We start from the raw sequence: 57,671 nt of genomic DNA on the forward strand, positions 1-57,671 counted from the left end.
TATTCCACCACAATCCCATCCGTGGAAACTTGCATCTTTCAAGCAATACCTTCATAAAATCGGAAAATCTTATGAAGAATTCAAACATGAGAGGAATACCTCTCAACCACTATTATAACCAATTTCCACTTATCTGACCGATTTTTTCAAGACATTATCAATTTCGATTGACATCCTATTGAACCACTATCATCTTATTTTATTATGACTTCAAGTCAGTTTTTCTCGAAGAGAAATCATGACTACCCATCACATGGGTAGTCATGATTAGGAGGTAACCTAGATTTGCGACTCCTTTTTGGACTTTTGACGGCGTTGATAAAAGAATGTTTTCATCATCTGGGCACAGTCCTCTTCTAAAACACCTGAATCTATTTGGACACGATGATTAAGGCGCTCATCTGTTAAAATTTGATAGAGACTTTCTGCACCACCAAACTTCTGATTGGTAGCACCATAAATAACTCGAGGAATACGGGCTAGACCGATGGCACCGCTGCACATGACACAAGGTTCAATGGTGACAAATAAGGTAGTATCCAGCAAACGCCAATTCCCTTGATTAACATTTGCTTGATTGATAGCCATGATCTCAGCATGCATGATGGCTTGATTGAGCTCTTCACGTGCATTGTGCCCTCGTCCTATAATTTTATGATCTTTTACAATGACGCATCCGATAGGAATCTCATCTTTAGCTAGAGATTTCTGGGCTTCCTCCAAGGCTTGGCGCATATAATAATCTTTTTGCGCCTGGGTATACTCCTCAATCATCAGCAATCTCCGAGATCCCAAGCCAGATGAGGCTCTGCTAGCTCAACTGGGATATTTCCAGCATATACTTGTGCTTGATCTCGGAGAATCTCTAAATGACGCTCAGGATCAATGCCCTGGGGTGGTAATGGTGGAACGTGTGTTAGTACTAATTTTTTAACACGAGCTTGGGTAGCGATCTGTCCGGCTTCCTTGGTGGTCAAGTGGGCTAGATGGTTTTCATTACCTTGATAAAGATAAACATCTGCTAGGAAAAGATCTGCCTCTCTTGTAAAATCTGCTAAACCATCAAAATAGCCTGTATCACCTGTGAAAACTAAGATTTGCCCTGTCTCACGCTCCTTGATCCTAAAAGCATAGCAAGGAACTGGGTGGACCGTCTTGATAAAGGTAATATCAAAAGGTCCAATTTTCTCTACACCGTTGGTATTGTAGACAATACCTTTAGAGACACCATCTAAGGTTAGCTTATGAAATTCATCAGTATCTTCATTGTGCCCATAGATTGGTAAGATTTTTGGATCCCACAGATGCTTAGGATAGAGCTGGAAATAGTGGCGTAAGACACCCAAGTCCGCTACATGATCGGGGTGGTAGTGGCTAATAATGACTGCATCTAAATCCAAGGGACTGATCTCTTTTTCCAGCTCCGTCACAGCTCGACTGCCGCAGTCCATCAGCAGCTGAAAGCCATCGTGACCGGTAATAAGATAAGAGGTTGTTCCACCGTCTTGGTAGGGGTAGGCTCCCCAGCGTCCTAGTGTTGTTAGTTTCATTTGCTCACCTTCTTTTTTTATGATTACCATCATTATAGCAAAAACAAAAAGGCTGAGACAAAAGTTCTCAACCTTATTTATTGTATTCGATTAATCAATATAAAGTGGTAGAGGCACTCCCGCACATTTATTTCACTAAACTTCTTTTGTTAAAATTTGCAGGGTTTCCAGCAAGTTTTCTGCTGCCACTTCGATACTGTCACCAGTAGCTTTGATCTTAACCTCTACCGTTCCTTCGGCAGCCTTCTTACCAACTGTCACACGAATTGGAAGGCCGATCAAATCACTGTCTGAAAATTTTGATCCAACACGCTCATTGCGGTCATCCGTCAAGACTTGATAACCGGCTGAGGTCAAAGACTCTTCGATGCTAGCTGTCAGTTGATTAGATGCGTCATCCTTGGTATTAACAGTAATCAAATGAACATCAAAAGGTGCTAGGGCTTTAGGGAAGTTAATGCCCCATGAAAAACGGTAGTCTCCTTTTGGTGTCTTATTGACAAAGAGACGTGCGTGTTGCTCAATAACAGCTGAGAGAATGCGACTCACACCGATACCGTAACTTCCCATAATGATTGGGACTGATCGTCCATTTTCATCCAGGATATTCGCCCCCATGCTCTCTGAGTAACGAGTCCCTAGCTTAAAGATATGACCGATCTCGATACCTCGAGCAAATTTAAGTGTCCCCTTGCCATCTGGGGAAATCTCACCTTCTTGGACTTCGCGGATATCCACATAAGCTTGAGGAGTGAAATCTCGCCCAGGATTAGCTCCGGTCAAATGGTAACCATCCTCATTAGCACCAACAACAGCATTGGCTAAGTCTTGAACTTTGCGATCGGCGATGATAGTGGTTTCTTGAGGCAGACCGACAGGACCAAGAGAGCCAAAACCAGCACCAAAGAGAGCCTTGGCTTGCTCCTCAGTTGCTGGATCTAGGCGGTCAGCTTCTAGATAGTTTTTTAGCTTAACTGAATTAACTTGATCATTTCCCACTAGGAGGACCACAATAGGTTTATCATCAGCCATGAAGAGCAAAGTCTTGATCGCCTGCTCTGTTGGAAGTTTAAGAAAAGCAGACACCTCATCGATAGATTTGCAGTTTGGTGTTTCAACTTTAACCAAGCTATCTTGGCTAGTGACAGACTGACTTGGCTTGTAGTAGTCTGTTGCCATCTCCAGGTTGGCTGCATAATCAGACTCTGTCGAATAGACAATCGTATCCTCACCTGAAATCAACCAAGCATCGAGTTCCTTTTGGATTTGACCTAAAACATCCTCTGGAATGTCTTCGATCGACTCAATAGACTTATCAAGAACAAGCCAATGATCCAAATCAGTACGATCAGGGGTCACTGCCATAAATTCCTGACTGTCTTTACCCCCCATGGCACCACCGTCACCAATAATTCCCTTGAAGTCCAGCCCAGCACGCTCAAAGATAGCTTCATAGGCTTTACGATAATCTTCATAGGTGGCATCCAGGCTCTCATAGTTGGCATGAAAACTGTAAGCATCTTTCATGATAAACTCACGAGTCCGCAGAAGGCCATTACGTGGACGCTTTTCATCACGATACTTGGGCTGGATTTGGTAGAGGCTCATTGGTAATTGCTTATAGGACTTGATACTATCTCGCACGATGGCAGTAAAAGTCTCTTCATGGGTCGGACCTAAAATAAAGTCGGACTTGTCACGATTTTTGAGCTTATAAAGGTCATCACCATAGGTCTCATAGCGGCCTGATTCACGCCAAAGATCTGCTGTTAAAAGGGCTGGCGCCAGCATTTCGACCGCTCCTATTTTTTCAAATTCTTCGCGCATAATCGCTTTGAATTTTTCAATAACACGGTTGGCTAGGGGGAGATACGAATAAACACCTGAGGTTACTTGGCGGACATAACCAGCACGCACCATCAGCGCATGACTGATGACCTGAGCATCACTAGGCATTTCTCGAAGGGTGGGGATCAACATTTGTGATTGTTTCATCTTTTGACTCGACCTTAAAAGTAGGTCATCCTTTCTATCGGTGTTTGATGGATTGTGGGCTGCTAGAAGAAGGCACGCATGATATCATTCCAAGTCACAGCAACCATGAGAACCAGCATAATCAGTACTCCCACTAGAGTAATATAGGTTTCTGTCTCTTGTTTTAGCGGTTTTCTACGAATAGCTTCTAGGATGTTCATTACAATCTTCCCACCATCTAGGGCTGGGATTGGAAAGAGATTAACGACTCCTAGATTCATAGATAGCATTCCCATGAGAAAGAGAACGTCTATCAAGCCAGAGTTAGTCGCTTGACCGACAGCTTGGTACATAGCAACGGGTCCTCCGAGTTTATTGAGGCTAAAGTGAAGGACGATATCTCCCAGTGCTCTTACCAAAGCGGTCATAGCAGCTCCAGCCTGGATAAATCCTCCAGTGACCTTATCCCATAAGCCGGTTTTCAGCCTTGGACTTATGCCAATTTGATAGCCTTGCTCAACCTTCTTGGGTTTGACAGAGATTGTGCGAACTGCTTTATCAGCCGATTGCACCTCAATCTGGAGCTCAGAGTCTTTTTTTATAGATTTGGTTGCAGCACCAATCTCCTGGCTGATACTATCCCAATCCGTAACTTTGTGTCCTTCTATGGCAATAATCTTATCACCTGTCTTGATTCCAGCGGTTTGAGCTGGCATGTCTGGACTGACTGTGATTTGGTTGCTTGAAAGATCTTGCACCCCACCTTGCATAAAGGCTAGAATAACGAAAACGATCGTTCCCAAAATAAAGTTATTCATAGGGCCTGCAAAATTGGTTATCATCCTTCCCCAGACGCTGGCATTTTGATACTGGACATCTAGGGGAGCTATACGAATTTCTGTACCATCTTCTTCCACTATAGTGGCATCGTGATCAACTTGATAAGTTTTAGTCTCATCGATGACAATCCCAGTGATGGTCAACTGCTCTTCCAGATCGTAGTCAGTTACAGCCATGGGCAGGCTGTCTTTGTCAATCTGACGATCAGAAAGATTGATGCGGGTCACCTTATCATCTGGACCAATAGACAGGCTGACAGGCGTTCCTGTTTTGATATCGGTCTTATCATCTCCCCAACCGGCCATCCGGACATACCCCCCCAAGGGCAGTATGCGAACAGTATAGAGGGTGCCATCCTTGCCAGTGTGAGAAAAAATTTTAGGGCCCATGCCCACAGCGAATTCACGCACAAGGATGCCAGATCTTTTGGCAAAGTAAAAGTGACCAAATTCATGGATGACCACAATTATGCCAAATACAATTATGAAAACAATAATATTAAGCATCATATACCTCATCTATATTTATAAGTGTCAAGTATAATACCAGCTTAGTACTGCCTAGAATAGAGTAAAAAGGCAAGCGCCCTCGATATAGGTAAGGGTCTGGATTGTCATCAACCAGACCCACAGCTAGCTTTCAGCTATCATACTCTAAAGCAGTCAATAAGAAGTTATCGCTCACATTGACCTTTTCTTTTAGTTATGTGATCAAAATAGACCAAAGAAATGCATGATAGGAAAAACAAAGATCATACTATCGAAACGATCCAAAATCCCTCCATGCCCTGGAATTAATTTCCCAGAATCTTTCACACCAAAATGGCGTTTGATGGAGCTCTCAACCAGATCACCAAATTGAGCAAAAATACTAAAGACGGCAACTAGAATCAAGGTTAATAGAAATGATTGCGGTGCGTAAACTACTGGTTTGACTAGCATAAATATCAAAGAGACTACTAGGGCAGATAGGATACCACCGAGACTGCCTTCGATAGTCTTATTGGGAGAGACCTTAGGCATGAGTTTGTTTTTGCCAAATTGACGACCAATAAGATAAGCTCCAATATCTGTAGCCCATACAATAAAAATAGCGAATAAAACTTTGACCACACTGTCCATACGAGCAGCTATTAGATTTTGGAAACCAAAACCAACATACAAGGCACTGGCTATAGGAAAAGTTGCATCATCAAAGGAATAATGATCACTATTAAAGACTGTCCCGGCTAAGATCAAGAAACTAACCAGTCCAAAACACGTCCAGCTAGCATCTAATGGCAGAAAAGGCAGATACTGACCAAGCGGCACCGTTAAGACAAAGGCTCCCAACATAGCTAGTACGCCTTCAAAGGAGTAATACTCCAAGTGCTTCATCTTGAATAACTCAGATATAGCAATCATGGCCAAAAGACCAATAAATAGTTGGAAAGGCAGGCTACCCAATGCAAGAAAGGCTAAAAATACCGCTCCTGCAATACCACCGTAAATCACACGTTCTCTCATAAAGCACTCCTCTTTTAAACGCCACCGAATCGACGTTTTCGTCGGTTAAATTCTTCTAAGGCAAGCAACAGTTGTTCTTGATCAAAGTCTGGCCAGTAAACTTCTGTAAAATAAAACTCACTGTAAGCTGCCTGCCAGGGTAGAAAGTTACTCAAGCGTAGCTCTCCGCTAGTTCGAATGATGAGATCAGGATCCCTCAATTCTTCCGGAAGCTGACCTGTCATCAAATGATCAGCTATCATAGTCTCATCAATAGCCTCTAGTGCTACTGCACCATCACTTACTGCTTTGGCAATAAGTTTTACAGCCCTGGTCAACTCATCCCTGCCCCCATAGTTCAGAGCAAAATTGAGAATAAGCCCATCATTATGCCTGGTCCGATCAATTGCTCTTAGCATGGCATCTCGGGTAGACTCTGGCAATGCTTGGCTATCACCTATCACTTGGACACGCACATTATTGGCATCCAACTCCGGAACATAGCGGTCAAAAAATTCGACTGGTAGGTTCATAATAAAGGTTACCTCATCTTTGGGACGAGACCAATTTTCAGTCGAAAAGGCGTAAACAGTTAGGACCTTGACTCCCAACTCTGAAGCTTTAATAGTGACTTTTTGCAAGGCATCCATACCAGCCTTGTGTCCCATGATACGTGGCTGCATACGCTTCTTAGCCCAACGACCGTTACCATCCATGATAATGCCGATATGCGCTGGGATCTTCTCAAGGCTTACCGCCTTATCTTTTTTTCTAAATGTAAATATAGCCATACAAGTTTAATGATACCACAAAAGTGCTCTGATTGCACCTGTAATGAAAAGAAGACAGGCCTAGTTTTTTCAACTTAAAACGAGCCTGGGACAAAAGTCCAGACTCGTTAGCCTGTTCTAGATTTACTAGATTAACAGGGATTGATTGATGAGAATTTAGTTCTCTTCGATGACTTGTGTGTCATCTTCTGATGGTTGATCGATGTCCGATGTTTGGGATGGTTGGTCAGCATCTTCAACGGTAGTCTCCTCATCTGGGCGAGAGACGATCTTGTAGATCGCACGCTCAGTAAAGGTCAGGTAAATCCCATCTGCATCAAGAACGTAACGCTTATTTTCTTGGTCGACTTCATCGATGGTCGCAATGAGTCCACCGATTGTCTCAACAACAGCACCTTTGACCAGATTACGTCTCATATTGGCGCTTTCTTCTTTCTGACGGTTTTGCGTTCTTCTAAAGCTGAAGATGGTCCAGACTAGTAAGACAGCTAAAAGTAATAACGTAATGGGTGACATATCTATTCCTCCTATTTAATAGCCTTAGTAACTATACCAAATTTTAGCATAGCCAGCAAGATTAGAACTCACCAATGGGCACCTAAGCCTGAGCCAGGGCAGGGTTTATGCTATAATATTAGCATGGATAAATTGATCAAAACAATAGCAAGTTCGGGCTCTTTTCGTGCTTATGTACTCGATAGCACTGAAACTGTTCGGACTGCTCAAGAAAAACATCACACTCTATCATCCTCAACTGTCGCCTTAGGGCGTGGTCTGATCGCCAACCAAATCTTAGCTGCCAATCAAAAGGGCGAATCGAGGGTTACTCTCAAAATCATCGGAAATAGTTCGTTTGGGCATATCATTTCTGTCGCTGATACCAAGGGGCAGGTTAAGGGGTACATACAAAATCCAGGAGTTGACATCAAAAAGACCCAGACAGGAGAGGTCCTGGTCGGCCCATTTATGGGACAGGGATACTTTGTCACTATCATTGATTATGGGACTGGTCATCCCTATACTTCTACTACTCCTCTGGTCTCTGGAGAAATCGGTGAAGATCTGACTTATTATTTGACTGAGAGTGAGCAAACCCCTTCTGCTGTCGGTCTTAACGTTTTATTGGATAAAAATGATAATGTCAAAGTAGCTGGTGGTTTTATGCTCCAAGTCTTGCCGGGTGCCAGCGATGATGACATTTCTCGCTTTGAAAAACGTATCCAAGAGATGCCTGCTATCTCAACTTTATTGGAGTCAGAAAACCACATCCAGTCACTTATCGATGCTATCTACGGCGATGATCCTTACAAAATTTTAGACGAAGAACCTCTCAGCTTCCAGTGTGATTGTCATAAAGAACGCTTTGAGAGTGTGCTTAAAACTTTAGCGACTCAGGATTTACAAGATATGAAAGAGGAGGATCACGGGGCAGAAATCACCTGCCAATTTTGTGGTACTGTCTATCAATTTAGTGAAAAAGATTTGGAGGATATCATTAATGACAAACCTTAATTCTTCCTTTATGATCGGTGATGTCGAAATCCCTCATCGTACCGTTTTAGCTCCTATGGCTGGGGTGACTAACTCTGCCTTTCGCACCATTGCTAAGGAATTCGGAGCTGGACTTGTCGTCATGGAAATGGTCTCAGAAAAGGGCTTGCTCTACAATAATGAAAAGACGCTTCATATGCTCCACATTGATGAGAATGAACATCCTATGTCTATTCAGCTATTTGGCGGAGACGCTGAAGGGCTTAAACAGGCTGCCGATTTTATTCAAAGTCATACCAAGGCAGATATCGTCGATATCAATATGGGCTGTCCCGTCAATAAAGTCGTTAAAAATGAGGCAGGAGCTAAATGGCTCAAGGATCCTGAAAAGATTTATCACATTGTCAAAGAGGTAACATCTGTCCTTGATATTCCACTGACCGTTAAAATGCGTACTGGCTGGTCCGACAGCTCCTTAGCTGTTGAAAATGCACTTGCTGCTGAGTCTGCTGGAGTAGCTGCTTTGGCTATGCACGGTAGAACCAGGGAGCAAATGTATACAGGGGCTTGTGATCATGAAACTTTGGCTAATGTCTCTAAGGCTATCACTAAAATTCCTTTTATTGGCAACGGGGATGTCCGCACTGTCCAAGACGCTAAATATATGATTGAAGAAGTTGGCGTTGATGCCGTCATGATTGGACGAGCAGCCATGAACAATCCTTACCTCTTTACTCAAATTAATCATTTCTTTGAGACTGGTGAAGAGCTCCCAGACCTGCCTTTTGCTAAAAAATTAGACATTGCCCAGGAGCACCTTAAGCGTCTTATCTCCCTAAAAGGTGAAGAGATTGCTGTTAGAGAGTTTCGTGGTCTTGCTCCGCATTATCTTCGTGGAACTGCAGGGGCTGCAAAAGTTCGCAGTGCTGTTTCTAAGGCAGAAAGTTTCCAAGAAGTAGTCAATCACTTTGAGACATTACGTTAGTCAAGGTTGGCTACCTTTTCTTGCTATTTCTTATATGATAAAAGCGAGTGGGATAGATCCCACTCGCTTTTATCGCCTCTTTTAGACCTTGTAAAAGTAGAGAAACTTTTTTATTTAGGCTGTTGTAAAGGTTAATTTTTGCTTAGATAAGCCGATCTTTAGGGTCATGCCAGCTGATAGTTGACCTGAAAGAAGCATCTCAGATAGTTTATCTTCGATCTCAGTTTGAAGAGTTCTGCGTAAAGGACGAGCCCCCATTTCTCGATCATAACCTTGTTCGGCTAAATATTTCAAGGCTGATGGCTGCACTTTAAGAGCAATATCTTTGTCCACTAAAACAGTTTCTAGTGGTTTGATCATCAGTTTGACAATCTGTTTCATATCATTTTGACTAAGGCTATGGAAGACGATCTTCTCATCAATCCGATTGATAAACTCCGGACGGTAGTATTTCTTGAGTTCTTCCATGATACGAGAAGCCATGGCCTTATCATCATGCATGAGATCCTGCGCTCCAAAGCCAACGGTCTTATCATCACGAAGAGCTGTTGCTCCTAAATTACTTGTCATGATGATCAAGGTGTTGGTAAAGTCAACTTTACGGCCTCGGCTATCTGTCAGGACACCATCATCTAAAACCTGTAGGAGTAGATTAAAGGTATCTGGATGAGCCTTTTCAATCTCATCAAAGAGTAGAACTGAGTAGGGTTTCTGACGGACTTTTTCCGTTAACTCACCGCCTTCTTCGTAACCCACATACCCTGGAGGGGCACCGTTGAGACGACTGGCTGCAAATTTTTCCATATACTCAGACATATCAAAACGTATCAGCGCCGACTCATCATCAAACAGCAGCTCGGCCAAAGCCTTAGCCAACTCTGTCTTACCAACACCCGTAGGCCCTAAAAACATGAAGGAGCCAATTGGGCGTTTACCAGTATGAAGACCAGATTGATTTCGACGAATAGCGTTGGCTACTGCTGAAATTGCTTTTTCCTGACCGATCACGCGCTTGTGTAATTCGTTTTCCAGGTTGAGGTAGCGCTTGCTGTCCGCCTGGGTCATCTTTGCTACTGGGATGCCTGAGAGCTTGCTCAGAGTCTTCAAAATATCATTCTCTGTAATCGGTGTTGGCTTTTGCTTGACACTTTTAGTCTCACTTTTAATCAAAAGATTGGCAACGGCGTCAAAGTTCCTCTCCAAGAGTGCTTTATCTACGGGAGTCAAAAATTCTGGTGCAGATTTTTTAATAGTATTCTGAACACCAGCACTAGCTTCATCCAAGAGATCAATCGCAGAATCAGGGAGATTTTTACTAGTAAGATAGCGATGGGCTGCTTTTACTGCCGTCATCATCACATCATCTGAGATAGTGACATTGTGGTAATCTTCATAACTCTTTTTTAGGCCACGTAAGATAGCATAAGCGTCCTCTATCTTAGGCTCTTCGATTAAAATTTTTGCAAAACGACGAGATAGGGCAGCATCTTTCTCGAGATGCTTAGAATACTCTTCTTGAGTCGTTGCACCTACCATGTGCAAACTGCCACGTGATAGAGCAGGCTTGAGGATATTGGCGGCATCAAGTGTACTGTCGATTCCGCTACCGGAACCCATGATGGTGTGAATCTCATCCACAAACAAAATGATATGACCATCTTCTTCGACTTCCGAAATGATCTGATTCATTCGTTCTTCGAAGTCACCACGGAAGCGTGTCCCAGCAATGACTGACATCATGTCAAGTTCCAAAACTCGAAAATCTGCCAATTCATAAGGCACCTCTCCTTGGACAATACGCTGGGCTAGACCGTAAGCTAGCGCTGTTTTCCCTACACCAGCATCACCTACTAAGATAGGATTATTTTTTGTTTTACGGCTAAGAATTTGCAGCATGCGGCTGATTTCCTCATCGCGTCCAATCACTTTTTCGAGCTTCCCTTGAGCTGATAAAGCGGTTAAATCACGAGTAAAATCGGCTAATTCACCGGGGTTGCTCTGTCCCCCCATCATATTACTAAAGTTGCTATTACCTGATTTTTTAGGCTTACTAATGTCAAAAATTGCTTTGACTTGGTCTTTATCAAAACCTGCATAGCGTTCTAGTACCTTGCGCAGATCAAGCAATCTTGGTCGATTCTTACCATCTTCCTGAGCAAGAAAGCCTACTTGCTCTAAAATACGTAAGGCAAGATTATCTCGTATCAAAAGTATGGCCATAAGAATGTGCTCAGTTCCTACTTCCTTCGAGGATACTGCTACGCTAATTTTCTCACCATAGTCAAGCACACGCTTGAGAGCAGGTGAAGCAGGCAAGATGTCTCTCACTCCACCAACAGGAGAAGGTTGGCGACGCATGACCAAACTGGCAGCCTCTTCGTAGTCATCCAAGTCGATCTGGTTATCAAAATCTCCCAGAGTCAGGCGGGCCACCGTGTCGTCAACATCCACCAAAGCTAAGAGAACATGCCAAGTCTCTAAGAGCTTGCTCTGAAAACGAGCCGCCTGATACTGGGCTCTATTGAAAACCTTTTGCATTTTTAAAGAGTAATTAGTCATAAGGATTTCCTTTTCTATCTAATCGCTGAATAATTTTCTTTAACATACGTGCACGAATTTCAAGTGCATCATCACCGAGAACGTCATCTAGCGCAGAGGCCAAAATAATATTGCCCTCCCGTTCGCTAATAATTTTTTCGTCATAAAGCTGTTGAATAATATCATTAAAAACTTGGCTGCTGATTGACTGGCCAATAGAGGTAGCCAAAGAGCAGAGTAAATGATGCTGATCAGAAAACGCCACCTTAGCAATGCGGATATAGCCCCCGCCACCACGCTTACTCTCAACAATATAGCCCCTACTTTCAGTGAAGCGAGTCTTGATGACATAATTAATCTGGCTAGGAACCACATCAAAGGAACTAGCTAGGTGTGAACGTTTTAACTCCGCAATACCTGTCTGAGCTAATATCTTTTTAATATACTCTTCAATATTATCCGATGTATTTTTTGTAGGCATATGAGTTTCCCATCCTGTCTTTGACTATCTTTGACTATTATACCTTAATTGTCAGCGTTTGGGAAGTAAAGGGCACTATATGCAAAAAGAGATTGGACAAATGTCCAATCTCTTAAACTATCTAGATATGCTCAATTAAATTAATTATTGAGCGCAGCTGCCATAGTTGCGGCAACTTCGTTTTCAAAGTCGTTAGCTGCTTTTTCGATCCCTTCACCAACTTCGAAGCGTTCGAAGGCAACAACTTTAGCATTGACTGAGTCAAGATAAGCTTCAACAGTCTTGCTATCATCCATGATGTAGACTTGTGCAAGAAGAGTATACTCTTGGTCAACCTTAGTATTGTCTAACATAAAGCGATCCATCTTACCTGGAATGATTTTATCCCAAATTTTTTCTGGCTTGCCTTCAGCTTGCAACTCTGCCTTGATATCTTCTTGCGCTTGTTCCAAAACTTCTGGAGTCAACTGGCTCTTAGAACCGTATTTCAAGTGTGGAAGGGCTGGTTTATTCACCATAGCACGACTTTCGTTGTCTTGATCGATCTTATGGTTTAATTGAGCCAACTCATCCTTGATGAATTGCTCATCCAATTGTGTATATGACAAGACTTTTGGACTCATTGCAGCAGCATGCATAGAGATTTGCTTAGCCAAGGCCTCATCACCACCTTCGACAACACTGATAACACCGATACGGCCACCGTTGTGTTGGTAAGCACCGAAGGCTTGGTCATCAGTCTTTTCAAGAAGGGCAAAGCGACGGAATGAAATTTTTTCACCGATCGTTGCTGTCGCATTAACATACGCTTCCTCAAGAGTTTCACCTGAAGCAGTAGTCAATGCAAGCGCTTCTTCATTGTTAGCTGGCTTACCTTCAGCAATCACTTTAGCTGTCTCGTTTACCAGCTCAACAAATTGAGCATTTTTAGCAACAAAGTCAGTTTCTGCATTAACTTCAACGACTGCTGCAACATTGCCTGACACGTAAACACCTGTCAAACCTTCAGCAGCTACACGGTCAGCTTTTTTAGCAGCCTTAGCCATTCCTTTTTCGCGAAGTAATTCAACCGCTTTGTCAATATCACCATCAGTTTCTACCAATGCCTTCTTAGCGTCCATAACGCCGGCACCAGATTTTTCACGCAATTCTTTAACAAGCTTTGCAGTAATTTCTGCCATGATTAGTCCTCCAATTATAATAGTTTAAATAATAAAGGGCTAGGGCTGAGCCCTGCCCTTTAGCTGTTTCTTGGGTTAAGAATTAGTCGTTGTCGCCTTCAACAACTTCAACAATTTCTTCCATTGAGTCAGCATTTGCTGAAGCAGCAGTCATTTCTTCCTCAACGGAACTGTCTTCACCTTGGTTTCCTTCGATGATCGCATCTGCCATCTTAGATGTAATCAATTTGACAGCACGAATAGCGTCATCGTTAGCTGGGATGATCACATCAATATCATCTGGATCAGTGTTAGTATCAACCATAGCTACGACTGGGATACCAAGTTTTTTAGCTTCTTTAACAGCGATTTGTTCCTTGTGTGGATCAACAACAAACATTACATCTGGGATGCGAGGCATGTCTTCGATACCACCCAAGAATTTTTCAAGACGAGCACGTTGTTTATTAAGAAGGGCTACTTCTTTCTTAGGAAGGACTTCAAAAGTTCCTTCTTCTTCCATGCGCTTGATTTCTTTGAGGCGAGCAATACGTTTTTGGATTGTGTTCCAGTTTGTCAATGTTCCACCCAACCAACGGTGGTTGATGAAGTATTGACCTGCACGCGCTGCTTCTTCAGCGATCGCTTCAGCCGCTTGTTTCTTGGTACCAACAAATAAGATAACAGCATCATTTGCTGCAGCATCACGGACAAAGTTGTAGGCTTGATCCGCTAATTTTACAGTTTGCTGGAGGTCGATAACATGGATACCGTTACGCTCTGTGAAGATGTATTTAGCCATCTTCGGATTCCAGCGACGAGTTTGGTGACCAAAGTGAACACCAGCCTCAAGAAGTTGTTTCATTGAAATTACTGCCATGAGTAGTTTCTCCTTTTTTTGTTTTTTCCTCTTTCAGACCTTAGCTTGCAGGAGCAACCGTAGTGGCAACAGCTTCCACAATCAGTCTAAAATGAGTATTTATTGCCTGTTGGCAACCTCCTAATCTTACCAAAAAAAGACAAAAAAGACAAGCTATTTCATCCAATCATCCTTTTGTAATTCTCGACTATCTCATTTGAAATGCTTTTGATTTAAGGAGTTTGTTTCTACCAGTCTTTAAGTGATCTACTTGACGAAAGTATAGATTTTCGGTAGAATATCATTGTTACGGCGGTATAGCCAAGTGGTAAGGCACGGCTCTGCAAAAGCTTGATCGTCGGTTCAAATCCGTCTACCGCCTTAAAGATGCTTTTCCTAACATCTCATACCCATTCAAAAAGCCTATATTATAGGCTTTTTTAGTTTTATCTAATGGTCTCAAATGGTATAAAACGGTAAACATTTTGGGCGAAATGTGGGCGAACTAAAAGGATGGAAGAACCTAGTGAAATGGAATTTTCTTCAACTGGACAGCTTAAATAGTGAATTTCGTAAAACCTTATGAAAACAGGCGGTTTTGACTTTATTTTTGGTAGCTAGCATCAATACCTGAGAAAAACTTCTTAGACAATTTTGAGATAGTTCCGTCTTTTTGCAGTTCTGCCAATGCTTTATTCACTTTTTCTTGTAAATCTTTATCTTTTCCTTTGTTAAAAGTGACGGCTATATTTTCTTCTTCAATGTCGCCATCAAGAATTTTTAAATCTAATCCCTTTTGCTTAATAATGGCCGCTATGATTGTTTTTGCATTTGAATAGCCATCTACTCGACCGTTTGAAACAGCTGATATGGCGGCTTCACGGTCATCATAGGTCTTAATAGTAATGCTATCATTGAAATTTTTTAAAACTTTGATTTGATTAGAACCTACGGTCGCAGCAATCGAAGCATTATCCAGATCCTTAACCGATTGTAGTTGAGAGTCTTTTTTCACTACAACTCCATATTGAAAGGTGGCATAGGGATCAGAAAAATCATAAGTTTTTTGGCGTTCATCTGTAATCGCAATTGAGCTAGCGACAACATCTACTTTATGGCTTTTTAATAATCCAAACAGCCCATCAAAGCTAGTTGTGGTAAATTCTGTCTTATAGCCAATCTTGTCAGCAACCGCTTTTATGACTTCTACATCAAAGCCAGTTAATTCGCCTGAATCATCCTTATAGGAGCTGGGAAAACTAACACCGGTGGTAGCAACTCTGAGAACCTTTTTATCCGAACTACTCTGATCGGAACGGTTCCCAGATACCGTTTGATATCCGAAATAGCCAATCACAATAAGGATAATGGCAACAACACTGATAAATGATTTCCTCTTCATTTTATATCTCCATTTCTTTTACTTTATTTTTTGTAAGACAGCATCAATCTTGGAGAGAGCCTCCCCGATGTTATTTTCAGGAACTGTCCAGCTGTTGATTTCCGAAGGGGTAGTCTGATCACTTACTCTAGGATCAGTCATTAAACTTTCAACAAAATCGACCTTTTCTTCAATAGTATTCATGGCCGCACGATAAACAATCTCATGGGCTGTCTGCTTGCCGACACGCTTGCCAATTTCAAACATTATGCGTTCTGAATAAATGAGTTTTCCTTGTAATTCAAGATTATGCTTCATCTGCTCTTTATTGACTGTTAGATCGCTCAGGAGGCCTGTTAGATTGACAATCTGTGCATCCAAATAACTTGTCATCTCTGGCAAAGCAACCCATTCATTGCGCCAATGTATTGCGTCACGTTCCCCATCTATCAGCATGGATTGAAAGGTAAGGGAAACTGATGAAAAGACAGGTTGAGTAAGACTAGCTAAGCCTTCAATAAGAGCTGGATTTCGTTTTTGTGGCATCGTAGAAGAGCCAACTTCTCCCTTTTTAAAGGGTTCTTGAATTTCATTAATTTCAGTTTTCATCAGCGTAAAAAGTTCACGCCCAATTTTTCCTAGTGTTCCAGAGTAAATACCCAAAACAGCAGCAAATTCTGACAAACGATCTCTGGAAGGCTGCCAAGAAATCGTTGGGACAGCCAATCCTAACTCTGTAAGCGTCGCTTCCTCTATCTCACTTCCTCTACCATCAAAAGCTGCATAGGTCCCAACGGCTCCACTAATGCTGCCTACAAAGACTTCATTGTCTAATAATTGTTCAAGTCTTCTTTGACTTCTTAGCAGCTCATCCAACCAGATCGCTAACTTAAATCCAAAAGTTATGGGTATTGCATGTATCCCGTGTGTGCGCCCCATCATCAGAGTCTCTCGATGCTCATTGGTCAATTCAGCCAAGGTATAGATAAGAGTCTGGGTGTGTCCCTTAATCACCTCATAGGCTTCCTTGACTTGTAACATCGTACCTGTATCTACAATATCTTGGGTGGTGACGCCAAAATGGACATATTCTCCATCTTGTCCTCCAACGATCGCCTGAAGCTGGTGAATGAGAGCTATAAGGGAGTGGCGCTTCTCAGCACTTTCTTTTTGTAATGTTTGACTATCAAAATTTTCTACCTTAGCCAACTGGGAAATTTTTTGTGCTGCTTCTTTGGGAATAATTCCCAGACGGCCTTGAACATTAGCCAGAGTGGCTTCTACTAACAATTGTTTGGCAATCTTATTAGTATCACTCCAAATATCCCTAATCTCTGGGGTTGAAAAATTATTCTGCAGCAATGTTGAGTCTAAAACACTGGTCACTTCATACCCTCCTTTTATAGTCCTGCACTTTCGAGTGATCCACGATAAAGGGAGCTAAGAAATGCTTTCACCCGCTCATGGCTACTATCACTTGATAAAAGTAAGTTTGCAGGACCCTGTGTTAAAATTTTTCCATTTTCAATAAAAACGGCATGATCTGCTATTTTTCTAGCAAATTCCATTTCATGTGTCACTAAAATCATTGAGATTTCTTCATTAGCAAGCGCAGCAATAACTTGTAAAACACCTTCTACCATCTCAGGATCCAAAGAAGAAGTAGGTTCGTCAAATAAGATAATATCAGGCTTAAAAGCAATAGCCCTTGCAATAGCGACACGTTGTTGCTGCCCTCCGGATAAGGTTATTGGGTACTGAGACTCATATTCACTCAGACCAACTTTTACAAGGGACTCACGAGCAATCGTTTCAGCATCTTTCTTATTAACTTTCCTGCTGAGAACTAAGGGTTGAGAGACATTTTCTAGTACAGTGTAATTTTTGAAAAGATTAAAATGTTGGAAGACCATGGTCGAATGACTTCTAATTTTTTTGACATCTTTTCCAGATATATGGGGAGCTGCTACTTGCGTGTCTGCTATTTTAAGACTGCCACTCGTCGGTTTTTGCAGCAAGTTAATTGTCCGCAACAGGGTAGTTTTTCCTGATCCCGATGGTCCTACAAAAGCTGTTACACTTCCCCTTTCTAAAGTTAAATTAATGTCCTCTAAAATTTCCTTGTTCCCAATTGTAACACCTAGATTCTTTATTTCGATTAGACTCATTCGCTCTCCCTCCTATATGGTTGTTGTAAATCAATTTCAATATAATGCTGTATCCAAGTGTAAATAATAATCATTCCCCAATACAGTATGCCTACTGCCAAGTAGGTTTCAAAATATCTCAACGACTCACCAGCTATCATTTTTGAATGTGAAAAGAGCTCAGTAATTCCCAAGGTAAATACTAAAGAGGTTTCCTTTAACAAACTAACAAAGGTGTTTCCTGTTGCTGGTAATGCATTCAGGGTAGCTTGAGGCAAAATAACGTGCAAGAAAATTTTCCAATTAGGAATATTGAGGGATTCTCCCGCTTCTATCTGACCCTTATCTACAGAATTAACAGCGGCTCTAAAAATTTCAGAGAGATAAGCAGACTGCTTTAATCCAAGTCCACCTATCGCTGCACTTAAGGCAGTCATTCCCTGAAACATTGGAAATAGTTGGGGCAAACCATAAAAAATAAGAAATAGTTGCACTAAGGTTGGCATCCCTCGGAACAAGGAAATGTAGGCTATGGCAAAGTATCTCAGTAATCTAAAATTAGAAAGCTGGAACAGTGTCATGAGGGCTCCAATGAGTACTGCTACTATCATTGAAAGTACCGCTATCAAAATTGTAACAGGGATATAACTCGGTAATTTAAAAAATAAATCAAAAAAATATGCCCAACTAAAATTCATAGCCTGTCCTCCTTAAATGGCTTAATAGTTCATCATCCCTTACTCTAAATAGTGCTTGACTATCCAGGATTTTTATCATATAAACCGTCTTATGGTCACTAAACAACTGTCGTTCTCCTAGGTAGTTAAACCCCATCTTTTTATAAGCTCCGATTAGCCAAGGATGCTCAGCAGCAGTTCCTAATGTGACAGCTGGAGCTTTTAATTCTCCTTTGATATACTCCTCAATCAAGCTACTCATAAGTGCTTTTGCGTAACCTTTACCCGAATAGTCCGGAGCAGTGGCTAACCAGCCGATATGGGGGAGGGCAAACGGTCCAGGATTGCTTGACCAGGGCAAACGAACAGAGACGCTAGAAATCAGTTTTTCTTGCCTTTTAAGCACAAAGGTCGGCAAGGAGGCATTGGCCTGATAAACCTCATCAGCAGAAATAGTAGCCGCTTTAAAATGAATCCCCAGGGCTTCGTCAGCTGCATAAGCCTGATGGAAGAGTTCGGTTAGCGCAGCAATATCAGCTGGATCTAATCTCTCTATTACCATAAAGCATCCTTTCTAAATTGCTCTAGAGTCTGACTTAGGGGATGATTTTCTCCTTCTAAAATGGCTTGGTAAGCTCTTTTTTCCTTGCCAGATGTCAGTCGGTGATATTTTTCTTGCAGATCCTTAGTAGTGTAAGGATTATCAGGAGATCCTTTTGCTTTTGTCTGCAATTGGTCAAACAAAGTCTCAGCATTGTATCCCAACAAGTGCAAACGTGTCGGACGCTCAGATGCAGCTGCTTTTAAATCATGATGACGATAAATTTTTTTAGAGAATTCAATAAACTCATTTGAAACCGCTTCGTCTCTAAAATCATTATCATATACCGTACCTTTAGACAAAGCTAACCACAATAAATATTCAATAGAGAATTTTCCTTGAAACTTTGTCTCCGGAGCTTTATATGTCAACGCTCTATCACCATCTTTTGAAAAATGTACATGTATTTCTTTGATACCATCTATCTTGGTCCCTTCTTGATAAGCCGATTGACCCAAATCGAACCCTGCATTAGCTGCCGAGCAGAAAGGATAGATCTTGAACCAGAGACCTGGCTGTTCAATCTGAGCCGGTTGTAGCCACTGCTCCACTAACTGAGGAACAGAAACGGCAACTCCCGACATGGTCTGGCTCCAGCCTACTTTTTCACCAAAAATATTTTTCTTGGCTGTAAAACCCGCTTGGACTAATTTATAAGCCACCACAGCATTCCTTGCCGCCAAACCCGCTTGCAAAGGTTTAGCATCCGTCCCTTCTTGGTAGAGAAATCCAGATGATTGACTGCTAGCTAGAGATAATAGCTGCGCAAATGACCGCCCATCCAATCGCTTCAGAATACCGATAGCCGCTGCTCCTGCTAAGCTCCCTAGCGTTGCTGTAGCATGCCATCCTCGTTCAATGTGATTGGGTTGTAATTGCAACCCTAAACGTCCGACAAATTCTAACGATAAAATATAAGCTTGTAGAACGTCATCCCTTGTTTCATCTTTTAAGGTGGCTAATAAGGCTGAATAGATGACACTGCTTGGATGTCCTCTGAAATAAGCGTGAACATCATCTAAATCATCATAGTGTGATGCATAGCCATAAGCTAGAGCCAGTTGTTCCATAGGTGTTTCTGTGCTTAATAAGAGTTCTTGATAGAGTTGGGGGTACAAGCCGTTTAATTGCGATTGTACTCGTGAATGACTCAAACCGACATAAAGACAGCCGAGATAATCCAACAGAGCCAAACGTGCCCTTGGCAATAAATTTCTTGCTTCTTTCTTAGAAATACCCCTTAGTAAATACTGGATGATTATCTCTTCCTCTGCCATCATAGCCTCATTTCTGTATAAATCGTATCAGCCTTTCAACGCCATCCTTTACCTCATGGCTATCCGATACAAGACTTAGGCGCAGGTAGCCTTTTCCATTTTCTCCAAATACCGATCCGGGGATCAAAGCCACCTGTTCAGTCTCTAAGAGATTCTCAACAAACTGATAGTCATCACTGGACTCTTTCGGTAGTTTAATCCAAAGAAAGAAGGTGCCATCGCTATCTCCTACATCGATGCCTGCTTGATTGAGCAATCTAAACGCTAAATCTTTGCGATGGGCATAAAGATCTCTGAGTTTTTGACGTTGTTCAAGCTCTTGTGTCAAAGCGTGAATAGCCGCATCTTGTACAGCTCCGAAGGTCCCACCGACAGAGGCTCTAATGTAATCACGCAAAAGACCAATCACTTGCTTGTTACCCACTGCAAAGGCAATCCGCCAACCAGCCATGTTAAACGTTTTTGATAATGTATAAATCTCAATTCCAATTTCCTTGGCGCCTGGAGTCTGTAAGAAGCTTGGTGATTTTGCTTTAAATGAAATATCCGAGTAAGCAAAATCATGAGCTACAACAATTTGATTCTTTTTAGCAAAGGCTACTGTTTTCTCAAAAAAATCACTTGTCGCTCCTGCTCCTGTCGGGTTATGAGGATAATTCAAAAACAATAATTTTGCCCTTGTCAATTCTTGAACAGGTATACTGTCGTAATCTGGCAGATAATGATTTTTTTCTAACAGTGGTAAGGGATAATTTTCAGCCCCCGCCATCTTGACTCCGGCATCATAGCCAAAAAAGCCTGGATCTGGTGTTAAAACCGTATCATCTGGATTGGCTAAAACCATAGGTAAAGCTGTTAATGCTGCTAGAGACCCACTAAAAATAGTTACTTCATCTGGTTCAAGAGCCACCTGATACTCTGATTTGTAAAATTGGATGATAGCTTCCTTTAAACTTTGCTTGCCTCCATAAGGAGGGTAACCATGATTAGAAGGATCTCTCATTGCCTGATTTAAAGCATCAACAATCCCTGGGAAGGTCGTTTGGTCTGGATTACCTCGCCCCAAATTAATAACTGGTTTACCCAGATTATTTAATTCTTTTATCTTAATTTGCTGACGGGCTGCAAAATGGTCTGCTCTTTTTTGCACTCTGTGCGATTCTTCAACCTTCATCCGTTACCCTCGTATACTTTCTAGTACTTGCCGTACATGTGAGCGGTCTAAGTTTGGAAAAATGGATTGGACACGACTATCAGATCTTCTCGTGATGTACTGTGCCAACTCATCAATTTCCTCATCTTTTACCAGCCCAAGCTCTCTGAGGGTCAAGGGAAGACCAATTATTTTATGATAGGTGGTGATTTCATCAGCCAGCTTGTCGTCACCTTCTATTAGCACTTGGACTAAACTCCCTAAAGCAACCGCTTCACCATGAGTTTTGCTATAATCAGGCTGTATCTTAACATAAGCATTGTAAAAAGCGTGGGCTACCACGCTACGACCATCTTGATCGGCAATACCATCAACACTAGCTGCTACCAGAAAAATCGTATCGAACAGATTGATTAGTTGTTGTTCTGATAATGCCTCCAAATCTTTGACCGCTAGCATTTCTTCACGGCATAACTCAATGAAAAAACGTCCTATTTTCAAAGATACTTGGTTCGTCTTATCAAGTGTTATACGCTTTCGGATTTCATAATATTTAGCTAAAGTATCACCAATACCGGACAAAATATATTCTTTAGGAGCATGAATGAGTATATCAGGCTCTAGCAAGACCATATCAACTGCTTTTTTATGGCGAATATTGTCAATTTTTTCGTGAGACTGAGAGTAGATAATACTTTTAGTCGTGATCGCAGCGCAGTTAGAAGGAACTGTTTGACTATTAATAATTGGGATACGTAATCGATCAGCTACTACTTTTGCAGTATCAATCAACTGGCCTCCACCAAAAGCTAGTAAAGCATCATAATCCTCGAATAAATCAGTCAGACGAGCAATTTCTTCAAAGGTACAGGAACCTCCAAAAAACTCTACATGATTATCATCTAAAAAGCTTTCTGGCAGAAACTCATTAATGATAGGATATACTGTCTGATCGGTTAAAATAACCGGCTTTAAAATTCCCTTTTCACTAAGGATATATGGTAATTTTTTTAAAATGCCACGCTCATTGATGTATTCGGCTGGACTCATTCTTATGGTACGCTCAGTCATTTATCACTACCTCCATAATAACTTAGTAGCTTAAAGGCACCTTCAACGTAATAATTAACAGCCGTTGGCAAAGCCTCATCTAGGACTATAAAATCGTCATGATGCCAATCTGGAGCTCCTTTGGCTCCGTTTGATCCCACGAAGGCAAAAACTCCTGGAATTTGTTCCTGATAGGCCGCAAAATCTTCGCCTCCTGTTGAAGGTAAAGTATCAACTACCTGTGCAAACGTTTTGGCTTGCTCAAAGATAATTGGGGTAAGCGTTGCATCATTATATGTTACTTTAGGTGAATTGCCCCAATTTATTGAAACATCCGCTCCAAACTGAGCAGCTATATTTTCCACAACCTTGGTGAATTTATCGATAACAGATAAGCGGAGCTCGGGATCAAAGGTACGGATTGTCCCTTCAAAAAAGCCTTTTGCCGGCAATACATTCCACGTTGTGCCTACATCAATATGAGTCACTGATAGCACTGCTGACTGAAAAGGTGAGACTGTTCTCGCTACAATGGTTTGAAGATTATTGACCATGTTAGTTATAGCCAGCACTGTATCCACGCCTAGATCCGGTCTAGCAGCATGCGAACTGATGCCTTTGACCTCTACATAAAATTGTTCAACACCTGCCATGATAGCGCCAGGTCGTAGCCCTATCTGCCCTGGCTTTAGATGAGGATTATTATGGTAGCCAAGGATAGCTGATACTCCTTGCAAGCCACCAGCTTCAATTACTTGATAGGCCCCTTGGAAATTTTCTTCTGCAGGCTGAAAAATCAATCGAATCGTTCCCTGGAGGTCGTCTTCTCGTTCTTTAAGCAATTCGGCTGCACCAAGTAAACTTGTTTGATGAAAATCATGCCCGCAGGCATGCATAGCATTGGTATCGCTCGCATAGTCTAAGCCTGTTTTTTCAACAATAGGCAAGGCATCAATATCCGCTCGCAAGGCAATCACTGGCTCTCCGTGACCAACTTCAGCGATCACACCTGTCTTTAAAGGGTAACTAAGCGGCTCAATGCCTAATTCCTTTAAATAATTTTTGATAAATTGGCTGGTTTCATATTCATTCTCAGAAATTTCAGGATGTGCATGGATATGATGACGCACACTGACTAATTTCTCATAAAATTCTTTTGACATCACGTTACCTACCTTAATAGATCTCTTTTATATTTTTTATCAGTCTATCAATTATTTTTATCACCACTTTATATACTACACTTGATAGATTGAAGTCAGTAATGATGTCGCTTCAGATGATAGGTAACCTTGATAATCTAGGGCAGTGAGTCGATATAAATACTCTTCGTTTTCTAATTCTTCATTGCTTATAAGCGATTTTATCCATGCTAACATAGGCGAAGGTCCTTTCTTAGGTCGAAACTAGAGGGCTTTATAGCAGCGCTTAGCCCAATACTATTGAATTGCCCACATGATATCACGTTCAGCAGTGGCTAGCTAATCTATATTTTTTACTGCTGGGTATTACTTTTATTTATAGCCAATTTTTTTATGCTAAAATGAGAGAACTTTGATGAGCTAGAACCAATCACATTAGAGGAGGACTTGCCATGAATCTCATGCATCTACGCTATACAGCGGCTGTGGCTGAATACGGGTCACTCAACAAGGCTGCTGTGGCTCTGTATATGACCCAGCCCAATCTCTCAAATGCTATCAGTACATTAGAAAAAGAGCTGGATATTCAGCTCTTTGAACGCACTAACAGTGGGATGGTCTTAACTGAGGAAGGTCAAGACTTTCTCAAGTATGCTAAGCGCATTTTAGGAGAGGTCAAACTCCTTGAACAGCGCTACCAAAAGGATTACCTCAAAAGCTTTACAGTCTCTAGCCACCACTATGACTTTCTTTCCGATCCCTTGGCTTATGTCTCTGAAAAATACGAAGATGATTATCAGGATTTTCAGCTCATAGAGACTACTACCCGTCAAATCTTAGAGAGTGTAGCTTCTTATGAGAGTGATCTTGGTATTATCTATCTCAATGATGAAAATCGTCGTATCCTAAACCGCCACATGGCTGATTTAGGACTGGAATTTACCTCGCTTGGGGATTTTCCGACTCGTATCTTTCTCGGTAAGGACCACCCTCTAGCCAAGCAAGATGCTATCAGCGAAGGAGACCTAGCGACCTATCCCCAAATCCGCTTTCAGCAGGAAAAGACGGGACTTCATTTTGATGAGGATCCTCTTGAGATCAACCACTATCAAAAGATTATCTATTCCAATGATCGTGGAACTGTCATGAATCTGCTTCGAGCTTCGGAAGCCTATGCCTCGGGACTGGGCATTGTCAATAGTTTTATACGGGAGCAAATCATCCTAGTCCCGCTTAGAGACAGTCCCTTGCATACCTTGGGATATGTCAGACCTAAAAAAGCTAAAAACACCGCAATAATCACTACTTTTATCAAACAAGTCCAAAAAAGTCTCAGCGAATTTAGAGACCATGAGGCTCACTAGAGTCAAAACCTTTTGTCACTAGATGTAAGAAATGGAACTTGACGAAGTCATTCATCAATAAAAAGTGTGTGGGATTCGGTACTGCGCCCAACAAATGAGATATAAGAAAAACACTCCTGTTGAAATCTAATAAACTAGAATTAGGAGTGTTTTTGTTATGGTGAAAAAGACACGTCATTCTGCGATACGTTAGTGAGCTAGAAGGACGGGCCCTAGAGCAGCGTAGTCGATCTAGGGAAAGTTTAAAAATGATATAAAAAAGAAAGAACCCAACCAATGTTGAGCTCTTTCCGGAGATTATGAAAAAGAAAAGTTTATTTAGGATTGACTATAGTATACTCAATCTCACTTAAAATGTCCTTAATATTTTGAAGTTTTTCCATCTTTTTTTACCAAATGACGACTCGATCTTTTGGTGCTCGCCACATACCATCTCCTTCTTTGACATGAAAGGTTTCAAAAAATTCATCAAAGTTAGGGACTTGGACATTGGTACGGAGTTTTCCAGGGGCATGGACATCAATAGAAATCAAGAGTTGCAAATACTCTTCACGTGCTTTCATACGCCAGATAGTGGCAAAGTTGATGAAGTAATCTTTAGCAGAAAAATCGCTGTCTCGCTTAGCCGCTTCCAGCGCTGCCGCTAGACCGCCTAGGTCAGCCACATTTTCAGAGACAGTCAATTTACCATTGACCTTACCTCCGGCAAAGTCAATGCCGTCAAATTGCTCAACAACCTTATCCGTTCGCTCTTGAAAGGCAGCGTAATCTTCCTTTGTCCACCAATTTTTGAGGCTGCCATTTTCATCAAAAGAGGCGCCATTGGTATCAAAAGCATGGGAAATTTCATGGGCAATAACTGCTCCAATACCACCGTAGTTGGCTGACGAACTCTGCTCTAAGGAGTAGAAAGGTGCCTGCAAAATAGCAGCAGGGAAGACAATTTGATTTTGCTGAGGATCATAGTAGGCATTGACCATATGCGCTGGCATGTGCCACTCGCTGCGATCGACAGGCTTATTCCACTGACTCCAGCTATGGGCTACAGAAATCCTGGCTAGATTTTGAACATTCTCAACCAAAGAGAGCTTTTCATCAATAACCTTTTTGGCATAGGTTTCTGGCAATTTTTCTGGATAGCCAATATGGGGAGTGATGGCATTGAGTTTCGTGATAGCTTTATCGATCGTAGCCTGCTGGAGCCAATCATTTTGAGCCAATCGCTCCTTATAGACATCAATCATCGTCGCTACCTTAGCTTCGACATCTGCCTTAGCTTCTGGAGAAAACTTTTGACTGGCATACCAAAGCCCGATAGCCTGATTATAAGGGCCTTGGGCTAGATAGTAGGCTGCTTTTTTCTTATCCATAGGCTGAGGGGTCCCTGATAGGGCACGGTTGTAGGCACCAGCCATGATACGAATCTCATCTGTTAGATAAGAGGTATAGGCAGCGGCTGCTCCATGAAGGAGAAGGGCTTTGAGATAGGGCCAGTTAGCTTCACTATAGTAATCTTTGGCGAAATCCGTCCAAAAGCGCTCCTCAGGGACGATCACCTTGTCTGGCTGTTGACCTAAGATTTCTGTAAAGATAGCCTTGAGCGGCAGCTCAGGTGCCAAGGCTACAAAATCCTCCCAATCATAAGGGTGATAAAGCTTGACATACTCCGAAGATTCTTCACTGGAAAGAACATACTGAGCTAGCTTGGCATCCAGCTCAATGATCTTATCCAGCATGTCTTTGATAGCATCTTCAGAAAAGCCAAACTTCGGAAGGAGCGCCTCTTGGGTCTGACGCCAGAGGGCTAAAAGCTCTTGACCTTTGGCATTATCAGGAGTGTAGTAGCTGGTATCTGGTAAGATGGTTGATGGTGCCTCTGCCCAGAGGACATTTGTCCTAGCATCCATGAAGTCAGGTGATACCCCAAAGGGTAAGAGATTGGCTTTGGCTTCTTTCTCTAGTCGGCCCATATCCTTAGCAAAGTCGGCAAAGGAGTCATAAGCCTGGTACTCTTCAATCAAGGGTAGCACAGGTGCTACACCTAGCTTTTCACGCTGGTCATAATCAGCCACCATACGGTGGAACTTGATAAAGTTCTCTAGGATACTATCCTGTGGCAGCTCTTGACCTGCCAGCCAGCGATCTGTCGTGTCCAACATGAGCGACTCAATAGCATCAGAAAGATCTGAAAAACCACCCGTACGAGGCTTATCGTCGGGAATAACAGCGGTCTTTTCCCATTCTCCATTGACCGCTTCAAAAAAATCATCTTGTAAACGTACCATTACGATCTCCTTTAACATTTTCTCAGTGGCTCTATTGTAACAAAAAGTCTGAAATTTTATCAGTTTAGCTAATTTGAGTGATTGAGACAGCGTAATGAACTTTGTTCGTCCTATTCAATATATATCCTTTAACATCTTGAAACACCTAAATTTTATTGATCACATTAATTTTATGGCTGAGTACAAATATAATAAGTGTGGATATTAGGATATAGCATAATGCACTAATTATATTTGAATAATCATTTGTCAGAAGGAAATTTATAGGTAGAACAGTTGGAAACCAATAATGTCCAATTAGCGCCTTATTACTGGCAAAAAGTATAAATAATATTTCAATAATAGCTATCACTATATTTTCGCTTTTTTTTATTAAAAAATTAAATATGAAGTGGATATGATTTAATAAAATGAATAATAACCAGCTTGCTGTAGCTACAGGTAGATACCCCAAAAGCGAATTCTGAACCATACCTGAAATAATCCAAACAAAAGAAGAAGGCAAAATTGAGATAAAATCTAGTACTAAAATTTTTATTCCCCATATTCTTGACCTCTTATTGTTTGTTCTCAATTCTTGGAGATTATTAGCTAAACTTTCTTGGTCATATGATGTAATCACCAATATTACAGCTATTAGAGGATACAGCAATAACGTCAATAGAGAAATATCTTTAATATTAACGGAAGTATTGATTAATAATAGATAGGGAGGGATTGTAATCAATTCAACCATGGTGAAACCTATTATTATATAAAGCATTAGACTGTGTTTTAATTTGAGTAACTCACTTCTGATCATTATTCTGCACCTTTTTGAATAGTTTTGAAAACAGCACACTCATACACAGAGATAATGCCATAGACACTAAAAGTACTACTAAATTATTATTATGTGCCTTTGTTAATATATCCCCAGATGGCTTTATAGCAAGTAGTGCTTCAGAGACCTTATAATGATAGGTGTATGGAAAAATGAACCATACATTAGTTTGAGCTACTAACGGAGCTATTAATAAACAAATTAAATTATTTAGAGCCAACAATATGTATGGATTAATAAAACTTGACAAATAGTAGAAAAATGGGACTGTCCATGCTGCTGTTATTAAAGTAAGAAGTAAGGAAACACTTACTTTAATAACAGGCAAAGCAATAAATCCTTGGTATAACCAGCCTACAAAAAGCATAAAAATAAGTAGAAAAATGCTGGATAAGAACAGTCTCGTATAAATCGTAATAAATTTAGCTTTATAAATTTTCAACTTATATCGGCTCATCTTTACATTCTGGAAATTTCCTGCTTTTTGTTCAGCTTTAAAATCATTGAGAAATAGTAACCCAATTAGAAGAAAGAGAAAGACTGCCTCCCACCAAAAAACAGTAAAACTAGTAAAATTCAATACTCCTCCCACCAAAATTGAAATCAACACTGTGGTAAAAGGAATTAGTGGTATCAATCTTAATGAACTAGATTTTTTTAGCTTCAACCATTCTGATCTAATAATATTAATATTTTTCATTTACATATCCCCATGTACTACATTAAAGAAAAGCTTTTCTATATTGACAGTAGAGTCATTCTGCTGGTTATAGCGAATCCTTCCCTTGTCTAAAATGACTATTCTATCTGAAATTTTTTTTATTTCACGCAATTGATGACTAGAAATGAGTATCGTCACACCAGCTGATTTTAACTTCTTAATTAATTCTAGTAATTCAAGGACGCCATCTGGATCTAATCCATTAGTAGGCTCATCTAATATTAAAAATTTAGGATCCGTTAAAATTGCCATAGCAATACCCAATCTTTGTTTCATTCCTAAAGAAAATTTTTCTGCCCTTTTTCTACCAGCAGATGTCAACCCTACAATTTTCAATGTTTCATTTATCTTTTTGTCTGAAACACCATATAGTAAAGCTTTCGTTTTTAAGTTGTCAAAGGCAGATAAATTCATATAAATAGCAGGAGATTCTATAAGAGCTCCTATACTTCTATCGTCTTTAGAATTTTCTTTCCCACCAAATAAAATGGTACCTTTATCAGCAGAAACTAGCCCAAAAAGAATTTTCATAAGCGTTGATTTTCCGGTTCCATTCACCCCTATCAATCCACATATTGTACCTGAGTCTATATCGAAGCTAACATCTTGCAAAATTTTTTTATTTCCATACTCTTTTGTGATGTTATTAATTTCAATGTTCATACTTTTACCTTTCTTAATATTCAAACATTATCTTTTTTCTGTTATCGAAAAATTTTTCTTATTGACTAACTTAATAGACAGTGCCACAGTTAACATTCCAAAGATGATAATTAGATCATTTCCTTCATCTCCTAATCCAGGTAACTTTGCAGTATTATTTACAACAAAATTCTCATTATTCTTTGAAGTAGTTATTTGCAGTCTATTATTAGTAAAAACAGGCGTTGTAACTACTGCACCATCTTTAGTCTCTCTTTCCTGACTATAAATCCCACTATCTAAAAAATTGTCACTATAATCGTATTCTATATCTCTTTCTCTGACGCTATCACTATTTGCATATTTTAGTAATTCAGTAATATTCAGTACTTTTTTTCCATCTATGGTCAACGAATGTATTAACGCATAGTTTTTTAAGAGCAAAGGATTCGTTAGATTGTATTTTTCTGACACTAATGCTAATGCCCCAGCTACTTTAGGAGTTGAAAATGAATTACCATATACATACTGATAACCTCCCGTTGAAGATGTGGTAAAAATCCAGTCTTTCAAATAATATCCTTTATTAATAAACTCTGTTTCTCCATATTTTATTAAATTACGGGTTGTACCTGCAGGTGCATAGATCGCATCTTTACTATAATTGCTAAAGTCTGATAAATCTCCATAGCCATCAATTCCACCTACTGCTAGAACATTTTTAAAAACAGTGGGAGCATCAACTACTAATCCAGGAACTTGTATCTTTCTACTATTTTTTAGATAATTAAGCATAGCATTATTATTAGATGTATCTAATCCTTCATTACCTAGGGCAGCAACTACTAAGCTACCTTTATGGGTTGCATAATCTACGGCATCTTTATATGTTAGGTAATCTTGATAATCATTTGTGCCATCGTCATAGGAACCTGTTATCATAAGATATTGACCTGCACTAATTGTAATTATTTTATTATTATCATCTGCTGCTTTTTTTATTGACTGTGCTATCCACTCTGGTTGGGATAAATTCTCACCAAAAGCTCTGTACATATTTATAATCAGACCTGGTGCTACCCCTAGTATATTACCTTTGGCTGTAATTTGTCCTACAACCTCAGTTCCATGACCTGCCTTATCAAAAATATCTGATTGCTCACCTGTTTCTGATGCTTCTTCATTATTAAAACCACCTTTTGGAACAAGGTTAACCGATTTACTTCCTATACTATCCATTAAATCAATATGATCAGTCGCAAGACCTGTGTCAACAACTCCGACCGTGACTTTATGTTTTGTTTTATATAAAGAATAGCTCTCGCCATTATTAGTGATATCTTTCATATCCCATTGATAGTCCCAATACAAAGGATATGAACTCGTGTCAACATTTTGTGCCTCACTACCATAGTGATCTACTGGGGTGTACGATGCTTCCTGGGTGCTGGTTTGTCGACTATCTCCATTATTTAAAGCATCCGAATTTTGATTAGCATCAGCTGCTGTATTTGAGCGGGATGCTGAAACTGTTCCATAGTGCGAAATATTTTCGGAAGAATTGATATTTTCTTTTACTACTGTCTCACTGCTGACACTCGAAGAAAACATAATCGCTATACATGCTGTTAGCAAGATTCCAATTTTTTTCACCTCATTCATCCTCTCTTATTGCTAACTTATAAGTATTATTAATCTCAATAGCAAATGATTGCTCCAATGAAGTACCTTTTATAGAATAGATTGGCCCATAATCCCATTCAACTCGACTTTTACTATCCTTATCAAATTTACTCCACTCAGATCTTGGAATACTTTGTCCAGTATTTGGATCAAATACACGAACTTCCGCAAGTACCGATTGCAGTTGATCCAAATTTTCTTGTGGAACATCTTGATCAGAAATTATATAAGAATGATTTGAATAGGTAATTTTCCTAGAATCATTGTTATCTATAGAGAAAGAATCCAGGTCATTCTTTGTATTATTCCCTTTGTTAAATTGTTTAGCATCAAATATTTCTGGATTTTTTTCTTCATCCTTTTTCATTACTTTAAAATATTTATCATTGACTCCGATGCATAAGGACTTATCTTGACATTCATAAAGGTTATTATACGCTAAAGTGACACTATCGGTGGTACTGCTCTTAAGAATCTCTTGCGTTTTTGGATTAACGATAAATAGTTTATAGAAACGTCCCATATTTTTCCTTAGTTCTTTACTATTAACTTCATTATTAGTAATAACATACTCATTCCTATTAAACGTAAATCTACGATAATCATTTTTTAAGAATTCTATATTCTCTTTATTTTTTAGTGAACAACCAAATAAAAGAAATAAACTTAAAAAAAGTAGTATACATAATCGAAAAAATTTATTCATAAGCCAACTTCCTCCTCTAAAAAATCATCGAATAATAGTAACGATTGCCGCCAATAAGTTTGATAGTGGGGAGCTCTGATACTTAAATAACTTAATAGATACCCACTAGCACCTTCTAAAAAACCCAATTTTTTGTTATTTAACAAATATTGTAGACTCTCCTCTATATCTTTCAAAGAACTCGTAATATGGCTATCAAACACATCTGTATTCAATAATTTTTTGAATAGTAGGCAGATTTCGATTAAGCCAGAATACCCATGGCAAATCATACCTGAGTCCACTCCTAATTGCCTTTCCATAGAATCCTTTAATATCTTTTTGGCTTTATTAGTCAATCTTTTATCCTCTTGATATAAACCAGCATATAAATAAAATATACTAATCCCAGGAGAGCCGTAACACCAAGCATCTCTTATAAAGGATGGATTACTAAGAATTTTTCCCGTTTGTAATTCGTTAATCTCTAAACCATCCTTCCAAAATGAGTGATCATTCTCTCGAAACTCAAATCTTTCATAAATCTGAACAATATTTTTAATAGCTTTGTCAGTATTATTTGTACCAAATCCTTTAATTCTAGCGTATATCAAGGCACTTCCTAAACCTGCAAGTCCATGAGCAAATCCTAAATTTAAACAGCCATTAGGATACATTTTACTTTCAGCCTCTGACATTTGGTCATCAGATTTGACATAGATATTGATGATACCATCTGTTTTTTCTAATAAATTAGACAACCACTCGATGATCTGTTCCTTTAAAACATCATATTTTTTATTTTTGATTAACAATAAGTATGCTAAAATACCTGACATTCCCTCTATAACATCATAATCCGTAGGAGAGAGATTATTTAAATTGATATTATTAATCTGTTCCTCAACATAATATGTTATATACTCATTTAAGCTCCCAATTAAATTAAAATACTTTTCATCTCTATTTACTAGATGTAATAGACTTAATGCAACTCCTGAGGCTCCAGAATATAGCGAACCGGTATAGAGACCATATCTAGAAATCTTATCAACAATATATTCAACATACTGTTCGACTTTATTGTAAAAATCATAATCTAGATTTTGATCTTCCAACTCAGATAATAATAAAATTATCCCAGGCAATCCTGAAGATAATGTAAGTTCTTGAAAATTCAATTCCTGTTTATGAATTTTTAAAGTCTTATCGACTGAACAAATAATCTCTGTAGATAATTCTCTTAATTTCAACTTATCCATTTGACTCCTCATACTTTTCTGAATAGTATAATTCTTGATAATAATTACATCTGTCTAATAATTCATTATGTGTTCCTACATCTACAACTAACCCATCATTCAATACTATAATGTTATCTGCTTTTTTCGCTGTATTAATACTATGTGAAATAAAAATAGAAATATTTTCTTTCGACTTTTTGACAAAATAGTCAAAAATCTCTTTTTCAGATACAGGATCTAAAGCTGAATTTGGTTCATCTAGTATATATAAGGATACATTCTTAAAGAATGCTCTAGCCATAGCCAACTTTTGCCACTGACCACCTGATAGTTGTCTACCGTCTTGAAACCAGTTCCCTAATTGTGTATCGAGATCATATTTATGATTTATTTTCAAAAAATCTAGTCCGAATTCATCTAATAGTTGCTCAATTTTTCTATCTTGCCATAGCGAATCCAAATTACTCAAGCCTATGTTTTCTCTGACAGATAACTCATATTTTACAAAATCTTGGAAAAGGACAGAAATATTATTCTGATAAAACTCAGCAGATAAAAAATCATTCTTCAAATCATCATATTGGATATTTCCACTAGTAGGTGTATATAGTCCCGATAGCAACTTTACCAATGTACTTTTCCCTGAACCATTTCTTCCGACAATAGCTGTCAGCTCACCTTTATTAAAAGTCAAGTTAACATCTTTTAAAGCAAATTTTTCAGTGCCAGGGTATTTATATGACAGTTCATTAATTCTGACAGTTTCAATATTTCTAATTGTATTATTGGAAGTTATTGCTATTTTATTATCATAACGGTTTAAGAAATTAAATAATTGTTCCATAAATAAACTAGTGTTATAGACAATGTAAATATTTTTTATCATAGTCTGAGAATATGAATTAATTTTGGAAGTCGCCTGAATTAGACTAACTAGGCTACCAATAAGTAATGTCCCAGCTCTTGCAGAAAATATCATTAACCCTATTGTCACTATATTAACTATATTCAGTAGAAAGTCTAATAAAATATTAAAATATGTTTTTTTCTTAGATATTGCTAGATCTTCACTAATAAAATTTTGTTTTAATCGTCCAAACATTCCAATAAAATATTCACTTAAATTATTTAATTTAATTTCTTTGAATGAAAAATCATGGGTTAGTAGATGAATAATATACCAGGTTTGACGTTCAGCATGTGCTCTTCTCCACTGGACAAGAAATTCTAATTGCCCAACTCTTAAAAACAGCACTAGAGATAGTAAGGGAATTATAAATAATACTCCTGCAACTCCAATATTCCATAATCCAATAAATATTAAACTAGCTAGCAATGAAATAAAAGAGGATATAACAGCAATAATTGCATTGAATAACTGAAAAGGTTTATAAGTACTCTCCTGAGTAACTTTTTCAATGATGTTATACATATCTGATTGTTCAAAGTCAGATAATTCCAAAGAAGAAGTTGTTCTCATGAGTTTCATATTGATATTGTATGAGAGCCTCATTTCAAATTTTCCACTAATATAATCTTCTAGTTGTGTAAAAATGGTTGATATAACTTGAACTATGAAGTAAATCAAAATTACATTTACTAGTTGTTTAGTAGGACTTAAGATTGAGTTTATCAAGTCTTGATAAATGAACAGACTTAATAGTGGAATTAATGCTGTGATTATATTTAAAATAATTAGATAAATGGCAATTTTTTTTTCTAACTTAAATATAAGTTTCAGAGTTTTTGGTAGGTTAACTAAAGTGTGAAAAAATTGCTTTGATGTAAATTCTTTTACTTCATCCATGCTTGTTTTCCTGCATATCTGTAATTTTCTGCCATGAATAATCTCTTAAGTATGTAATAAATCTCTTTCTCTTTTTCTCTATCGATTCCAATTAATCTGTTATTGTGAACATGAATTAAACTATCAATAATTGATACTACTCTCTGAATATCAAAATTATAATTTTGTAAAGTACTTGTTAGATTATTTATGGAATGTCTAATAGAAGAAAAATCTATGTTCCAAATTTTACTACCATTATTTGATAAATTTAAAATCACATTTTCGTAGTTTTTTATTTTTCCGTTTAAATTGTTATCACTATTTAACGGGCTAACTACATTTAAAAATTCAAGAATCTCTATATTACTATTGAAAAAATATTTTAAATATTGATAATTGAGGAGCACAGCAATATCATCTATAGACATATCAATTAAGCCTTCTCGCCTTTTGGATAATACATTCATAACAATCTCTGAATCTGAACAAAAAATATTTTCAGATAATGCCATTAATTCTGGGCCTCCATATCTTTCAATTTCTCTGTCATAGATAGAGATATCGTAGTTATGTAATATTCTATCTTTACGGCACTGACGGAATATGGGTAAAATTTTCTGGTATAATGAATGTAAATTATCACATTCAATACGCAATCTAATTTCTGGATAAGGTGATCTATATCTTAGAAAAAATAATTTTCCTTTAAATGATTTTACTATTTCTTGAATCTCTGGAAGATAGGACGATAAAAATTCATTTTGCCTATTAGTTGAAATTTGTAATTTAAAATATAGCCAATCATCGAAAGGTAACTTTTCCCGTATATCAATAGAAATTCTTTGTTTTCTATTAGAGAGCTCGGTATGTGACGCTTCCAAAGTTTTGTTCACAAAAGGAACTACGATATCAGCAACATACCCTTTGTCATTAATAATTACCGCATCTTTTTCTTCAATAAATTCTTGAATTTCAATAAATCCTTTATTTTTTATAATATTTCTAAGCTCACGCTCCAATGCCAATAAATCTAACTCATTTTTTTGAGAAAAGTGAACTTTATTATCTGCATTAACTATATAAAATTCACTAGGGATATTTTTTTCTTTTAAAATACTTTTAATAGTTTTATCAGAATTGACATTATTCTCTGTTAACCTCCATTTTGCTGGGGCAATAATTGTATTTTCGAAAACTAATCTTGGAACAAAATCGAATGAATCATAGATAATATTCCATGGTAATTGTCCAAAGTTACTATTTTTTGATATATCATAAAGAAATCGAATCTCATTGCTGAATAAATTACTGTTGTACATATTAGTTATATAAAATCGTATGATATCCCCTGTGGAAATATCTTTGGCATAAAAATTTTCATTATTATCTAAACCAATATAAAGATCTCTTAATTTAATCTCTTCGCAACCTGTACTTGTAAAAAACGGTAAAACTTTATCACGTCCTATTGAAGTTCGCATAACGTTTGTATGTCGTATATTCTCTGGTAAAAATACGACTTCGCAAGAAATAATTCCTTCCTTGTGGTTTTCTGATTCAATTAAATCAACCAAAGATTTATGATATTCGTGGAACGATTCAGACATATTTGCAAATCTTCCTGAACTACTACCAAGATTACTGCTACCCACAACATTACCTAACATAAATGCATAGTTATCTTTTTTCACAAGATTGAAGAATAACTCTAAATAATTAAGATTATTTTCCTTTTTGTCTAAACTTGAATAATAGTTATATAGGTCAGAAAAATCAATTTCTTTATTATTTTTTAATGCCTCTACATATTTCTCTAAGTATATCTTTTCCTCCTCATTGGAATAGTAAACTGTTTGAGGCTCATCTTCAAAATAATCATTCTTAGGATGTGTATAATCATATGGAGCTCCTATACCAAAAGTAGGATCAAATAACTCTGTTAATTTAACTTCTTGATCTACGCCATATTTTTCAATAAATTTCTCTTTATAGTCATCTAAATAGGTACGTTTGACTGATTTTTCAGTATTTCCAATGAAATTTGCTACGCGTTCTAATTCAATTTTCTTTTTTTGATCAATTTGAAATTTATTATTATTATATAGATCAATTTGTATATAATTCGTATTTTCTTGAAGTTGAGACATTAATAAGTACAACTCTTTTAATTTTTCCTCACCTTGACCAATTTCTAGTTTTGAATACTCTTCAATTAATCTCTTGATTTTATACAGAGGTTTTGAATAGATCCCATATGTATCAATCTTAGAAATTTGATCTAAAAACCGTTCCCAGCTAAAATCATTGAGTAAATTGATTTGTAAATTTGAAAGTAAGTAGTGATTTTCAATTAAGCTTTCTAGGTACTGCGTTGTTAATTCTTTGTATTCGTTCCCATACTTACTAATAACAGCTTGGCATAGCTCCTCAAATGTTCTAAATGTATGCTCACATTCTTTAATAATGATTTCATAGACATTTGATAATTTAATATTTACTTCTTCTAATTCTGTATTATTAACTGTATATAATTGAAACACTCGATTTCCAAATTCATAATTAGCGTTATTTCCAATAAAACTCAGTTTAGTTTGGAACTCACCCTCTAATTTATATACAAAACGAATGAGCCACTGAATATCTAATGAAATACTTTTTTGTATCGTCTGACCATCTATATGATTATCTTTTTTTTCGTAAAAATCTCCAATTGAACTTTCACTAAATAGCCCAAAGGGGGTTGAGCGTAGGTAACTTCGTTTATAATACTTATAAATAGATTCAAATAATTTCTTATGACGCTTCTTTTTTAAAGTACCATTATTGTACTTTTGTAAATTTTCATATAATTTAGGATTAGCAAGAAGTAACTGTTCTATAAATACCTTGTTTCTATTAATTGTATTAATAAGTTGCTCGTAATTTTTAAACTCCTTATAATTGTTATAGGATTGGATAGGTTTTCTCACCAAAAATCTCTGTGCTTTAAACTCACTGTTCATAGTACTTTCCTTTCTTATTTACTTTTATAAGCGAGCTAACTATAAAGTTTTGTGAACAACAAAATCATCTGTAGAGTTAAGCTCGTTTATAAAAATAGGATAGTTTATTTATAAATCACTATCCTATTGATTGCTATATTTAGTGCTATTTACTTATACATGTACACCGCAATTACATGTCGCTGTCTTTAGATTACATCCCATAAGACGTCCGGTCACACAACCTGGGGTACACAAGGAATAACTTGTAATTCGCGTATTGGCTCCCGAATTCTTTTTTGATACAGACACTAAATCTAAATTAAAATCTTTTGTACTCATAATAAATTTCTCCTTTATATTTAAAATTATTGTTTTATATACTTTGCTTGTCTAAATTATCTTCAACGCCCCACCTTCTTCTTTTTGATTACTCAGTTATAACTGATGTATAAATCATAAATAAAAATGGTTATTAAATTAGCTAGCTAGACTAATTCATTAACATAGTAAATTTGTAAATTGATTAATCACTTTGCGGTCATTATCTTACCACCTAAAATCAGATTTTTTCGAAGTTTCCATATATGAAATTGATTTTTTTTTTTTTTGCACATTTGCAATTATTCTAGTTTTAGCTTTTTTAGAGGTACAATAATTTTAGGAGGATTAAGAATATGAAAAAAAGACTAATATTTATCAGCATTTGTTTACCATTTGCATTGCTATTGTTGTAGATAGAAAATAAGCTACCTTTTTACGGGCAGCTTATTTTTTTTATCTATTTTACTTTTAATAATTGCTTCAGGTTCTCTCGTAAAAAGAGGGCAACAAGCGGGTCTGCTAATTCTTCTACTTTATTGATAAATGTTTCCAACTCTTCTAATTTGGTAGTACCAGTTTCCATATGGTCAAGGAGTTTCTCATAGAAATCTATATTAATTTTAATGAATGTATCCTGAAAGCGTAATAATCCTCGTAAATGATTAATAAAATACCTTGTGTAATAGAATTCTTGCCGTTCCAACAGCACTAGTACTAAATTTTGAAGAGTCTGTTGTGAGAGGAGTCTATGACTCTCTATTGACTGATACAATTGATCACGCTCTATAAAGGCTTTTCCTAAGAAAATAAGATCTTCATTGCTTAACGCCGTCATAGTATTACCAAATATATAGATTTCATAGGTTGTCCACTCCTCAATCGCATATAAATAGTTAACCAAGACTTGCTTATCCTGGTCAGGAATCTTATAACTCTTATCTAGATTGAAAATAGCAACCTTTACCGCTAATTTATTTAGTTGATTGTAGACATCATAAACCTCATCTCCGTCAATAATATCTATCAGAGCCTTTAATCCTTCGATATCCTGCTTATTATACAGCTGTACAAACTTCCTAGAGCGTTGCATATAAACAGACTCTTGATATTGATTACTAGCATGACTGAACTCTTGAAAACTCATATGAATCCCTTCAATAGCCAGCAAAAGTTTATCTGCTGTTAACATGGTTTGTCCATTCTCAAACCTCGATAATTGGGATAGGGACAAATTTTCTCTGGCAATATCCTTTAGCTTTAAGCCACGTGCTATACGAAGATCACGATATAGTTCACCTAGCTGCATTAATTGTTCTTGGTTCATGACAAGCCTCCTTTATCATATAGATATGGTAACTATATTATAGCAAACATCATTTGCTTCTATTTGTCTATGTCGTGAACGGTCGTTATTTTACCCTGAACGGTTAAACATTCAGCAATCGTTAACTTTATTAGCCAGAAGATATATCTTTAAACTGCTTTAACTTTTTCTATCATTCCTCAACCTTTACTAAGCTCTTGTCTCACTCTTAGTATTTTTCGACTTTCTGACCCTTCCTTGCTATTAAGAATATACTGTAAGCTGTTAGGGCTAAAAGCCCTAACATCAAGTAAGGTACTGAAATTTGGTGCATATCACCGACTGATAAAAGCCCATAAACACCATTAAAGGTAATAGGAATACGGTTAACAGCAGCATGAAATAGGGCGCAGATGAGGACAGATCCTCCCGCTCGACGCAAAGCGGCTAGCCACAATGCCATAAAGAGCACACTGATAAAAAATACCAAGAAGGAATTTTGCCCTCTATCCAGCCACCACAAGGGCAGATGCTAAATCGTCCAAATCACCGCTACCAAAAACGTTGCAAGGGGAACATTGGTGATTTTTTCCAGCTCTGGCTGCAAGAAGCCACGCCAACCGGGCTCTTCATTGCCCCCGCCAATCAGGGTAATAATAATGATATTGATCACCCAATCAATCGGTAACAACCATAAAGGAGCCTGGCCGACAGGGTCACCGCCTGTTATCAAAACTGAGCTTAAGATCAGTAGGCCAATAAAGGAGAACAAAAGTTTCCAAGAGGTTTTCGTTCCTGAAAATAGAAAATGCGGAAGATCCCTCCATGTCAGATTAAGAGCCGCTTTGGCTCCTAAAAAGGGGCCAAAACTAGCTAAGGTCATCAAAGGCATAAGTATATAGCCGCTATCATAACCTAATTTCTTAAGGACAATAGCTAGCCCCAAAATCCCCAGGTCCAGGCAAATGTCCAAATTAAGTAGGTTGTAACTCGATGTTTCATAAGATTACCTCCTAGCAGTAGGCAAAAGAGAATTAATGCAATTCGGTCACGTCGCTCTCAGATTTGTCACTGATTATTTATATATAACTTTTTTATATATAGAATATACTGCTATTATTTGAAGATGTCAATATAACTATATAAACTATTTATCTATTTGAGAGGTTTACTCCAGCCAACAAATAAAAAAGAATCGTTCCTGTCTTGAAACTATTCTTTTTACCTTTAAGAAAAACTTATCTCTAGAGCTAGAAGTTCTTTCATAAAGCAAGTGTTCTACACCTCATCATCTTCAAAGATATCTGGTTGACTGGATTTTTTGAGGTCATGCTTGAGGCGCTGAATCTTGATGATTTGACCTAGAAGGAGGAGTAGGGCTAAGCAAATGACGATAGTCATTAAGGGGGTCAGTGATGACGACGCGGCGTATACAGACAATGTTAGGCCGAGAATAATCGCAGTCAACACTGCCAAAATTTCATTTAAAAATCTTCGTTTTGAAGCGCTATCTGAGTAAAGCTTGAAATCAGAATCTGTATGTCGGAAATAGCCCCAATGATTAAATTGCTCGACACAATCAGCTCCTGTCTCTTGGACAAGCTCAATGTAGTCCGCCACTTCTTTTTTACTCTTGCGGCCAAAGTAATCCAGACGATAAGTATACTGAGAGGGCTGACAAGGCTCAAAGATATAGCTATATACACCCTTGTGCTTTACAAAAGCCCAACCTTGCGCACTCATGTCATTGAGCCAATCTTCTTCTTTTTGAAAATCACCGAATCCAAAAAATTTCCTTACTTTTTTCTCCATTGTTCTTCTCCTATTTGTTCAAATGCTTATGGCCATTATCGACCAGTTCTTCCAAACGTCTGATTTCTGCTTCTAGGGCTTTTTTACCTCGTTCAGTAATCAAATATTCTTTTTTCTTGCGTTCTTTGATTTCTTCTGACACGAGGACGATCCAGCCCTTTTTTTGCAGATTGATTAGTGCCCCATAGAGCGTGCCAGCTGCCAGCTTGATGCGACCTTTGGACAGTTCCTCTACGTCCTGCATGATCCCATAGCCATGTTTTGGCTCAAGCAGTACCAGCAGGATATAGTAAACGGCTTCTGTTAATGCTTGTATTCTCATATTTCCTCCTTATATCGCCGTGCGATATATCGATTTGTGAAATAAATATATCATGCTACGATATATCTGTCAAGGATATATTTGAAAAATAATAAAAAGTGCTCTGATTAGTCAGAACACTTTTCGTATATGATTTTCTAGCTTCATTAGAAGTTTACTTCATCTGGTTTTGGTGCTTCTCCTGCTTGACCTTCGAGGGCGTCGATCACTGCCATATCGTCAGCTGTTAATTCAAAGTCGAAGACTTGGAAATTTTCAACGATACGATCTTCATGGACTGATTTTGGCAGCGGTAAGAATCCTTTTTGCAGGCTCCAGCGAAGAACGACTTGGGCAACGGTTTTATTATATTTGGCTGCTAGTTCTTTGAGGGAGTCAATGCTAAAGATTTTCCCAGTTCCAAGTGGGCTGTAAGCTTCACTGAGAATGTCATGGGCATTATTGTAAGCGACTAACTCCTTTTGTTGAACACTTGGGCTGAGGTAGATTTGGTTGATAACAGGCTTGATTTTAGCTGTTTCAAGCAGAGCATCCAAGTGGTGCTGTAAGAAGTTAGAAACACCAATAGCTTTGATTTTACCAGCTTCTACAGCTTCTTCCATGGCACGCCATGCACCAGCATTAGCTTCTTTCCAGTTATCACGGAAGGCTTTTGGATTTGGCCAGTGGATTAGGTAGAGATCCAAATAATCGCAGTCCAGCTTAGCGATAGACTCATCGATTGCAGCCTTGGCAGCTTCGTATGAGTGGTTGCTATTCCACAATTTAGTTGTAATGAAAAGCTCTTCACGAGGCACTCCAGCAGCTTTAATACCACGGCCGACAGATTCTTCATTACCATAGATGGCAGCTGTATCGATGTGACGGTAACCAGCTTCAATAGCTGCTTTTACAGAAGCTTCAGCTACATCACCATCTGGAGTTTGCCAAGTCCCAAACCCAAGGGCAGGAATTTCTTGACCATTTGATAAGGTATAATTAAACATTTATCTCTTCTCCTTTGTTGATAAGATATCAAGCTCATTAGAGGCTTGATGACCCTAATAGTATATCACTTAGAGTGAACTCCAAGGCAAGGAAAAGATATTAGCTAAATATACTCTTTCACTTACAATAGGGACTGTCTACTCTATGCTATTCATGTAAAAAAGCTGGGTAGGCCCAACTTTTTAAGCTACTTTCATTCTTTTCCTAAGGTTTATTCTTTCGCTAGGATCGCTAGCGTTTGATAAGGTTTAAGGGTGATAGTCTCTCCTAAAACATCACCATCGTAATTGCTGATTAGTACTTGTCCTTGCTGATATCGGCTAGTAAGTTCTAGGTCAATGTCTTTGCCATAGAAGTTATTGAGAACCAAAAGATGCTCGCCATTATACTGACGTTCAAAGGCATAAACCTGCTTACTGTCCTGATAGGCAGGGGAGTAAGCTCCTTCAGCGATCAGTGGCATGGTCTTGCGCAGATGGATCAGCTTTTTGTAGAAGGGGTATATCTTGCCAGACTTTTCTTTCTCCACATTAATATCTGGATAGGATCTACCGGCCCTTAACCAGGGGGTCCCAGTGCTAAAGCCAGCGTTAGCTGAACTATCCCATTGCATGGGAATGCGGGCATTATCTCTGGACTTGGCCTTGATGATCGCCAAGGCTTCATCTGGTGTTTTACCATCATCCAGCATGATTTGATAGGCATTCAGACTCTCCACATCCACATAATCTGCCATGCTATCATAGTCAGGATCGAGCATACCGATTTCCTCGCCCATGTAGATATAAGGGGTTCCACGTGATAGGTGGATACTGGCTGCCAGCATGGTTGCTCCTTCATTGCGAAAGTTTTTGGTGTCGATAAAACGGTTGAGAGCACGGGGTTGATCGTGATTATTCCAGAAGAGAGCACTCCAGCCATTACCTTTACTCATGGCTTCTCCCCAGGTATGAAAGAGCCTTTTTAGTTCTTCAAAATCAAATGGGGTGATCGTCCATTTCTGCCCGTCTTGGTAATCTACCTTGAGATGGTGAAAGTTAAAGGCCATAGAGAGTTCATGACGCTCCTCAGCTGAGTAGAGGATACAGCTGTCAATCGTGGTCGAACTCATCTCTCCCACTGTCATAATCGTATCATCCTGACCAAAGCTGGCTTCATTCATCATGCGGAGGTAATCGTGGACAATAGGCTTATCCGTATAGGCTGGCTTGCCATCATCTACTGGACAATCCACTAGGATCTCATCCTTACCAATAAGGTTGATGACATCAAAACGAAAGCCCTTAACCCCTTTGTCCCGCCAGAAATTAACAATCTTGAAAATCTCCTTGCGAACATTGGGATTGCGCCAGTTGAGATCAGCCTGGCTTTCATCAAAGAGATGGAGGTAATACTTCCCGGTATCGCCAAAAGGTGCCCAGGCAGAACCACCAAACTTGGACTGCCAGTCTGTCGGCTGATCACGAATGATGAAAAAGTCCTGATAATAGGGATCCCCAGCTAAGGCCTTTTGAAACCATTCGTGCTCTGTAGAGCAATGGTTAAACACCATATCCAACATGAAATCAATATGGTAACTCTTAGCTTTTGCAACCATCTCTTCAAAGTCTGCCATAGTCCCAAAATCTGGATTGATAGCCGTGTAATCGGACACATCATAGCCATTATCATGCTGGGGACTAGGGTAGAAAGGATTGAGCCAAATCATATCTATACCTAGATCAGCTAGATAAGGGAGTTTTTCGATCACCCCACGCAAATCACCAAAACCATCACCTGTCGTATCTTTAAAGGACTTGGGATAGATTTGATAGACCACTTTTCTTTTATCAAATGTCATGTTTTCCCCTTTTATCACAGAAAAAGATTAAGACAGGTGTCTTATCTCTTCTGTGTACAAAATAATTTTTAACTACTATTCATTTATGACTGTAAACTGTCAAACCATGTAATGATTGGTCAGATATAGTCGCCAAGCAAAGCACTTAGATAACAAACCTCTGCTGTATCTTAATAATTGCGACACTTAGAACCTACGGTCGATCATACCGAAGGTTCTAAGTTAGTAATTGGCATAGCAAACTACCATAGTAGTTTGTGTAGTAGAGCAAGACCTTAGGTCTTAGCGATACTTTGTCAATTGAACTCGCCTACCTTCCTGTGGAATTAGATAAATGTCGCTAGATTCTCAGTGAATCGTCACTCCATTTCCTAAATTCCTAATCGCTTTTTGCGTCCTTGCGACACTCCGTTTGGTTAGTCGATTTTACTAACCAAACGGAGTTAGTGGAAGAGGTAGCCAATTCACCCTAGTGATTGGCGTTTGTTATCAAGTGCAAAGCACTTAGATAACAAGCCTCTGCTGTATCTTATAGTTTACTTGCTGTTAGGAGGGCGTCACCACGTTGGACAGCATGCGGTAGACTACCTAAGGCATCTGTTTGGAAATCATTTTGGTTGGTCACAATAACCGGCGTAGAGACTGGATAGCCAGCGGCTTTGATGGTTTCAATATCAAAGCTGATGAGTTTATCGCCTGCTTTGACTTGATCTCCTTGGTTAACATGAGCAGTGAAACCTTGACCATCGAGATTAACCGTATCCATACCGATATGCATGAGCATTTCAAGGCCTTGATCCGTCACGAGGCCGACTGCATGCTTGGTTGGAAACAGAACTGAAACCGTCGCATCTACAGGCGCAATAAGCTCTCCCTCACTAGGTTCGATCATAACTCCTTGACCCATGACACCTTGAGCAAAGACTGGATCTGGAGATTGACTGAGTTCTTTGACCTCTCCTTGAAGAGGACTTTGGATATGGATCAGTGTCCCTGGCTCAACTTCTGTTGCTGCCTTGGCTTCTACAACTGCATCTACTTGAGGAGCTTTGACAGTGGCATCTTCGGTCTTGGTAAAGAGACCTACTTGACGAAAGACAACTGTCAAGATAAAAGGTACGATAACCGCAATCGCCATCAGAAGGGCAAAAACAGGAATGTATTTAGCTTGGATGGATAAGATTCCTGGAAGACCACCGATACCAATGGCGTTGGCTGTCACATTAAAGGTCGTACTGAGAAGGCCAGCTAGTGCTGAACCAATCATACCAGCGATGAAAGGATAGATATATTTCAAATTGACCCCAAAGAGAGCGGGTTCGGTAACTCCTAGATAGGCTGAGATCGCAGCAGGTAGAGAGATCTGTGCTTCACGCTCATCGTGGCGATTCATCCAGTAGTAGGAAAGAACAGCTGAACCTTGGGCGATATTGGACAGGGCAATCATTGGCCAAAGGGCTGTCCCTCCATTATCCGCAACCAGCTGGGTATCAATAGCGTTGGTCATGTGATGGAGACCAGTGATCACTAAAGGTGCATAAAGAGCTCCAAAGATAGCTCCAAAAAGCCATTTAACTGGTCCTGTCAAACCAGCCAGAACGACAAAGGAAATCCCTCTACCGATGGTCCAACCGATTGGGCCCAAAATTGTATGAGCTAAAATCAAGGCTGGCATTAGAGATAAGAAAGGGACAAAAATCATAGAGACAACTTCTGGGATATGTTTACGCCAGAAGCGTTCTAGATAGGCTAGGGATAGACCTGCTAAGAGGGCAGGTAAAACCTGAGCTTGATAGCCAACTTTCTCAACAGTAAAGAAACCGAAGTCCCAAGTCCATTTAGAAGCAATCTCAGCAGCTGGTGTTGACGCAAAGTTGTAAGCGTTGAGCAATTGGTTAGGTGAAATCAAACAGATCCCCAAGACAATTCCCAAAATTTGGCTGGTCCCCATCTTGCGGCTGACCGACCAAGTAATTCCTACTGGTAGGTATTGAAAGATCGCTTCACCCGGCAGCCAGAGGAAATCATTGATTCCATTCCAGAAGGTAGAAACTTCTATAATACTTTTACCATCAAGGGCTGACCAATGAACCCCTTCTAAGATATTGCGGAATCCCAGGATCAAACCACCAACGATAATGGCAGGCAAAATTGGTGTGAAGATCTCTGCCAGCATGGCAAAGGCACGTTGAAGGGGATTTTGATTCTTTTGGGCAGCTGATTTGGCAGCTTCCTTAGAGACACCTTCAATACCTGAGACTGCTGTGAAATCGTTGTAAAAAATAGGGACATCATTTCCGATAATAGCTTGGAACTGACCAGCATTGGTAAAGGTCCCCTTGACAGCAGGGATAGCCTCTAAACGCTTGACATCTGCCTTGCTTTCATCGTTTAAAACAAAACGCATACGGGTTGCGCAGTGTGTAACTGCAGCAATGTTGTCCTTGCCCCCGACTGCTTCTAGCATCTCGCGGGCATCTTGTTCAAATTTTCCCATGATAACTCCTTTAATCTATCAAGAAGATGGTTGTCCATCATTCTCCGAGAGGAAATAGAGAAACACAAGATTGGGCGCCTTCTTATGTTTGCGCTTTCATTTTATCCTAAGGCTATCCCTATTGACAATAAGATTCGCTAAAAAAAAGTCAGTTTTTACAGTATTTTTATCACTTGTATGGTAAAATACCTACAAGTTGTAGAGAAGGTGGACCCTTATGAAAAAATATCAAGCTATTTACAAGGAAATCGAGGCTCAGATCAACCGAGGAGTCTATCCAGTCAATGGCTATCTGCCTAGCGAAAGCCATCTAGCACAATCTTATCAGGTCAGTCGTGATACTGTTAGAAAAGCCTTGAATCTTTTGGAGCAGGCAGGTCTGATTATAAAGAAGCAAGGACGTCCCAGCCAAGTCTTGGGGCAAGAACACTTCAATTTCCCTGTCTCTCATCTGACCAGCTATCAGGAGTTGGTCCACTCACTCGGAATCCTCTCTCAAACTAGGGTCATTGGATTGGATCGCCTAATCATCGATAAAGGTCTTCACGAGGTTACAGGCCTTCCTACTGGTAGGCAGGTCTGGCGTGTGATGCGCCAGAGACGAGTTGATGGTATTGCTTCTGTCTTAGATATCGACTATCTTCTAACCGATTATGTCCACCAGATGACTGCTGATATTGCTCAAAAGTCTATTTATCATTACCTAGAAGAAGATCTTCATCTGGATATTGCTTATGCGGAAAAAGAAATTACTATTGTCCCTTTGACTGATCGCGATAAAATTTGGCTGGATATTCGTAATGAGCACCATGTTGTGTCTGTCCAGTCTAGGGTCTACCTGGCAGATGGGCAACAGTTTCAATTTACCGAAAGCCGACATCTACTTGAAAAATTCCACTTTGTCGACTATGCCCAAAGAAAAAAAGATTAAGCCATCGCTTCTGCCAATACTACAAAAACCTGCCTAGGTCTATTACCTAGGCAGGTTTTATATTTTAATTGACAGCTGGGTTGACATAAATGACTTCCCCAGTATATGGAGCAAATTGGTAAACTTTACCATCAATTGTCAGATACTGATCCTTGACTTGGACACCGTCCTTATCAAAATAATAAGTCTTGCCATCAAGCTCTAAAAAGCCGATCACTGGTGAGCCATTGTCCTTATCTAGATAATTCCATGTGCTGCCGCCATCAGGAGAGATGAAGGCTCCTTTGACTTGAGAGCCGTCAGCATTAAAGTAGACTTTTTGACCATCAATAAATTGCCAGCCAGTCAGATCTTTACCTTGGGCATCTGTATGGAACCATTGGTCCCCTTTAGCATACCAATAGCCTGGTGTCTGCGCTGAAATCTCACGAACTTCACCAGAGTTGCTATCTGCTATGTAGGTCTTACCATCTAGCGTAAAGGTTTCACCCTTGAGCTGAACACCATTATCTCGGAAATAGTAGGTCTTGCCGTTGATGGTTTGAAGACCTGTTACCATACGGCCGTTTTCACCAAAGTAATACCAGCCTCTTGGCGCTTTTTGGACAGCTCCCCAGTAAGAAATACCGTAGCCATACTGGTCTGTATCTCCTAGATAGGCAAAATCGTTAACTACCTTTTTCCCATCGCTCTTACGGAAGTAGTACTTGTGATCCTTAGTGCTATAGAGGAGATTGGTCCGAAGGGAAGGTAAACTCTTACCGATGGCATAACCCATGTACTTGGTCTCATCGATGCTGATTTGACCCTCTTTCATCACATTTCCATCTGCATCTAGATCGACACTTGATGAGTAAGGATTGTATTGCAAGCTAACTGCTGAACCGTCGCTCTTCACTTCGGTAAAGATACCGATAGCCTTGGTACTAGTCATTAGCTCTCCATTGTGATAAGCGTAATAAGAAGTTTTTGACTTGCCATCAATCGTTTCTTGAACTCTGACTCCCTTAGCCTGACGGCCATCATCGTAGAAGAAGTAGGTGTTACCATCAATGACTTGGCGTCCTGTAAGAGGTTGACCGGTTTCTGGATTGAGATAGTACCAGTCTTCTCCATTTGGTGTTACAAAACCTTGAGTAGTCTCTTTACCATTAATATCTCGGTAGGTTACTGAGTCGCTGGCTAAAGTCAACTCTCCTGTTTCACTGTTGATCGTGTAGGCTTTACCATTTCTAACAAGTGGAGCATTGGTTTGCTTTAGGATTGTCCCGTGGGCATCACCATAGTATAGTTTGCCATCTACCTCAAATAAGCCGTAGCTAACTTCTCCTGTTTGTTCATTGAGATATTTCGTATTAGGGGAATAGTCTCTTTCCTTAACAAATTGTCCCTTGACTTGGGCACCTGTTTTATCAAAGAAGTACCACTTGTTATCCACTGAGGCCCAGTTTGTAATGCGTTCATTACGGTCGTTGATGAAATAAGTCTTGTTATCTGCAGTCTTCCATCCTTGTGTTTGATCAAGGTTTGCTGTTTGGAAGGTTGCAAAATTACCCGATTTATTGATAGGGGCATTATTTACCAAGTCAGCATCTGTGCTGGTACTTGCTGGGGTTTCTTTATTTTCTTGTACAGGGGTAGGGGTTTGGAGCGCAGCCGAATTTTCAGCAGACTGATCAGCTGGAGCTTCTGATTGCGCTGTCTCTGTCACCTCTTGCTCCTCTTTTGGAGCAGCAGGTTCACTAGTAGCCGTTTCAGTCGTCGCTGTAGCTTCAACCGATTGGTTAGCAGCAGTCTGCTCTGACACTGTACTTTTAGCTGCTTGCGCCGTCTCAACAGAGTCTGCTGGAAGCGTCTCTGCCACTTCATCAGCCTGTACTAGACCACTAGATAGGCTCAAGCCAAGAGTCGTTACACCGAGAGCTACCCAATGTTTTTTGACTTTGTGCAAGGTTGTGCGTGTTTTCTTTTCCATAGAAAAACCTTCCTAAATTTTAAGAATTGTATAAAACTATACTCAATTAGTTTATCATAACCTTATAGCTGATACCACTATCTATTGTCATCTTTAATTAAATTCGACTGATTTTGTTGCAACAATGTTATTGTTTTGAAATATTAAAGCACAACTAAAGGCTCTATAACTTCCTAGGTGAGCGATAGACTCACTGGAAATTATAGAACCTTTGAATTAGCTTCGAGTGAAGGGATGATCATAAGCACTAGCATCTTGCCCAATAGCAATCATATCTGTATCTGAAACTCCCCCTGTATTTGGGTTGGTAGCACCAGCTGGAATCACAATAAAGGTTGCACCACCAATTTGATTGGGATTGTAGATCCCTGCATAATAAACACCATCATACACACCTTGAGACTGCAGACCATAGACTGTATCTGCTGATGACGCATAGGTCACCTGACCATCTGCTGTAATAGTAATGCTTTCCCCTTGATTATTAGTCCAGGTTCCAGCAATACTGCTGTAATCAGTCCCTAGGGCATTAGGATCAATACTCGATGAGGCCTTTGAGCCTTGTGTACTGCCTTTTTTGTCATTTTGTGAAGCAGAGGGTTGAGAGGATCCTTGGTTAGCAGAGGATTGTGAGCTAGATTGACTATTTTGCATATCTTGCGCCGCCTCTCCTTGCTTAGATTGACTTGTACTGGTTTCGTTTTTACTTGATTGAGAGGTAGATTTTTTGGTCGTTTGTTCAATTTTATCGGGAGCCTTGCTGGAGTCTGCCTGCTTGGTATTTTTTACATATACCAGCAACAAGACCAATAACACAGCAAGGACAAGTCCTATAATTGTATAATTTTTCTTTCTCATGATTCTTTCCTCCTTTATTTCTTAACCTGATTATACATCATGGACTTGTAATAGACAAGTATTATTTGTAATATTTTTTAAATAATTCTATAAATTTTTACGTCTAGAATTGTACAAGACTAGGTTTCACTTCTATATCCCTTCTGAACATGAAAAAAGAGAGAACTGGTTGAGTTCTCTCTAATCTATATGCCTTTCCAGCCTTTAGTGGGCAGTTGGTAAGAAATAAAAAATGCTGAACTCTGCAAAGAATTCAAGCATTTTTTATTGTAAATGTTCATCACTAATGATCGTGTCCTAATCAACTTAACGATGTAGGAAATAGAAGCCTGTTCCTGCAAGGAGCAATGTTACTGCTACAGTCAAGCTAGTCCAAAAGATGAGATTTGTAAATTGTTTAGTGTGACTATCTTTTTGTTCTACTCTCTCAATATTTTGGACTTCTGAAGCAGTGCCATGACTGCTTTCAACCATTGAAGAACCAACGGGTTGATCTTCATCAGCTTCTGCTGGAAGAGTTGGTTGACTAGCTGTTAGCGGTTTTTTTTCTGCTTCTTGCGTATCGGAGTCTTCAGTTGTTGGACTATCACCATCGCTATTCTCACGACCTGCCTTTGGTGTTTCTCCTGGGCCATCTTGAATACCTGATGATAAGTCTTTAATAGGATCTGTTAAGGCACTATTTTCAGTGTCTTCGGCAGAATTTGGTAGGGGCAATGTCTCACTCCCTGTACCAGGAATAACATTTGGATTCGGTAGGTCTGGATTTTGTCCTTGTTGATCCGAATTTGGTACTGGCGCTTGATCCGTTGTTTGTCCTTCTGGAGTCGTAGAATCTTGCGCTGGTTTATCTTCAGTTGGTTGATCTTCTGAAGGAGTTTCTGGAGTGGTTTGTTCTGTTCCCGCTGCGTTATCGGAAGGATTTGCAGGGGTCGATCCCTCAGCTGATGAATTAGATTGTCCTCCTTCATTGGCCTTTGGAGTTTCGTCTTTTGGTGTTTGCTCTGCTGGCACTTCACCACTCGGTTGATCCGTAGATGGTGCAGGAGTATCAGTTGTGGGAGTAGTAGGTTCTTGCGTTGGTGTTTCTGATGGAAGAGGAACTGCATTTCCTGCTTCCTCACCAGCTGGAGTTGATCCTACTGCAGGAAGGTCTGATGCTGGCACAGACGGTTCGTTATTATCGGTAGGGGTATCTACAGATGGAGTTCCTTCGCCTGCTGCCGGAGTTTCTGATGCAGGTTCTCCGGCTGCATCTGTTTCTTGTGTTGCTGGAGTGGTAACTTCTGAACCTGCTTCCGTTTGCGCTGGTTCTTGCTCTGCTGAAGGGGTAGCTTGGGAAGCTGGTGCTTCGGTGTTGTCTACCGGTGTTTCAACAGTTGGCGTTTCTGATGTAGGTTCTGCTTGAGACTCTTCTGAAGATGGACTTGGAGTAACAGGTGTTTCCTCAACCTCTGGAGTTGTTACAGTGGATTCGCTTGTTGATCCTTCTTCAGGAGTCGTTGTAGCTTGCGAACCAGATTCAGTTTGTACTGGTTGTTCTGTTGATGGGGTAGCTTGGGAAGCTGGCGCTTCGGTGTTGTCTACCGGTGTTTCAACAGTTGGCATTTCTGATGAAGTATTTGATTCAGGTGATGCTTCCTCAACGGCTGGGGCTTGTTCCCCTGTTGTTCCTTCTTCTGGGATCGTTGGGGATACAACTTCTGAATTAGGATCTGCTTGTCCTGATTGGTCTGCTGCAGGAGTTTCAGACGTTTGATCACCTGTTGCATCTGTTTCTTGTCCTGCTGGACTGGTAGCTTCTGAGCCTGTCTCAGTTTGTGCTGGTTGCTCAGTTGATGGGGCTGTTTCCTCAACAACTGGATTTTCTGCTACCGGCTCAGTTTGACTTGCTTCTGATGTTGGGTTTTGTTCAGCTGGTGCTGGGGATTCTGTTGTAGATGTCTCCTCAGTCGCTGGAACTGTCGTTAGGGCAGGCTTAGCGATGGCAAGACCTGTTTTTTCCGTATTGTTTGTTAAATTAACCCCTGAAACGGCTGACATGTCAGGATAGTCTGTCGTGTTGGTGTTAATCAGACGATTATTGTAGACATTGATGTTGTACAAAGGTGCCTTATCAGCAAAGAAGTCCATGGACGGTTTTTGATTTCCGTAGATATCAAATGTTGTCCCTGTATTTAAAAGATAATTATCATGGATATTGATTCCCTTGCCATCCTTGTTGGCAGAAAAATCATAGCCTGGGAAAGTTGTATTAACACGGATTCCTGATCCGAGGTAAAAGTCTTTAATAAGGTTGTTTTTGACTTCGTGGTCTTTACCACCAAAGAAGCCTATACCAGCTGCGCGCCATCCAAGCTCGACAGTGTTGTCAGTAAAGGTGTTATTTTCCGCTATGCTAGCATCACCGTTTTGACTTGCCCATGAAGCCAAACCATCGTCTCCGTTACCACGGATACTAGAATTTCTAACGATGGAGTTTTTAGTTCCTTGGGCAAAGTTGACACCGTCGGCAAAGTTGTTACGTAGGCGTACATTGTAAACTTCGAGGTTGTCAGTAGATTTTCGATGTTCAGATGTATAATCTCCCATCCAGATCCCAACTTCAAAGTGCTCTGCCCAAACATCATGGATTTTTGAGCCAAAGCCTGCTGCACCTGCAAAGGCTTTATAGTTAGCTTTTTCTTTGAAGCGGTCTGTCAGGTTTGAATCCATGTAAACGTCACTAAATTCGACATTATTGACATTAGGATCAAATTCAAATCCTCCGCCACCGATTTCATTTTTGGTGAAGTGAAGGTTAGTGTACCACATACCCGCACCAGAAATCTTGACGTTAGGATATCTTAACATCACTTTGCGGTCCAAGTTGAAAGTCCCCTGAGGGATGTAAACCACACGGTTTTCATTGCGATTATTCGCTTCTGCGAGGGCAGCCTCAAAGGCAGTAGAGTAGTCATCCCCATGTTCAGGTCTATGGAAGTCTTGAATATTGAGGGCATTCTCAGGTTGCGCTTTAGGTCCATCAACCTGCTCTAACTCAAGGAAGTCCAGGCCAATCACGTTGTTACGGCGGTTGACGATTGTGACAACATCACCCTTCTGAAGGGTTACCCCATCTAAGAGAAAGTGAGTTTCATCAAAACGAAAACGTGTCTTGATAGCCTGAGTTCCTGGGGACATAAATTGATAGTCCGGTTCAGTTTGAACGCCTGCTTGAGCAGCTTCTGCACTGTTGTAAGCTTGATTTCCAGCGATGTATTGCCATGATGATTCGGATGACAGTTGTGTATTTTTGACGGTTTGTCCATTAACAAGCACATCCACATTACCAGTTTGACCATCTGGTACGCTATAGCGCATAGTTACTCCGTTAGCAGGTGCTTGAACGGTGAAGGAAACCGCTGAACCATCAGTTGGCAACTCCACATACTTATGCTCTGATGAGAAGGCAGCTGTTTCGTTAGGATCTAAACTGTCTTTAACTTCTGCACCGTTTTCAAGCTGGGCAGCATCTGCTTCATAACGTGTATAAGGCATGTTTGTCGCACCATATTGCGATGGATCCGCATCGGGATCTACTGGTGTCGATGTTTCTACCTGATTTTCTGTCTGAGCTGGTGCCACTTGTGTTTCGTCAGCCGGCATTGACTCTTGGGGCTGACTTTCTGACACATTGCTAGCAATTGAAGACGTATCCGTCACTTCATCTGCATTAACCTTGACATTCAAAGTGGTTACAGCTGAAAGTCCCAAAAGGACTGCTAGCATTCTCTTGCCTTTCTTCGAAATCATAAATCCTCTTTCCTTGTTTGCCGATTTTTTAGAAATCGGCTTAATAAAGACTAAATTCATCCCTAATAACTAAGCAATTCTTCAATTAAGATCAGCTCTTTGGTATTACTGCTTATCCATTTTTACGTTTGGCAAAGGCTCCAATAATACCAGCTGTAACAAGTCCAATAGCAGAAGCAGCGCCTGCAAGGATCAACAGTGGGGACTTAAGAGCTGTCGCACCAGCTGACTCTACAGTTTTAACGTCTTTTTCTTTGTGAGCACTTGCTTTAGGCTCAGTTTTAGACTGCGCTTGTTCTGGAATAGACACTTGATCTTCCTCTTGGACTGATCTTTTGACAGCTTTACGCTTAGTTGCTTTTTTAGCGTTCACGTTATTAGTAGTAGAAGCAGATTTAGCTTCTGACTTAGCTGACATTGCTGGCAGTTCAACAACAACGGATTTTATCTCTACTACTTGATCCCCCGCATTAGTAGCTTGGTAGGCTTGGGCAATAGATGATAGTGTTGCTGCCATTGCTTGTGTTTGCTCTACAAGAGCTGTTAAGGGACTTGCTTGTTTTTGAGCCTTATCATTGCTTGATGCTTTATTTGGCTTAGTCTCAGGTGCTGTTGCTTTTTCAACTGTGTCCGTTGCCTCTAGCTCTGGAGTTGATGCTTGCTCCTGGTTATCTGTTGCTTTTTCAATTTCAGATACCTCTGGTTTAGCAGGTGTCTGATCTTGAGCTGGTTCTTCAACAGCTGGAACAGCAGATGAAGAGTCTTCAGTTGTTACAGGTTGATCAGTTACTATTTCTGGCACTTCAGGTCTTGTTGCTTCTGAACCTGTCTCAGTTTGGGTTGCTTGATCTGGAGCTGCTGGAGCTTGATCTACCGCTGGGGTTGTTGCCTCTGGTGAGACTTCATCTGTGGCTGGAGTTTGTGCTCCTTCAGCAGATGGGGTAGTATCAGGAGTCGTCGCTTCGTCTGAAGCAGCTTCTGCTGGTACTTCAGGTCTTGTTGCTTCTGAACCTGTCTCAGTTTGAGCTGATTGATCTGGAGCTTCTGAAGCTGGAGCTACAACTGGTGCTGTAGTTTCTTCTGGTGAGACTTCATCTGCAGCTGGAGTTTGTGCCCCTTCAGCAGATGGGGTAGTATCAGGAGTCGTCGCTTCGTCTGAAGCAGCTTCTGCTGGTACTTCAGGCGTTGTTGCTTCTGAACCTGTCTCAGTTTGAGCTGATTGATCTGGAGCTGCTGGAGCTTGATCTACCGCTGGGGTTGTTGCCTCTGGAGTTACAGGAGAAACAGCTTCTGAATCTTGCTCAGCTGGTGCTGTTTGATCAGCGGATGGTGCTGTTTCAGTAACAGGTGCCTGGGGCTCGTCTTTAGTCACTTCCACAACTGGAGCTTCAGTTTGTGTACTTTCAGCATTTGAAATGTAGATAACATTCCATAATGTCAATTCTGGGACAGTGATAGAAAGAACAAGATTACCATTTTCATCTGTCTCTACTGTTGCTGCAACTTTTTGCATCCTTGATTTTGACCAGTCATCTGGAGAAACCACGTAAGTTTGATTAGCCATACGTTGAGCTTCAGCCATGCTGCTAACATCAGTCAAGGTATATTTAACCGTAAGATCTTTTTGAGCATCCGGTGTTTTATTAGCTTCTGTACCATCCTCATTTTTCCAATCAGAATTGATACCCATCAGGTTAAGCATTTGAACGGTACGGAAATTATTTCCTTTTTTACCGTAAGTCCAAACTTGATGACCGTTAATACCGATGCCATCAGTGGAAAGAACGTTACCACTAGCATCATAAGTGTCAACAGTAGCTTCGTCGTTTTCAACACCATCACGCAGGATATTTTCATAAGCAGTGATAAACTGCTGATAGTCATTATTTTTGCGACTCAAGCGGTCTGAAACCTTGAGGCTTTGAGTAGGGTAGTAGGCTGTTTCGAGAACACCCACACCATCAGCATTGCGGTTGTTAGCAACCGCTGCCAATGACATGTGATAACCTCCTGCAGCAGCGATTGAAGCAGTTGTTAAAAGGACAGCATCATCTTGGAAGAACCCTTTTGTTGGATCAGTTTTACCAGCTTCCACATCACGAGCGGAACCGTTGATAGGCACATTGATATCGTTACCGTTATCATCTTTGCTCTTTTCGTATTTTGGCTCTTCCATGTAAGCTCCGATAATAGCAGATTTACCAGTGGCTTTACGGATTTGGTCTACACGGGCTTTGAGATCGCCATATTCTGTTTGACTGCGTTTGTTTTCGTTCGTACTTAGAGCAGAGCCTCCAAAAGGCCACAACTCATTGTAGATAACATCTTGATTGCCGTCTTTTAAGCGGTCAATTTGTTCACCGTTAACATCGTTAAGGGTCAGGTAGAAGTCTTTTCCTTCATGACCAGATGCTTTATATTTGTCATTAATGATGCCACGTACGGCATTTAAGAATTCTGCATAACCTTCTGTCAGCCAGAATTGATCGGCTTCATTGGTGCTTCCTCTATGAGAAGCATCTGTTACAAGGTTATCACCGATTGTATCTCCTTGCCAGCCATCAAAGTTACCATTGATCATCGCCTCAGCCATAGCATTAGCAATGAAAGCTTGCCATTCAGGAGATTTGGGGTTGTAGTAGTTTTGAAGTGGTGTGCCATCAATGATGTACTGCATCACTTCACCAATCTTGCCGTAACCGTGCTCCTCACCATTTTGAGTATTGTAGACATAATGCTGATCAGCATTTGCTAGAAGACCGCCATTTTGAGCATCACGAGTTGCTTCTGCCAAAATCATATTATAGAGCATGGCTTTAGCGCCACCTTGGTGAACTTGATCGACAATATCCTTAACGGCTTGTGTATCAATTTCAGAATGGCTCCATGTATTCCATAATTGTTGGAAGTGTTCTGTATCTGGGAATGGATCGGTTGGTGTGTTGTAAACATCGTAGAAGAAGTATGAATTGATATTCATATTCTTCATTTTTTCAAGTGCATTTTTGTATTTAGCAGCATCCTTGCTTAAAAGACTGTTGCTGTTCATTTGAGAACCCCCAACGACACCATAGCGTGGGAATTTAGTCCAGTCTTTTTCATAAGCAACTGCACGGTTTAGCTCACTCAAAACAGCTCCTTGGCTGTCAGAAACTTTAAAGTTGAGGAGGTAACCTTTATCGATTTGGAATTTGTCTGCAGGCAGAGTGACATCACCTTCTTGCATCTT

At 39.8% G+C, this 57,671-nt stretch carries 46 protein-coding genes and 1 tRNA gene (1 of these 47 running past the window's edge); 5 read left to right on the forward strand and 42 right to left on the reverse strand.

The features are described 5' to 3' along the window. Window positions 1-279: 279 nt before the first annotated feature. The 7 genes from tadA to AC4HAI_RS06650 form a co-directional block, all read right to left on the reverse strand. Window positions 280-774, reverse strand: a complete 495-nt coding sequence (gene tadA, locus AC4HAI_RS06620) for a tRNA adenosine(34) deaminase TadA (protein ID WP_491110945.1) — start codon at window positions 772-774, stop codon at window positions 280-282. After that, a complete protein-coding gene (locus tag AC4HAI_RS06625; protein WP_491110947.1) occupies window positions 774-1,550 on the reverse strand; it encodes an MBL fold metallo-hydrolase in 777 nt (258 codons plus the stop codon). The genes tadA and AC4HAI_RS06625 overlap by 1 nt, the downstream gene beginning before the upstream one ends. Window positions 1,551-1,685: 135 nt before the next feature. Next, entirely contained in the window at window positions 1,686-3,545 is a 1,860-nt protein-coding gene (locus AC4HAI_RS06630; RefSeq protein ID WP_491110949.1) for a proline--tRNA ligase, read from the reverse strand. Between the two features lie 62 nt (window positions 3,546-3,607). Continuing rightward, entirely contained in the window at window positions 3,608-4,870 is a 1,263-nt protein-coding gene (rseP, locus tag AC4HAI_RS06635) for an RIP metalloprotease RseP (protein ID WP_491110950.1), read from the reverse strand. 204 nt (window positions 4,871-5,074) lie between these two features. Then, entirely contained in the window at window positions 5,075-5,869 is a 795-nt protein-coding gene (locus AC4HAI_RS06640; protein ID WP_491078582.1) for a phosphatidate cytidylyltransferase, read from the reverse strand. A 14-nt stretch (window positions 5,870-5,883) separates the two neighbouring features. Beyond that, window positions 5,884-6,633, reverse strand: coding sequence for an undecaprenyl pyrophosphate synthase (gene uppS, locus AC4HAI_RS06645; RefSeq protein ID WP_491111094.1), 750 nt, complete (start codon window positions 6,631-6,633; stop codon window positions 5,884-5,886). Between the two features lie 162 nt (window positions 6,634-6,795). Continuing rightward, window positions 6,796-7,155, reverse strand: coding sequence for a preprotein translocase subunit YajC (locus AC4HAI_RS06650; RefSeq protein ID WP_491078583.1), 360 nt, complete (start codon window positions 7,153-7,155; stop codon window positions 6,796-6,798). Window positions 7,156-7,278: 123 nt separating this feature from the next. On the opposite strand from AC4HAI_RS06650, the gene hslO reads away from it, so the two are divergent. Then, window positions 7,279-8,151 (forward strand): Hsp33 family molecular chaperone HslO, encoded by an 873-nt coding sequence (gene hslO / locus AC4HAI_RS06655; protein ID WP_491110952.1) that lies wholly within the window; start codon window positions 7,279-7,281, stop codon window positions 8,149-8,151. Further along, on the forward strand, window positions 8,138-9,115 hold the full coding sequence (gene dusB / locus AC4HAI_RS06660) for a tRNA dihydrouridine synthase DusB (protein ID WP_491110953.1): 978 nt from the start codon (window positions 8,138-8,140) through the stop codon (window positions 9,113-9,115). Before hslO ends, dusB begins: the two co-directional genes overlap by 14 nt. Before the next feature lie 114 nt (window positions 9,116-9,229). Here the strand turns inward: dusB and AC4HAI_RS06665 are convergent, their stop codons facing one another. The 4 genes from AC4HAI_RS06665 to rpsB form a co-directional block, all read right to left on the reverse strand. Then, complete coding sequence (locus tag AC4HAI_RS06665) at window positions 9,230-11,674, reverse strand: ATP-dependent Clp protease ATP-binding subunit (protein ID WP_491110955.1); 2,445 nt, start codon at window positions 11,672-11,674, stop codon at window positions 9,230-9,232. Next, window positions 11,667-12,134, reverse strand: a complete 468-nt coding sequence (locus AC4HAI_RS06670; RefSeq protein WP_491078587.1) for a CtsR family transcriptional regulator — start codon at window positions 12,132-12,134, stop codon at window positions 11,667-11,669. Before AC4HAI_RS06670 ends, AC4HAI_RS06665 begins: the two co-directional genes overlap by 8 nt. Before the next feature lie 140 nt (window positions 12,135-12,274). After that, the gene (tsf, locus tag AC4HAI_RS06675) at window positions 12,275-13,315 is read right to left on the reverse strand and encodes a translation elongation factor Ts (RefSeq protein ID WP_491078588.1); all 1,041 of its coding nucleotides are present in this window, start codon (window positions 13,313-13,315) and stop codon (window positions 12,275-12,277) included. 82 nt (window positions 13,316-13,397) lie between these two features. After that, window positions 13,398-14,174, reverse strand: a complete 777-nt coding sequence (gene rpsB / locus AC4HAI_RS06680) for a 30S ribosomal protein S2 (protein ID WP_491078589.1) — start codon at window positions 14,172-14,174, stop codon at window positions 13,398-13,400. Window positions 14,175-14,464: 290 nt separating this feature from the next. Here rpsB and AC4HAI_RS06685 point away from each other — a divergent pair. Beyond that, window positions 14,465-14,535: transfer RNA gene (locus AC4HAI_RS06685), tRNA-Cys, on the forward strand. Between the two features lie 222 nt (window positions 14,536-14,757). Here AC4HAI_RS06685 and AC4HAI_RS06690 read toward each other — a convergent pair. Genes AC4HAI_RS06690 through AC4HAI_RS06730 form a run of 9 tightly spaced genes read right to left on the reverse strand, consistent with a single transcriptional unit; the run spans window position 14,758 to window position 23,602 of the window. Beyond that, window positions 14,758-15,555: a transporter substrate-binding domain-containing protein gene (locus tag AC4HAI_RS06690; protein ID WP_491110957.1), complete on the reverse strand. Its 798-nt coding sequence runs from the start codon at window positions 15,553-15,555 to the stop codon at window positions 14,758-14,760. A gap of 18 nt (window positions 15,556-15,573) precedes the next feature. Further along, a complete protein-coding gene (gene purB / locus AC4HAI_RS06695; RefSeq protein WP_491110959.1) occupies window positions 15,574-16,920 on the reverse strand; it encodes an adenylosuccinate lyase in 1,347 nt (448 codons plus the stop codon). Window positions 16,921-16,934: 14 nt separating this feature from the next. Continuing rightward, window positions 16,935-17,702: an amino acid ABC transporter ATP-binding protein gene (locus AC4HAI_RS06700; RefSeq protein ID WP_491078592.1), complete on the reverse strand. Its 768-nt coding sequence runs from the start codon at window positions 17,700-17,702 to the stop codon at window positions 16,935-16,937. Further along, on the reverse strand, window positions 17,699-18,379 hold the full coding sequence (locus AC4HAI_RS06705; protein ID WP_491110961.1) for an amino acid ABC transporter permease: 681 nt from the start codon (window positions 18,377-18,379) through the stop codon (window positions 17,699-17,701). The genes AC4HAI_RS06700 and AC4HAI_RS06705 overlap by 4 nt, the downstream gene beginning before the upstream one ends. Then, window positions 18,369-18,920 (reverse strand): GNAT family N-acetyltransferase, encoded by a 552-nt coding sequence (locus tag AC4HAI_RS06710; RefSeq protein WP_491110962.1) that lies wholly within the window; start codon window positions 18,918-18,920, stop codon window positions 18,369-18,371. Before AC4HAI_RS06710 ends, AC4HAI_RS06705 begins: the two co-directional genes overlap by 11 nt. Further along, the gene (locus AC4HAI_RS06715; RefSeq protein WP_491110964.1) at window positions 18,914-20,236 is read right to left on the reverse strand and encodes an MmgE/PrpD family protein; all 1,323 of its coding nucleotides are present in this window, start codon (window positions 20,234-20,236) and stop codon (window positions 18,914-18,916) included. Before AC4HAI_RS06715 ends, AC4HAI_RS06710 begins: the two co-directional genes overlap by 7 nt. Before the next feature lie 7 nt (window positions 20,237-20,243). Next, complete coding sequence (locus AC4HAI_RS06720; RefSeq protein ID WP_491110965.1) at window positions 20,244-21,410, reverse strand: aminotransferase class I/II-fold pyridoxal phosphate-dependent enzyme; 1,167 nt, start codon at window positions 21,408-21,410, stop codon at window positions 20,244-20,246. 3 nt (window positions 21,411-21,413) lie between these two features. Then, the gene (locus AC4HAI_RS06725; RefSeq protein WP_491110967.1) at window positions 21,414-22,460 is read right to left on the reverse strand and encodes an iron-containing alcohol dehydrogenase family protein; all 1,047 of its coding nucleotides are present in this window, start codon (window positions 22,458-22,460) and stop codon (window positions 21,414-21,416) included. After that, window positions 22,457-23,602, reverse strand: a complete 1,146-nt coding sequence (locus AC4HAI_RS06730) for an amidohydrolase (RefSeq protein ID WP_491110968.1) — start codon at window positions 23,600-23,602, stop codon at window positions 22,457-22,459. Before AC4HAI_RS06730 ends, AC4HAI_RS06725 begins: the two co-directional genes overlap by 4 nt. 431 nt (window positions 23,603-24,033) lie before the next feature. Here AC4HAI_RS06730 and AC4HAI_RS06735 point away from each other — a divergent pair, with 431 nt between their 5' ends. Next, window positions 24,034-24,945: a LysR family transcriptional regulator gene (locus AC4HAI_RS06735; RefSeq protein ID WP_491110969.1), complete on the forward strand. Its 912-nt coding sequence runs from the start codon at window positions 24,034-24,036 to the stop codon at window positions 24,943-24,945. A 389-nt stretch (window positions 24,946-25,334) separates the two neighbouring features. On the opposite strand, the gene AC4HAI_RS06740 is transcribed toward AC4HAI_RS06735, so the two are convergent. The 18 genes from AC4HAI_RS06740 to treP all read right to left on the reverse strand — a co-directional run bounded on the left by AC4HAI_RS06740 (window position 25,335) and on the right by treP (window position 46,883). Beyond that, entirely contained in the window at window positions 25,335-27,230 is a 1,896-nt protein-coding gene (locus AC4HAI_RS06740) for a M13-type metalloendopeptidase (RefSeq protein ID WP_491110970.1), read from the reverse strand. A 145-nt stretch (window positions 27,231-27,375) separates the two neighbouring features. Beyond that, window positions 27,376-27,966, reverse strand: coding sequence for an ABC-2 family transporter permease (locus AC4HAI_RS06745; RefSeq protein WP_491110971.1), 591 nt, complete (start codon window positions 27,964-27,966; stop codon window positions 27,376-27,378). A 52-nt stretch (window positions 27,967-28,018) separates the two neighbouring features. After that, entirely contained in the window at window positions 28,019-28,753 is a 735-nt protein-coding gene (locus AC4HAI_RS06750; protein WP_491110972.1) for a lantibiotic immunity ABC transporter MutE/EpiE family permease subunit, read from the reverse strand. After that, window positions 28,754-29,437 (reverse strand): ATP-binding cassette domain-containing protein, encoded by a 684-nt coding sequence (locus AC4HAI_RS06755; protein WP_491110973.1) that lies wholly within the window; start codon window positions 29,435-29,437, stop codon window positions 28,754-28,756. 27 nt (window positions 29,438-29,464) lie between these two features. Beyond that, on the reverse strand, window positions 29,465-31,069 hold the full coding sequence (locus tag AC4HAI_RS06760; RefSeq protein WP_491110974.1) for a S8 family peptidase: 1,605 nt from the start codon (window positions 31,067-31,069) through the stop codon (window positions 29,465-29,467). A 1-nt stretch (window position 31,070) separates the two neighbouring features. After that, window positions 31,071-31,805, reverse strand: a complete 735-nt coding sequence (locus AC4HAI_RS06765) for a NisI/SpaI family lantibiotic immunity lipoprotein (protein ID WP_491110975.1) — start codon at window positions 31,803-31,805, stop codon at window positions 31,071-31,073. Continuing rightward, the gene (locus AC4HAI_RS06770; RefSeq protein ID WP_491110976.1) at window positions 31,802-33,046 is read right to left on the reverse strand and encodes a lanthionine synthetase C family protein; all 1,245 of its coding nucleotides are present in this window, start codon (window positions 33,044-33,046) and stop codon (window positions 31,802-31,804) included. The genes AC4HAI_RS06765 and AC4HAI_RS06770 overlap by 4 nt, the downstream gene beginning before the upstream one ends. Further along, window positions 33,039-34,835: an ABC transporter ATP-binding protein gene (locus AC4HAI_RS06775; protein ID WP_491110977.1), complete on the reverse strand. Its 1,797-nt coding sequence runs from the start codon at window positions 34,833-34,835 to the stop codon at window positions 33,039-33,041. The genes AC4HAI_RS06770 and AC4HAI_RS06775 overlap by 8 nt, the downstream gene beginning before the upstream one ends. Then, a complete protein-coding gene (locus AC4HAI_RS06780) occupies window positions 34,823-37,819 on the reverse strand; it encodes a lantibiotic dehydratase (protein ID WP_491110978.1) in 2,997 nt (998 codons plus the stop codon). The genes AC4HAI_RS06775 and AC4HAI_RS06780 overlap by 13 nt, the downstream gene beginning before the upstream one ends. Window positions 37,820-37,972: 153 nt before the next feature. Further along, entirely contained in the window at window positions 37,973-38,140 is a 168-nt protein-coding gene (locus tag AC4HAI_RS06785) for a gallidermin/nisin family lantibiotic (RefSeq protein WP_491110979.1), read from the reverse strand. A gap of 439 nt (window positions 38,141-38,579) precedes the next feature. Beyond that, window positions 38,580-39,446 (reverse strand): Rgg/GadR/MutR family transcriptional regulator, encoded by an 867-nt coding sequence (locus tag AC4HAI_RS06790; protein ID WP_491110980.1) that lies wholly within the window; start codon window positions 39,444-39,446, stop codon window positions 38,580-38,582. Between the two features lie 208 nt (window positions 39,447-39,654). Further along, window positions 39,655-39,888, reverse strand: a complete 234-nt coding sequence (locus tag AC4HAI_RS06795; RefSeq protein WP_491110981.1) for a hypothetical protein — start codon at window positions 39,886-39,888, stop codon at window positions 39,655-39,657. A gap of 69 nt (window positions 39,889-39,957) precedes the next feature. Then, window positions 39,958-40,398 carry a CPBP family glutamic-type intramembrane protease gene (locus AC4HAI_RS06800; RefSeq protein ID WP_491110983.1) on the reverse strand — a complete coding sequence of 147 codons (441 nt, stop codon included), beginning with the start codon at window positions 40,396-40,398 and terminating at the stop codon, window positions 39,958-39,960. 305 nt (window positions 40,399-40,703) lie between these two features. After that, the gene (locus AC4HAI_RS06805; protein ID WP_491110985.1) at window positions 40,704-41,237 is read right to left on the reverse strand and encodes a DUF2812 domain-containing protein; all 534 of its coding nucleotides are present in this window, start codon (window positions 41,235-41,237) and stop codon (window positions 40,704-40,706) included. A gap of 10 nt (window positions 41,238-41,247) precedes the next feature. After that, window positions 41,248-41,559 (reverse strand): PadR family transcriptional regulator, encoded by a 312-nt coding sequence (locus tag AC4HAI_RS06810; RefSeq protein ID WP_491110987.1) that lies wholly within the window; start codon window positions 41,557-41,559, stop codon window positions 41,248-41,250. 146 nt (window positions 41,560-41,705) lie between these two features. Beyond that, entirely contained in the window at window positions 41,706-42,545 is an 840-nt protein-coding gene (locus AC4HAI_RS06815) for an aldo/keto reductase (protein WP_491110989.1), read from the reverse strand. Between the two features lie 212 nt (window positions 42,546-42,757). After that, window positions 42,758-44,386 carry an alpha,alpha-phosphotrehalase gene (treC, locus tag AC4HAI_RS06820; protein ID WP_491110990.1) on the reverse strand — a complete coding sequence of 543 codons (1,629 nt, stop codon included), beginning with the start codon at window positions 44,384-44,386 and terminating at the stop codon, window positions 42,758-42,760. A 529-nt stretch (window positions 44,387-44,915) separates the two neighbouring features. Next, complete coding sequence (gene treP / locus AC4HAI_RS06825; protein WP_491110991.1) at window positions 44,916-46,883, reverse strand: PTS system trehalose-specific EIIBC component; 1,968 nt, start codon at window positions 46,881-46,883, stop codon at window positions 44,916-44,918. Between the two features lie 217 nt (window positions 46,884-47,100). On the opposite strand from treP, the gene treR reads away from it, so the two are divergent. Next, on the forward strand, window positions 47,101-47,814 hold the full coding sequence (treR, locus tag AC4HAI_RS06830) for a trehalose operon repressor (RefSeq protein WP_491078611.1): 714 nt from the start codon (window positions 47,101-47,103) through the stop codon (window positions 47,812-47,814). 64 nt (window positions 47,815-47,878) lie between these two features. On the opposite strand, the gene AC4HAI_RS06835 is transcribed toward treR, so the two are convergent. The 4 genes from AC4HAI_RS06835 to AC4HAI_RS06850 all read right to left on the reverse strand — a co-directional run. Continuing rightward, the gene (locus AC4HAI_RS06835) at window positions 47,879-49,789 is read right to left on the reverse strand and encodes a KxYKxGKxW signal peptide domain-containing protein (protein WP_491110992.1); all 1,911 of its coding nucleotides are present in this window, start codon (window positions 49,787-49,789) and stop codon (window positions 47,879-47,881) included. Between the two features lie 216 nt (window positions 49,790-50,005). Further along, window positions 50,006-50,647, reverse strand: a complete 642-nt coding sequence (locus tag AC4HAI_RS06840) for a DUF6287 domain-containing protein (RefSeq protein WP_491110994.1) — start codon at window positions 50,645-50,647, stop codon at window positions 50,006-50,008. Window positions 50,648-50,953: 306 nt separating this feature from the next. Further along, a complete protein-coding gene (locus AC4HAI_RS06845) occupies window positions 50,954-54,442 on the reverse strand; it encodes a glycosyl hydrolase family 28-related protein (RefSeq protein WP_491110995.1) in 3,489 nt (1,162 codons plus the stop codon). Window positions 54,443-54,554: 112 nt separating this feature from the next. Continuing rightward, window positions 54,555-57,671, reverse strand: the 3' portion of a protein-coding gene (locus tag AC4HAI_RS06850) for a glycoside hydrolase family 66 protein (RefSeq protein WP_491110996.1). It continues 591 nt past the right edge of the window; only the last 3,117 of its 3,708 coding nucleotides appear in the window; its start codon lies off the right edge, out of view — the gene reads right to left on this strand; its stop codon occupies window positions 54,555-54,557.

The sequence above is a fragment of the Streptococcus sp. ALY_208 genome, assembly GCF_058314295.1.

Excerpts from the sequence above, each read along its gene's own strand:
- tadA (WP_491110945.1), bottom strand. The coding sequence starts at position 774 with ATGATTGAGGAGTATACCCAGGCGCAAAAAGATTATTATATGCGCCAA.
- AC4HAI_RS06625 (WP_491110947.1), bottom strand. The coding sequence starts at position 1,550 with ATGAAACTAACAACACTAGGACGCTGGGGAGCCTACCCCTACCAAGAC.
- AC4HAI_RS06630 (WP_491110949.1), bottom strand. The coding sequence starts at position 3,545 with ATGAAACAATCACAAATGTTGATCCCCACCCTTCGAGAAATGCCTAGT.
- rseP (WP_491110950.1), bottom strand. The coding sequence starts at position 4,870 with ATGCTTAATATTATTGTTTTCATAATTGTATTTGGCATAATTGTGGTC.
- AC4HAI_RS06640 (WP_491078582.1), bottom strand. The coding sequence starts at position 5,869 with ATGAGAGAACGTGTGATTTACGGTGGTATTGCAGGAGCGGTATTTTTA.
- AC4HAI_RS06650 (WP_491078583.1), bottom strand. The coding sequence starts at position 7,155 with ATGTCACCCATTACGTTATTACTTTTAGCTGTCTTACTAGTCTGGACC.
- hslO (WP_491110952.1), top strand. The coding sequence starts at position 7,279 with ATGGATAAATTGATCAAAACAATAGCAAGTTCGGGCTCTTTTCGTGCT.
- dusB (WP_491110953.1), top strand. The coding sequence starts at position 8,138 with ATGACAAACCTTAATTCTTCCTTTATGATCGGTGATGTCGAAATCCCT.
- AC4HAI_RS06665 (WP_491110955.1), bottom strand. The coding sequence starts at position 11,674 with ATGACTAATTACTCTTTAAAAATGCAAAAGGTTTTCAATAGAGCCCAG.
- AC4HAI_RS06670 (WP_491078587.1), bottom strand. The coding sequence starts at position 12,134 with ATGCCTACAAAAAATACATCGGATAATATTGAAGAGTATATTAAAAAG.
- tsf (WP_491078588.1), bottom strand. The coding sequence starts at position 13,315 with ATGGCAGAAATTACTGCAAAGCTTGTTAAAGAATTGCGTGAAAAATCT.
- rpsB (WP_491078589.1), bottom strand. The coding sequence starts at position 14,174 with ATGGCAGTAATTTCAATGAAACAACTTCTTGAGGCTGGTGTTCACTTT.
- AC4HAI_RS06690 (WP_491110957.1), bottom strand. The coding sequence starts at position 15,555 with ATGAAGAGGAAATCATTTATCAGTGTTGTTGCCATTATCCTTATTGTG.
- AC4HAI_RS06700 (WP_491078592.1), bottom strand. The coding sequence starts at position 17,702 with ATGAGTCTAATCGAAATAAAGAATCTAGGTGTTACAATTGGGAACAAG.
- AC4HAI_RS06705 (WP_491110961.1), bottom strand. The coding sequence starts at position 18,379 with ATGAATTTTAGTTGGGCATATTTTTTTGATTTATTTTTTAAATTACCG.
- AC4HAI_RS06710 (WP_491110962.1), bottom strand. The coding sequence starts at position 18,920 with ATGGTAATAGAGAGATTAGATCCAGCTGATATTGCTGCGCTAACCGAA.
- AC4HAI_RS06715 (WP_491110964.1), bottom strand. The coding sequence starts at position 20,236 with ATGGCAGAGGAAGAGATAATCATCCAGTATTTACTAAGGGGTATTTCT.
- AC4HAI_RS06720 (WP_491110965.1), bottom strand. The coding sequence starts at position 21,410 with ATGAAGGTTGAAGAATCGCACAGAGTGCAAAAAAGAGCAGACCATTTT.
- AC4HAI_RS06725 (WP_491110967.1), bottom strand. The coding sequence starts at position 22,460 with ATGACTGAGCGTACCATAAGAATGAGTCCAGCCGAATACATCAATGAG.
- AC4HAI_RS06730 (WP_491110968.1), bottom strand. The coding sequence starts at position 23,602 with ATGTCAAAAGAATTTTATGAGAAATTAGTCAGTGTGCGTCATCATATC.
- AC4HAI_RS06735 (WP_491110969.1), top strand. The coding sequence starts at position 24,034 with ATGAATCTCATGCATCTACGCTATACAGCGGCTGTGGCTGAATACGGG.
- AC4HAI_RS06740 (WP_491110970.1), bottom strand. The coding sequence starts at position 27,230 with ATGGTACGTTTACAAGATGATTTTTTTGAAGCGGTCAATGGAGAATGG.
- AC4HAI_RS06745 (WP_491110971.1), bottom strand. The coding sequence starts at position 27,966 with ATGGTTGAATTGATTACAATCCCTCCCTATCTATTATTAATCAATACT.
- AC4HAI_RS06750 (WP_491110972.1), bottom strand. The coding sequence starts at position 28,753 with ATGAAAAATATTAATATTATTAGATCAGAATGGTTGAAGCTAAAAAAA.
- AC4HAI_RS06755 (WP_491110973.1), bottom strand. The coding sequence starts at position 29,437 with ATGAACATTGAAATTAATAACATCACAAAAGAGTATGGAAATAAAAAA.
- AC4HAI_RS06765 (WP_491110975.1), bottom strand. The coding sequence starts at position 31,805 with ATGAATAAATTTTTTCGATTATGTATACTACTTTTTTTAAGTTTATTT.
- AC4HAI_RS06770 (WP_491110976.1), bottom strand. The coding sequence starts at position 33,046 with ATGGATAAGTTGAAATTAAGAGAATTATCTACAGAGATTATTTGTTCA.
- AC4HAI_RS06775 (WP_491110977.1), bottom strand. The coding sequence starts at position 34,835 with ATGGATGAAGTAAAAGAATTTACATCAAAGCAATTTTTTCACACTTTA.
- AC4HAI_RS06780 (WP_491110978.1), bottom strand. The coding sequence starts at position 37,819 with ATGAACAGTGAGTTTAAAGCACAGAGATTTTTGGTGAGAAAACCTATC.
- AC4HAI_RS06785 (WP_491110979.1), bottom strand. The coding sequence starts at position 38,140 with ATGAGTACAAAAGATTTTAATTTAGATTTAGTGTCTGTATCAAAAAAG.
- AC4HAI_RS06790 (WP_491110980.1), bottom strand. The coding sequence starts at position 39,446 with ATGAACCAAGAACAATTAATGCAGCTAGGTGAACTATATCGTGATCTT.
- AC4HAI_RS06795 (WP_491110981.1), bottom strand. The coding sequence starts at position 39,888 with ATGGCATTGTGGCTAGCCGCTTTGCGTCGAGCGGGAGGATCTGTCCTC.
- AC4HAI_RS06805 (WP_491110985.1), bottom strand. The coding sequence starts at position 41,237 with ATGGAGAAAAAAGTAAGGAAATTTTTTGGATTCGGTGATTTTCAAAAA.
- AC4HAI_RS06810 (WP_491110987.1), bottom strand. The coding sequence starts at position 41,559 with ATGAGAATACAAGCATTAACAGAAGCCGTTTACTATATCCTGCTGGTA.
- AC4HAI_RS06815 (WP_491110989.1), bottom strand. The coding sequence starts at position 42,545 with ATGTTTAATTATACCTTATCAAATGGTCAAGAAATTCCTGCCCTTGGG.
- treC (WP_491110990.1), bottom strand. The coding sequence starts at position 44,386 with ATGACATTTGATAAAAGAAAAGTGGTCTATCAAATCTATCCCAAGTCC.
- treP (WP_491110991.1), bottom strand. The coding sequence starts at position 46,883 with ATGGGAAAATTTGAACAAGATGCCCGCGAGATGCTAGAAGCAGTCGGG.
- treR (WP_491078611.1), top strand. The coding sequence starts at position 47,101 with ATGAAAAAATATCAAGCTATTTACAAGGAAATCGAGGCTCAGATCAAC.
- AC4HAI_RS06835 (WP_491110992.1), bottom strand. The coding sequence starts at position 49,789 with ATGGAAAAGAAAACACGCACAACCTTGCACAAAGTCAAAAAACATTGG.
- AC4HAI_RS06840 (WP_491110994.1), bottom strand. The coding sequence starts at position 50,647 with ATGAGAAAGAAAAATTATACAATTATAGGACTTGTCCTTGCTGTGTTA.
- AC4HAI_RS06845 (WP_491110995.1), bottom strand. The coding sequence starts at position 54,442 with ATGATTTCGAAGAAAGGCAAGAGAATGCTAGCAGTCCTTTTGGGACTT.